Source organism: Intrasporangium sp. DVR, assembly GCF_040365325.1.
GTDB lineage: Bacteria > Actinomycetota > Actinomycetes > Actinomycetales > Dermatophilaceae > Intrasporangium.
Window position 1 is genome coordinate 1 of record NZ_BAABZW010000013.1, and the last position, 57671, is coordinate 57671.

Below are 57671 nucleotides of genomic sequence, written 5' to 3' on the forward strand. Positions count from 1 at the left end.
CCCGCTTCAGGGCCCCACCACGCTCAAAGTTGAAGAGCCGGTATGAGCGCCCACCGCACCCCTGACTTGAACGAAGTTGAACCTGTCGCAGGAATAGATGGCGAGCCCCCCAGAGATTAGGTCACGGAGGAAACCGGTATCCTCACCGCGACCAACTTCGCCGAACGGGTATCCGCGGGCGAGTTCACGGGTCGTGACCATAGTAGGACCCATCACAAAGTCGGTGAAGCAGTTTTCGCGGTGAGGAAACCGTAGGACTGTCAAGTCATGCAGGCCCAGATACATGTGGTGGGCCTGCTTGCCGACCACATCCGCACCGGAGTAGTCCAACGCGTTGAGCTGGTCGCGGAGGTAGTGCGGTCCGTAGAGGTCGTCATCGTCGATCTTTGCGACCAGGTCACCCGAGGCTGCTGCGACGAGCCGGTTCAGGCAGGCGCCGAGCGGGACGTCGGCCGGGGCCTCCAGCGTCACGAGGTTCTCGATGCCGAGAGCCCGCGCCTTGTCGCGCACCGTGGACGCCCCCTCGAAGCCGTGCGTCAGCACCGCGACCTCCAGCTCCACATCCTGCTGCGCTGCGAGGGTGGCCAACACGTGGTCGAGCTGGTGCGGGCGGTTCGTCGAGACCAGCGCGCTCACGGTCGGGCGCTTGACCCGGTGCGCCTCGAGCCCCGCGCCGCCGAGGACGTCGTCCACCCGCCGCGTGTAGGTGTGCTCGGCCCAGATCCGCCGCTGGGCGCTGTGCACCATCCGGTCACGCAGCTCCGGGCTGTTGTAGAGCGCGCGGAGGGTCCATTCGGCCTCCTGTGGCTCCGAAACCTGGATGACTTCGTCGCCGGGGAAGAACTTCCCGATCGCGGCGCTCGGCGTCGAGACCACCGGCGTCCCGCACGCGGTGATCTCGAAGATCCGGCGGGCGCACATGCTGGGTGAGTCGACCACTGAGTTCACGTTGAGGAAGACCTTGTAACCGCGGTATGCCGACAGCGTCTGCTCGTACGAGAGCGAGCCGACGACCCGGTCCGCGAGCGTGCCGGGGAACTGGTAACGGTCGTCGTGCCCGAGGAAACGGGAGAAGATCTCCAAGCCCAGCGGCATACGGGATGACACCCGCTCAGCCGCCCCGAGGAGAAGATCCATCTGCGCCCGGCGCTCCGGGTACTTGTGGGCGAAGTACATCCCCGCGAAGGCGATGTCACGCGCCTGGTGCCCGCGGGTCGGGCGCACCGGGTTGTGGATCGACGGTTGCGCGGCGAAGGGCAGCACGCCGACCCGGTCGTGCCCGAGATCACGGTGGTAGTCCCCAACGCGCTCCGAGTCCGTCGTCCACACGTGGTCGAAGAGGCGAGCCGTGTCGAGGAAGTCCTCGTAGTGGACCGGGTCCTCCTTGTTCCAGAAGACCGTCGGCACCCCCTCGGCCCGGCACCACTCGAGCAGCTCCACCAGGGCAGGGCGGGGAGCGGTCGGACCGGTGAGCGCGTACTGCCACGAGTCCTGGTTGCCGTGCCAGGCCGACTCGACGAAGAGCAGGTCGATGCGGCGCGGCGCGGCCACCTCGGTGCGCCACCCGGCGGCGGTCAGCTCGACCTGGTCCCACTCGTAGCGAAACGCCAGCCTGCTGAAGTCGTCGAGGATCACCCCGACCCGCAGCTCCGGGCGGCGCGGAGCCCGCTCGGGCAGCGGCCACGCGGGGAAGTCAGGCGCACCGAGGGCCTGCTGCCCGTCGAGATGGAGCGGCCGGCCGAAGATCGCGCGCCGGCGGGCCCACGTGCGCACCTGGGAGACTCCGCCCCTCCGCAGGTGCCAGGCAGCGGTGCGCGGGTCCGCAAGAACCTCTCGGACAGTCGACATGTGCACCCCTGACGCGGACAAGCGGGCGCACCCGCAGAGCGGGCCCCAATGTACCCAATCGGACCAGTCGGGCGCACAGCCGTGCCGACCCGCCCGGCGGCTGGGGCACAATGTCGCCATGCGAAGATCCCGGGCGACCGACGTGTCGCTGGGGCTCATCGCCCTTCTCGTCAACGTGGCCATCGTGGTCGCCGTGGTGTTCTTCGTCGGGGGGCGGTCCGAGGCCCCGCCCGAGAAGAGCGCCGCACCGAGCAGCGCCTCCACGTCAACCACCTCCGGCACCGCAGGGTCCGCCGCGCCGACAGACATCTCGCAGGTGCTCACCAGCGACAAGGACGTCGTCCTGGCCGTTCTCGGCGACGGCACCGGCGACGAGGACGGTGAATGGGTCTCCGTCCTCGCTGAGCTGCTCGGGCAGTCGCGAGAGGTCAGCCTGCGCAACCTCGACCCCACCGACCCGACGCGCTACGCCAAGGAGCGGACCTACGGGGAGTCCGGCCCCACGGCAGTCATGTGGAACGGCAGCCGGCTCGGCGCGAACGCGAGCTACGCCGCCGAGCGCCTCGACTTCCTCGTGCCCGAGGAGCCCGACGCGATCCTGCTGAACTACGGGCGGGACGACAAGGCCTCCGCCATCGCGGCGCGCCTCGACACGACCCTCGCCGCGATCAAGGCCAAGTGGCCCAAGACACCCGTCGCCGTCGTCCTCCAGGCGCAGAACACCGACGACCAGCTCGCTCCCGTCCGCGAAGCCACCGCAGAGTGGGCCGAGGTCAACAAGCTCACCGAGATCGATGTCGCCGGCGCCTTCCTCAGGGCGGGCGACCCCAACTCCTTCGTCTCCATCGTCGACCCGCCCAGCGTCAACTCCCTCGGCGGTCGACTCTGGGGAGAGACCGTCTTCACGGCGCTCGGCGGCAAGCTCGTCGAGGCTCCCTCCGGCACGGCGTCGTCCGAGCCCACGCTGGGCGTCGAGACCCCCGGCGTTGCCGTGCCCGGCGCCATCTCCCTCCCGCAGGGCGGCGCGCCCCCGAGCAGCCCGACCTCCTCCCCCACCGCCGTCTCCACGAATCCGCCGCCCCCCGACGCGACCGTGACCGACCCGCCCCAGGAGACGTCACCGGCGACCTTCACGGCGACGCGGATGACGCGAGACCCGGACCCCACCACGACGACCATCGCCGAAGCGGGGCTCAGCGCCGGCGCGCGCTGACCGGGCGCACTCCAGCGAGCGAGCGGCCGGCGCCCTCCGCCGGAGCGGTGGACGCTCTTGGAGCGGGAGCGAGCCCCGCGGCATACGGCCTCGTCCTGCTCGCTCACGTCCACGGGCACGCTCGTCTACTACGCTGCCAAGGACCCGGCCTCGACGAAGGAGACCCGATGTACCAGCCAAGGATGACCTCCCGACTGGGGGCGGAGGCGCTCGGCACGTTCTGGCTCGTCTTCGTCGCCTGCGGGACCGCGATCTTCAACTCCAAGGTGATCACCCAGGCGCTGTCCGACAGCACCCCCGTCCAGGTCGGAGTGGGGCGCCTCGGTGTCGCCCTCGCCTTCGGCCTCGTCGTCGCCACCATGATCTACGCCGTCGGCCACGTCTCCGGCGGGCACTTCAACCCCGCTGTCACGATCGGGCTCGCGGTGGCCAAGCGCTTCGACTGGCGCGACGTCCTGCCCTACGCCGCGGCGCAGGTCGTCGGCGGGCTGCTGGCCGGGGCCGCCCTGGCCGGCCTCGTCTCGAGCCGCGGCCTGCCGTCGGCCGGCAACCTCGCCGCCAACGGCTACGGGACGGCGTCGCCCGACGGGTTCTCCCTCGGGGCGGTGCTCGTCGTCGAGGCCCTGATGACCGCCTTCTTCGTCTACGTCATCCTCGGCGCGACCAAGGACGACGCCCCACGGGGGTTCGCGCCGCTGGCCATCGGCTTCGCCTTCACGCTGGCGTACTTCGTCGCGATCCCGGTGAGCAACGGGTCGATCAACCCGGCGCGGTCGACGGCCGTGGCGTTCTTCAACGGCGGCGCCGCACCCGGCCAGCTCTGGGCGTTCTGGGTCGCGCCCATCGTCGGTGCGCTCATCGCCGGGGCGACCTATGCGTGGATCACCGGCGACGACCGGCGCCACATGGACGTCGACGGCTCGACCTTCGACCCTGCCAACGCGGCGCGTGACGAGGCGGGGCGGCCGGTCCTCGACCGGTGATCCGGGTCGCTAGTGGCTTCATTTGGACCAAATAAAGCTATAGTCTTCATATGGCTGAACTTCAGCATGGCACTTCACGTGTTGCCCTCATCGGGGACATCGTCGAGTCGAGGCGGTCGGGAGACCGCCAGGCCCTGCACGACCACATCGGCACCGCGCTCGCAAGGGTGAACGCCGAGCAGCCGGTGCTGGACCCGGCCGTCATCACACTCGGCGACGAGTTCCAGGGGGTCTACGCCACCCTCGGCGACGCGCTGACCGCGGCGTTCCACGTGCGCGCGCAGCTGCGCCCGCACGACGTCCGCTTCGGCCTCGGGCGCGGGGCGATCCAGGTGCTCGACCGGGAGCGCGGGATCCACGACGGGCCCGCCTACTGGGAGGCGCGGGACGCGATCGAGGAGGCCGCCGCCCTGGCCGAGCGTGCGGCGCTGCGCACGAGCCGCACCGTCTTCCACTCCCCCGAGGACCCTCCCTCACACGTGTCCGCGGTCAACGCCGCGCTGCTCGCGCTCGACCACATCCTCGGGTCGTTGTCGCCGGTCTCGTGGACGATCTTGGCGGGCCGGCTCGAGGGCCAGACCCAACAGAGCATCGCCGAGCAGGAGGGCATCACGCCGTCCGCGGTGTCCCAGCGGGTGCGAAGCGACGGCATCGGAGTGGCGATGGAGACGATTCGGAAGCTCGGCGCGCTGCCCTGACCCACCGCCCCGTCAGACCCCGTCAGACCCCGTCAGCCCCCCGTCAGCCCCCCGTCAGCCCCGACCCAGCCCACCGAGGCGGGACCGAGCCTGCGGCTGGGAGCCAGCTCAGCGGCATACGACGCGTGGACATTCGGCACATCCCGGGCGGCACCGCGAACTCGGGCCAGCCAATCCTGTGAAACCCATCACACCCCACGCCCTCCGGTGGGATGCTCACACGTGGACCCGGGGGTCACTCATGGAGCACGCCACATCACGGCGCACGCGCCGTCTCGAGGGGGGTAAGGCGCTCATCGCGAGCGTTCTGCTCGTGGCTTGCGGCGCGCCTGCGCCCGTCGGCCCCGGGTCCGGCTCCCCCGCGACCGGCACCACCCCGACCGGCACCGCCGCGCCAGGCACCCCCCCGGCCACCACCGCAACCGCCGGAGCGACCCTCCTCGACGGCTACACGCTGCCCGTCCCGCCCGGCTGGAGCGGGCAGGACCGGGCAGTCATCGGCACGGCGTTCCAGCAGGACGCGCGCTGCGTCTCGGCCGAGACGGTCGACCGGCCCGTGCCCTCGGACGCGGGCTCCCCCGAGCTGAACCGCGCCGCCGTGCAACTCTGCGTCATCACCCGGGATGACGACCTCACTCTCGACCAATGGCTGGCCGGGCGCAGCCAACGCACCTCCACGCCAGAGCGATACGGCACCTGCGACGTCCGCGTGCTGCCCGGGACACCCCAGCGACAGCTCGCCTATGCACAGAGCCCCGGCCGCCGCGCCGAGATCGCCGTCACGGTCACGATGACCCCCGAGAAGGCGCAGCAACGCCTTCGCGAGGTCGCGGACCTGCTCACGAAAATGCGTTGTCCACCGCTGTGACCATCGTCAGCTGACGATCGTGAAAGGGGGATGCGATGCGACGAAACACGCTCGCACGCAAACTGATCGGATTCACCGCCGTACCCGCCCTGGTGGGCGGCCTGCTGGTCTCCGGACCGATGGGAGCCCAGGCTGCCGCCGACCGGACGGTTGCCCTCGCGACCAACCGCACGCCGGACCCCGTGGCCGAGATCCTCGGCCAGTTCCCACCCGGCGAGTCTCCCTCCGGCGCTGGTGAGAGGCTCCTGCTCGAGATGGCCGGACTCGTCCCCGCCCCGGCCAAGGCGAAGGACACCCCGAAGCGTCCACCCGCCGACACCGCGACCACCTTCGACGGGCCCAACGCGCCCGGCGACCCGATCTTCGGGGCCGACGTCATGGTGAACGACCCGGCCGACGACAACCTGACCACCGACGTCACGACGCAGAGCGAGACCGCCCTGGCCGTCGACGGCAACATCGTCTGCGCGGGCTACAACGACTTCACCGCCGGCGGCCTCTCCGGTCTCGCGTCGTCGGCGAACAGCGGCCAGACGTGGACCGACCTCGACGGCATCGGCGGCCGGGGCGACCCCGTCATCGTCGCCCACTCGACGACCGGTGACTTCTACTACGGCGAGATCGCGACCATCGGCGGCAACCCCGCCATCGGCATCGCGCGCTCCACCGACGGCTGCCAGACCTTCGCCGCCGCGGTCGACGCCTCTCCCGTCTCGTCCGGACTCGCCGGCACCACCCTGAACGACAAGCCCTGGGTTGCCGTCGACAACACCGGCGGCGCCAACGACGGCGACGTCTACGTGTGCTGGACGCGGTTCTTCCAGACCACCCCAGGTAACACCGCGACCGGGACGAGCGAGCTGCGGTTCAGCCGGTCCAACGACAACGGCGCCACCTTCATCGGCGAGCAGGTCCTCGTGCCACAGGGATCCGCCGCCTTCGGGTGCAGCATCCAGGTCGGCTCCGGCGGCGAGATCTACGTCGCCTACGCCAACCGGTCGGCCGGACAGATCGAGTTCCTCCGCTCGCTCGACGGTGGGCTCAGCTTCGGCGCCATCGTCGACATCGACGCCAACGCCCCGCAACCCGGCGACGTGACCGCTGCCAACAACTGCGGCACCAACAACACCCGCCCGATCCTCAACGGCAACATCCGGATGCTCCACGGTGCCTGGCTCGCGGTCGACACGACGGGCGGGCCGAACGACGGAAACATCTACGCCGCGTGGATGGAGAACCCCGCCAACGCGACCGACCGCTCCGACGTGCTCGTCGCCCGGTCGACCGACGGCGGGCTGACCTGGGGCAACGTGCAGCAGATGGGCGTCGCGGCCAACAACCTCGACGAGTTCAACCCCTATGTCGCCGTGTCGCCGACCGGTGTCGTCTCGGCAGCCTGGTACGACAAGCGCAACGACAACCCCGGCAACACGAACACCGACGTCTACACCGCCTACTCGACCGACGGCGGCGTGACCTACGGAGCCAACGCGCGCGTCAGCGACGTCACGGCCGGCATCCCACCGCTCTTCCCGCACTACAACCCGGGGACGGCCCAGTGCTACTTCGGCGAGTACCTCGCCGTCGCCAGCGACGCCGCGAGCTTCCACTACCTGTGGGGCGACGGGCGGCGCTCCGTGACGACGACCGGCTTCCCCGCCGGCCGGCTCGACCTCGACGTCTACTACGACCGGCTCGAGGCGCCGGCCCTCAGCGGTGGCGACCTCACCGTGACCAAGACGTCGCGGCCCGACCCTGCGATCGCCGGGTCCCAGCTCTACTACGACGTCGTGGTCAGCAACGCCGGTCCGGACACCGTCTACAACGCGGTGGTCACCGACGTCCTGCCGGCGGGCGTCACCTACGAGACGGCGACCGTGCCGTGCGCCGAGGGCCCGGTGGGGACGCTGACCTGCGTCGTCGGCGACGTGGCCGCCGGGGCCTCGAAGACCTTCACCATCAAGGTGAGAGTCGATCCGGGGCTGCTCGGGAGTGCCGATGCCGTCACGATCTACAACACCGTCTCGGTGTCCGGCGACAACGACACGGACACGCGGAACAATACCTTCACCCTCGGGACGATCGTCGAGGACCGTGCGGACCTCGCCGTGATCAAGGTGTGCAAGCCTGACGAGCCCGCCGCCGCGGGCGAGACCGGCTACTGCGACATCCACGTCGACAACCTCGGTCCGTCGGACGCCCGAGACGTCACCCTCACGGACGTGCTCACCTCGGCGACGCCGTTCAGCGTCACCGCGGTCACGGTCACGCCTGCGGCGAGCGGCAGCTGCGCACCCACCACCGCAGGCCCGACGAACGACGTGACGATCACCTGTGACCTCGGCACCGAGCCGGTGACCGGCCGCACCACGGTCCGCGTCTCCGTCGAGGCCGCCGACGTCGCCCAGATCAACGACGTCGCCACCGTCTCGGCCGCCACGCCGGACCCGGTGACGACGAACAACCAGGCCAGGGGACGCGTGAGCTTCCTCGGGTCGGCCGACCTGTCGATCGACAAGACGGCGGCGGCCACGGTCGTGGCCGGGACCCAGCTGACGTATGGGATCACCGTCCACAATGCCGGACCATCCACCGCGGTGGGCGTCGTCGTCACCGACACGCTGCCCACCGGACTGTCCTTCGTCTCGGCGCAGACCGCCGGGGGCTCGTGCACCAACGGCAACCCCGGTGACCGGGACCTGCGCTGCGGCCTCGGCAACCTGGCCGCGGGAGCGACGAGGACGATCACCGTGGTGGCCCTCGTCGCCCCGGACGTGCCCGACGGCACGATCCTGTTCAACCAGGCCGTGGTGGCGAGCGACACCAGCGACCCGGACAACTCGAACAACCGGATCAGCGTCAAGACCGTCGTCGAGGCCTCTGCCGACGTGAGCGTCACCAAGTCCGACTCACCCGACCCGGTCTTCGCGGGCAACGAGCTGACCTACACCATCCAGGTCACCAACCACGGGCCGTCGACAGCGGCCGACGTGACGATCACCGACGCGCTGCCGGCGGGGACGACGTTCGTCAGCGGGCAGGACCAGAACGGCAACACCGTCTGCTCCCTCGCCCAACCCGGGACCGTCGTCTGTGCCCTCGGGACGCTCCAGCCGCAGCAGGTCGTCACGGTCCTGCTCACGGTGCTGGTCGACGCCTCGGTGCCCGCGGGGACGGTGCTGTCCAACACGGTGGCGGTGACGTCGTCGACCGCCGACCCGGATCCGAGCAACAACTCGGCCACGACGCAGACGACCGTCGCCACCAGCGCCGAGCTCTGGCTGGACAAGACCGGCGTCAGCCGGTCCGGCAACCCGAGCCCGGTCATCGTCTACACCCTCACCGTCCACAACGACGAGGGCTGCGAGACCGACGCACAGTCGACCGTCACGCCGAACTGCGGGGACGGCGGCCCCTCTGACGCGAAGAACGTCACCGTCGTCGACACCCTGCCGCTCGACCCGAAGAAGGTCGTCGTGCAGTACGTCTCGCCGCAGTGCACCTACGCGACGTCCACGCACTCCGTGACGTGCACGGCGCCGAACGTGCCTGCCGGCAAGTCGGTCTCGTTCGTCATCGAGGTCCAGGCCCAGGGCAGCGTCCGGACGATCCTCAACACGGCCACCGTGTCGAGCTCCACGGCCGATCCGGTCCCGGCCAACAACACCAACGCCGTGACCATCGTCGTCAAGGGAGGGACGGGCAAGGGCAAGTAGCGACCGCCTGATCGCCCAGCGAGCGTGCCCGGGGCCATCAGCCCCGGGCACGTCGCTGCCGGGCACTGTCCGCGGTCTGCGGCAGGATTCCCGACATGACCTGGGTATCGCTCGCGCTCGTCGCGTTCGGCGTGGCCGATCTCGTCCGCGCGAGAAATGGCCGTATGCCGCTGGGCTCGGCCCCGCTCGCCGGTGTCCTCACGCTCGCCCTCCTCGCGGTCGTCACCGGAGTCCACGGCGCAGCGGACCTGGTGGCCCTCCTCGTGACCGCGGGTGGGCTCATGGGCTGGGTCGCGACGTCCCGCCGCACCCAGGCGGACGGCCGGCGCGCGTGGCTGCCGCTCGGGCTGTTCGCCGCGCTCGTGGTGGCGCTGCTGGGGTTCTCCGGGTTCGCCTCGGTCCCGGACGGGCCCCTGGCCGGCTGGCTCCGCTGGGCCGACCTGCCCTGGGCGACGGACGTCTCGGCCTCGCGAGTCCTGCTCCTCACCGGGCTCGCATCGTTCAACCTGGCCACCGGCAACGTCATCGTGCGCCTCGTGCTCCTCGCCATCGGGGCGCTGCGCTCGGACCAGGTCGTGGCCGCGCAGTCCGCCTCGGCCGACCCGCAGCCCGCCGACCGGCTCAAGGGCGGCCGCCTGCTCGGGCCGATGGAGCGCCTCGTCATCCTCGGGCTCGGCCTCGCCGGCGAGTACGGCGCGGCGAGCATCGTCATCGCGGCCAAGGGGCTGCTGCGCTTCCCGGAGATCCAGGCCGCCGCCCGGACCTCGCCCGCACCACCGAGCAGCCGGGTCGGGATCGACGACGTGACCGAGTACTTCCTGGTCGGCAGCTTCGTCAGCTGGCTGGTGGCGCTCGGCTCCCTCGCCCTCGCCCGCTGACCAGCCACACCTTCTCGTCGAGTGCGCAGCTCGTGCCGACGGCAGCGGTGGTCGCTACTCGGCGGCGAAGCTGGCGAGGATTCTGCTGACCTGGTCGCGGGCCTCGTCCGTCCAGGACCGCATGACCGACTCGAGGTTGGCGCCCTTGACCAGCGCGGCGGGCACGGTTGCGGCGAGGCGCTCGAGGACCGCCGTGCGCAGCTCGGTGTTGACATTGATCTTGCCGACTCCTGAGGCGATGCATCGACGCACGGTGTGGGCAGGCAGGCCCGAGGCGCCGTGCAGCACGAGGGGGACGGTCACGGCGGAGGCGATGGCGTCGAGCCGTTCGTGGTCGATGACCGGCTCCCCCAGATAGCTGCCGTGGACGTTGCCGATGGACACGGCGAGCAGGTCGACGCCGGTCCGTGCGACGAAGTCCCTGGCCTCGGCGGGATCGGTGAGGCCCGCCGAGCCGGCGGCGATCTGGGCTGCGACGTCCTCGTCGCCCTCGATCCGGCCGAGCTCCGCCTCGAGGACGACGTCGTGGCCCGCGAGCAGCTGGCGTGCCTCCTGGAGAAGTGCGATGTTGGCCTCGTAGCCCCCCTTCGAGCCGTCGACGAGCACGGCGTCGGCGCCCGCCTCGACGGTCTGGCGGATCAGGTCGAGGTCACTGGCGTGGTCGAGCTGGACGGAGACCGGCACCGGGGCGTGGTCGGCCACCGTCCGCAGGGCGCGCACCAGGGTCTGACCGTAGGGAGTGGCGGCGGTCGACGGGGAGACGAGCAGGACCACCCCGTCACCCCTGACGCCGGCGCCATCGACCACGGCCGCGGCGGTCGCCAAGTCGTAGCAGGTGAAGGCGCCGGCAGCCCGGCCCGATCGCTGGGCGGATCGGACGATGGTGTCGAGGCGAGTGCGCATGGGTCTCCTGAGGTAGGGCTGGTGGCGAGGGTCTCGACGGACGGCTTGCCAGGGGGGCCGTTCGTTGCTACCGTAGCAGTCCTCAGAGGTCTGATGAGTGGAGGCAATGGTGCCGCGGCAAAGCTTGGTCGACACGGTGACTGACCGTCTCCTCGACCGGATCATCTCCGGGGAGTTCCCCGAGGGCTCCACGCTGCCACCGGAGAGCCTGCTCGCCGAGCAGTCGGGCGCCTCTCGCCTCACCGTCCGCGAGGCCGTCCGCGTGCTGTCGTCACAGCACGTCCTGCGCGCCGTCCAGGGTCGCGGGACCTACGTCAACCCCGTCGCCCGCTGGACCTCGCTCGATGCCGTGGTCCGCCTGCAACGCGGCGACGCCTCCAACGTCATCGCGCAGCTCGTCGAGGTCCGCGCCATGATCGAGGTCGGGGCGGCAGAGCTCTTCGCCACTCGCCTCACCGAGGCGGAGCTGTCCGCGCTGCACCAGGACGTCGAGCAGATGCGGACGGCCCATGCCCGCACCGACGTCGACGCCTTCGTCCGGGCCGACCTCGCCTTCCACGACCGGATCCTCGACGGCTGCGGCAACCCCTTCGTGCCCGCGACGTTCCTGCCCATCTCGCGCGCGCTGCGAGATGCGCGCACCCGCACCTCCTCGGTGGCGCAGATCCGCGAGCACGCCATCGTCGAGCACAGCAGCATCATCGAGGCACTCGAGACGGGGTCGGCCGAGGCGGCCGGGTCGGCGATGCGCTCCCATCTCGTCCAGACGCGCGACGACGCCCGTCGTTACCTCAGCGCAGCCGGACCCGAGTCAGCCTGACCGGCCCACAGCCCAGCACGATTCACACTTCTCATCGCAGCCGAACAGACCTCTGAGGTCTGAGGAATGGAGCCCACCGTGTCCGACGTCGTCCTCAGCAGGCAGACCAGGGAGCACCTCCTGGCCGGACTCCCCGACCCTGTGCCCGTGTCCGCGGCCGACGTCCGCGCAGCCCGGGCGGCGACGAGGCCGCGCCGCCTCGTCGTGCTGGACGACGACCCGACCGGCACCCAGTCCGTCGGCAACCTGCCCGTCCTCACCAGCTGGAGCGAGGACGACCTGACGTGGGCACTCGAGACCGGCGCGCCTGCTGTCTACGTCATGACCAACACTCGAAGCCTCGACCCCGCTGACGCGGCCCAGCGCAACATCGAGGCCGCCGGCAACGCGCTGCTCGCAGCCGAGCGCGTCGGCGTCGAGGTCGACTTCGTGTCCCGCTCCGACTCCACGCTGCGGGGGCACTACCCGCTCGAGCCCGACGTGCTCACCCAGACCCTCGGGGCAGGGACCGCCGTCGACGCCGTGGTGATCGTGCCGGCCTTCGGTGACGCAGGGCGGATCACCGTCCGGTCCATCCACTACGCCGGATCCGACTCCGAGGGCTACGTGCCCGCGAGCGAGACCGAGTTCGCCAAGGACCCGACCTTCGGCTACGCGTCGTCCGACCTGCGCGAGTGGGTCGAGGAGAAGACCGACGGCCGCATTCCGGCCGGGGACGTCACGGCGATCACCCTCGATGTCCTGCGGTCCGGGCCGGACGCCATCGCCGCCGCGCTCCTCCCCCTGACCGGCGGCCAGCCCGTCGTCGTCGACATCGTGGAGGAGTCCGACCTGCGACTGCTGGCCCTCGGCCTGCTCCGGGCCGAGGCCGCGGGACGGCGCTTCGTCTACCGGGTGGGACCGCCGTTCGTCCGCGCGCTCATCGGCCAGGACGTGCTCGCCCCCCTCACCTCCGCCGACGTCGCTGCGATCCGTGCGGGCGGCAAGGGCGAGACCTCCCCGTACGGCCTCGTCGTCGTCGGCTCCCATGTCGCCCTGACCACGCGGCAGCTCGCCGAGCTCCAGACCCGGCAGTCGCCCACGGACGTCACGATCGACGTGCAGCAGGTCCTCGGCGCCGCACGGGACGCCCACCTCGATGCGGTCGTGGCGCAGGCGGTGCACGCCCTCTCCGAGGGCAACGTCGTCGTGCGGACCTCCCGGACCCTCGTCACCGGGGCCGACGCCGGCTCGTCCCTCAACATCGCCCGCCGGGTCTCGGACGCCGTCGTCGAGGTCGTCCACCGCGTGCTCTCGGCAGCCCCACCGCGGTTCGTCGTCGCCAAGGGCGGCATCACCTCATCCGACGTGGCCAGTCGCGGCCTGGAGATCTCCCGCGCGATGGTCCGCGGCCCGATGCTGCCCGGGATCGTCTCCCTGTGGGAGCCGATCGACGGCCCTGCCCGCGGCATCCCCTACATCGTCTTCGCCGGCAACGTCGGCAGCGACGCCAGCCTCGCCGACGTCGTGGACAAGCTCACCCACTGATCACCCCAACCCATCCGGCACCACCACCAACGTTCAAGGAGGAACACCCATGCCACCTCAACCCACCGTCGCAGTCCTCGGACTGGGCGCGATGGGACTGCCCATGGCGAGCCGTCTCGCCGAGCAGTTCACCGTCCGCGGCTACGACATCAACCCAGAGCGCACGGCGCTCGCCGCCGAGCAGTCAGTGGTGCCGGTGACCTCTGCCCGCGAGGCCGCGAACGGAGCCGACGCCATCCTGCTCGCCGTGCGCAACCGAGCCCAGCTCGACGAGGCGCTCTACGGGGACGACGGCGTCGGGGCCGTGCTCTCACCCGGTGCCGTCGTCATCCTCACCTCGACGGTCGGCATCGAGGCCGTCCGCGACGTCGCCGACCGGCTCGAGGCCGACGGCTTCCACCTCGTCGACGCCCCCATCTCCGGTGGACCGGCCCGCGCGGGAACCGGCGACCTGCTGATCGTCGTGGGCGCGACGGACGGCGCCTTCTCCGCGGCCCAGCCGATCCTCGAGCACCTCGCCTCGACGCTGGAGCGGATGGGTCCGCGCCCCGGTGACGGCCAGGCCATGAAGACGGTCAACCAGCTCCTCTGTGGCGTCCACATCGCAGCAGGTGCGGAGGCCCTCGCCCTGGCTGGGTCCCTCGGCCTCGACCAGGCACAGGTGCTGCGCACCCTGGGTGCCGGTGCGGCAGCCTCGTTCATGCTCGGTGACCGGGGTCCCCGGATGCTCCAGGCCCACGACGAGGACGGTGCCGAGGTGCGCAGCCGCCTCGACATCTTCGTCAAGGACATGGGCATCGTCAGCCGCGCCGCCCAGGGCGTCGGCCTCGCAACCCCGGTCGCAGCCGCGGCCGAGCAGCTCTACCTCATCGGCCAGGCCCACGGGCTGGCGGCCTCCGACGACTCGTCGGTCATCACCGTCCTCACCCCCAAGGAGCACTGACCATGGGAACCGCTGGTCTCTTCATCACTGCGCTCGTCGCAGTCGTCCTGTTGCTCGTGCTCGTCATCCGCTTCGAGCTGCCCGCCTTCGTCTCGCTCCTGCTCGTCTCCATGGGCACGGCGCTCGTCGCCGGCATCCCGATCGAGGACGTCGTCCCGACCATGGTGGCCGGGATGGGCAAGGTCCTCGGGTCCGTCGCGATCGTCGTCGGTCTCGGCTCGATGCTCGGCCGGCTCATCGAGGTCTCCGGAGGGGCGGACCACCTGGCCCGCAAGTTCACCCAGGTCCTCGGCCCGAAGCGTGTCATCGTCGCCCTCACCGCGGCCGCCTTCATCCTCGGCATCCCGGTCTTCTTCGACGTCGCTTTCATCATCCTGGCGCCGATCGTGTTCGCCTTCGCCAAGATCGCCAAGCTCAACCCGCTCAAGGTCGGCCTGCCCGTCGGCGCAGTGCTGCTCACCCTCCACGTCACCGTGCCGCCGCATCCCGGCCCGGTCGCCGCGGCGGCCCTCACCGGCGCTGACGTGGGTCTGCTCACCGTCCTCTCGCTTCTCATCGGCGCCATCGTCTCCGTCATCGGCTACTTCGCCGCCAAGCTGTTCGACGTCCGCAAGATCGTCCTCGGCGACTCCCCGGCGACCGAGGCGATCGAAGCGCACGACGCCGACGAGCCCCTGACCGCAGGTCCGCGGCCCGCGAACGATGGACCCATGGGAGGCACGCCCGCCGGCGGCGTCGCCACGGCAACGGCAACCCGCACCGTGACCACCACCCGCACGCCCGGCACGGGCACCATCATCGGCCTCATCCTGCTCCCGATCGTCCTCATGATGCTCGGGTCCACGCTGAGCACGGTCCTCGGCAAGGAGAGCTCCGTCACGCCGATCGCCTCCTTCATCGGCGCTCCGACGACCGCGCTGCTGGTCGGCGTGCTCGTCGCCTACCTCGTCATCGGGCACCGCACCGGATGGACGAAGACGAAGCGCAGCCTCGTCGCGGACTCCGCCCTGCCCATCGTCGCCGTCATCATCTTCGTCACCGGCGCCGGCGGCGTGTTCGCCAACGTCCTCGTCGAGTCCGGCATCGGTGACGCCCTGACGAACAGCCTGACGGCCGTGGGACTCCCCGTCATCGTCGCGGGCTTCCTCATCTCGCAGGCGCTGCGGGCCGCCCAGGGCTCGGCGACCGTCGCCATCCTCACGACGGGCGGTCTGCTCGCAGACGCCATCGCCGCAGGCGGCTACTCGCCGCTGCAGATCGCGCTGATCACCCTGGCGATCGGCTTCGGCGGCCTCGGGCTGTCGCACATCAACGACTCCGGCTTCTGGATCGTCACGAAGTACCTCGGCCTCTCCGTCGCCGACGGTCTCAGGACGTGGACCGTGCTCACCACGATCTGCGGCGTGAGCGGGTTCCTCCTGACCTGGGCGGCGTTCGCCCTCGTCTGACGAACGGCCACCCTGACGCGAGAAGGACCGCCCGCCCGGGCGGTCCTTCTCCGTGTCCGGGCCCGGCGCGAACTGCACACTCGACGAGGAGCGGGCCCAGCGGCATACGGCAAAAGGAGCCCCGCTCCGCCCGCACGGGGGGATGCTTGGGACGTGGACGCTGCCACCTCCCCCGTCGACGCCGCCCAGGCGATCTTCGACGCGCTGCGCGCGCACGACCTCACGATCTTCGACCGGGCGGACCACCCGGACGTCGTCGTCGACTTCGTCGCCGTCGGTGTGAGGCGGGGCATCGGCGAGGTGCGGGCCTTCTTCGAGGATCTGTTCGCTGCGTTCCCCGACTTCGCCATCCGCGTCGTGATCGCCGTCGGTGACGGGGACCACGCCGTCGTCCAGTGGCAGGCGACGGGCACGTTCACCGGGACGCCGTTCCAGGGCATCCACGCCACCGGACGCCGGATCGAGCTGCGCGGCTGCGACGTCATGCGGTTCGAGCAGGGCCTGCTCAAGCACAACACCCTCTACTACGACGGGCTCGGGTTCGCGCGGGCCGTGGGCATCCTGCCGAGGGAGGGGTCTGTGGCCGACCGGGCGATGACGGCCGCCATGAACGCCGAGACGGACGCCAGGGCCTGGCTTCGCCGGCGCAGGACGTCGCAGCCGCGGTGAACCGGCGAGACACCATCCTGCGGGACGCGACCGTGACCCACGTCACGAGGCCTGCCCGGGCGTGCGGGGCGCCGGTGCCCGGCTGGTAGTTTCGAATGCGTCCACAGCCACACTGATGTGAAGGGCCTCCCGTGAGCACAACCCCCGTCAAGGTCGCCGTCACCGGCGCTGCCGGCCAGATCGGCTACAGCCTCCTCTTCCGCATCGCGAGCGGCGCCCTCCTCGGGCCGGACACGCCGGTCGAGCTGCGCCTCCTGGAGATCACTCCCGCGCTCAAGGCCCTCGAGGGCGTGGTCATGGAGCTCGACGACTGCGCCTTCCCGACCCTCGCCGGTGTCGAGATCGGCGACGACCCCAACGCCATCTTCAACGGCGCCAACCTCGCCATGCTCGTCGGGGCCATGCCTCGCAAGGAAGGCATGGACCGCGCCGACCTGCTCGCCGCGAACGGCAAGATCTTCACGGGCCAGGGCAAGGCCCTCAACGACAACGCCGCTGACGACATCAAGGTCCTCGTCACCGGCAACCCGGCCAACACCAACGCCCTCATCGCGATGTCCAACGCCCCCGACATCCCGCGTGAGCGCTTCAACGCCCTGACGCGACTGGACCACAACCGCGCCAAGACCCAGCTCGCCAAGAAGCTCGGCGTCAGCGTCACCGAGATCACCAACCTCGCGATCTGGGGCAACCACGACGACTCGATGTACCCCGACCTCTACAACGCCAAGGTCGGCGGCAAGGTCGCGGCCGACCTCGTCGACCAGACCTGGATCACCGACGAGTACATCCCGACCGTCGCCAAGCGCGGCGGCGCGATCATCGCCGCCCGTGGCCTCTCGTCGGCGGCGTCCGCGGCCAACGCGACGATCGACCACATGCGCGACTGGGTGAAGGGCACGGACGACTGGGTGTCGATGTCGGTCCCGTCCGACGGCTCCTATGGCGTGACCGAGGGCATCGTCTCGTCGTTCCCGTGCGTCGTGAAGAACGGCACCTACGAGATCGTCCAGGGCATCGAGCTCAACGACTTCTCGCGCGAGCGGATCGCCGCGTCGGTGGCCCGCCTCGAGAGCGAGCGCGACCAGGTCAAGGAGCTCGGCCTCATCTGAGGCTCGCGCCAGCACCCTTCATCGAGTGTGCAGCTCGTGTCGACACGAGCTGCACACTCGACGCCGTTCGGGCCCGCGTGCGGCTCGACTCAGGCTCGACGCAGTGACCGCGGCGGGATGGTGACCCGCGACCGGACCGTCTCGTGGCCGGCTTCGAAGGTGCCGCTCCAGGTCCCTGCTGCACTGGTGATCGTCAGCGAGAGGTCATAGAAGACCCGGTCGTAGACGAAGCGGTAGCCCGTTGCGGAGCTGCAGCCGCTCACCGGCGAAGGCGTAGGGCATGCCGTCCTGGTCGACGAGGTCGAGCGCGATGCCGAGCTTGGTCTTGCGGTCGCCGTAGAAGCTGACACGGTAGCGCCGGCACCAACCTGACACCCGGCAAACGGGCAAAGGTCGGGGTGGAGCCCCTCACCCGTCGAGCGTCCGCTCCCGGCACTCGACCCGAACTGCACACACTCGACAGGGACTCAGCCGAGCGGCATCCGGCAGCGGGGCGCAGCCGGCAGCAAAGGCACCCTCGACGAGGGGGTCAGACGTCGAGCTTCACTGTCGCAGAGGCGACGAGGATCCCGATGGCCAGGCCGAGGAGGAGCAGCACATCGACCGCTCGGGAGCGCACATTGAGGCCGCCCGCCTTGCGGTCCGGCCGGGCGACCAGCCGGACGAGCGCGCCGAAGACGAGCCCTCCGGCCATGATCCGGCCGCCCCAGCGCACGTCACCGAAGGCCATCATCAGCACGCCGACGGCCCCGACGACGGCGACGACGTACCACCAGCCGAGAACGACGAAACCGCTACCTCGCCACTGCACTGGCTTGTGCCTCGGCCGCCTGCACGATGTTGGTCAACAGCAGGGCGCGGGTCATCGGGCCGACCCCGCCTGGGTTCGGGCTGACCCAGCCGGCCACCTCGGCCACGTCGGGGGCGACGTCGCCGGCGATCTTGCCGTCGACCCGGCTGACGCCGACGTCGAGCACGGCGGCGCCGGGCTTGACCATGTCGGCCGTGATGATGCCGGGCACGCCGGCGGCGGCGATGACGATGTCGGCCTGGCGCACCTCGGCGGCCAGGTCCTTGGTCCCGGTGTGGCAGAGCGTGACCGTGGCGTTCTCGGACTTGCGGGTGAGGATCAGCCCGAGCGGGCGACCCACCGTCAGCCCCCGGCCGACGACGACCACCTTGGCCCCCGCGATCGGCACGTCGAACCGGCGCAGCAGCTCGATGCAGCCCATCGGCGTGCAGGGCAGCGGGGCCCGGCGGCCGAGGACGAGCCAGCCGAGGTTGGTCGGGTGCAGTCCGTCGACGTCCTTCTCCGGGAGCACCCGGGAGAGCAGCGCCATCTCGTCGAGGCCGGTCGGCTGCTGGACGAGGAACCCGGTGCACGTCGGGTCGGCGTTGAGCTCGTCGATGACGGCCTCCACCTCGGCCTGGGTCGCGGTCGCGGGCAGGTCCCGACGGAGGCTGGTGATGCCGATCTCGGCGCAGTCGCGGTGCTTGGCGTTGACGTACCAGTGGCTGCCCGGGTCGTCGCCGACGAGGACGGTCCCGAGGCCCGGCACGATCCCGCGCTCGCGAAGGGCGGCGACACGCTCCTTCAGCTCGGTCTTGATGGATGTCAGGGTGGCCCTGCCGTCGAGGATCTGTGCCGTCACGATCGCCATCCTGCCACGCCCGTCAGCCGCCCGTTCACTGCTCCCTGGCACGCCGGGCGGCCCGCGCCTCCCGGCGGTCGGTGATGAGGATCGAGCCGACGAGGACGGAGCCCGCGACGGCCGCGACGATGAAGAAGACCATCGCGATGGCGGGGTAGCCGAGGATCCGGCTCGTCGTCGGCACCTGCATCATCAACGCCGCGCCGACGATGATCGCGGCGAGGACGATCCCCATGGTCAACCGGTTGGTCAGGTGCTGCAGGACGGACACGAGGCGCACCTCGTCGATCGTCTTGACCCGGAAGGCCAGCTCACCGTCGGAGAGTGCGTCCATGATCCGGTTGGCCCGTCTCGGCAGCTGGGCAGCGAAGTTCTTCGCCTCGATCGCCGACGAGATGGCTCCCGAGAGCGAGACGGACAGGCCACCGCGCAGCAGCTCCTCGATGTTGTCCCGGATGGCCTCGGACGGCACGAACGCGGGGTCGAGGTGCTGGGTCACCTGGTCGAGGTTGAGCAGCGTCTTGCCGATCATGGCCATCTCCGCCGGCGGCCGCAGCCCGTGCTGGCCCGATAGCCGGCTGAGCTCCACGAGCACGGAGCCGGAGTCCACCTCGCTGCCCATGGTGACGGCGGTTGACACCAGGTGGGAGACGTCGTCGCGGAACCGTGCGGCGTCGTAGCCCGCCAGCGGGTGCCCCATCTCGGCGAGGACGAGAGCCGCCTCCTCGCCGTCGCCCTCGCTGAGCGTGAGGAGCAGCTTGACGATCTGGTCCCGGACCCGGCGGGGCACCGTCGCCACCATGCCGAAGTCGATGAGGGCGAGCTGCCCGTCCTCGGTGAGCAGTACGTTGCCCGGATGGGGGTCGGCGTGGAGCGTCCCGTCGACGAGGATCATCCGCAGGTAGGCCGAGAAGAGCTCCTCGACCAGGGGTCGCGCGTCGACGTCGAGCAGACCGAACGGGCCCACCGTGGTGACCGGCCGGCCGGAGACGAAGTCCATCGTCAGGACTCGCGACGTCGAGAGCTCGGTCACCGGCTGGGGCACGACGAGGTGCGGGTACTCGGCGGTCAGCTCGCCGAACCGGATGAGGTGCTGCGCCTCCTGGCGGTAGTCGAGCTCGCCGGCGAGGGACCGACGGAAGTGCGACAGGATGTTGTCGATCCCGTAACGTCGACCGACCTCGGTGTGGCGGTCGAGCTTGCCCGCGATGGAGCCGAGGACCTCCATGTCGCCGCGGACCGTCTCACGGACGTCCGGGCGCTGGACCTTGACGACGACGTCGCGCCCGTTCCTCGTCGTGGCGCGGTGGACCTGGGCCAGCGAGGCGGCCGCCAGGGGCACGTCGTCGAACTCGCTGAACAGGCTGCGGATCGGCGCGCCCAGCTCCTTCTCGACGATCTCCCTGACGTGCTCGGCGGGAAACGGCTCGACGTCGTCCTGCAGCCTGGCCAGGGCGTCGGTGTACGCAGGCGGAAGCAGGTCGACTCGCGTCGAGAGCAGCTGGCCCAGCTTGATGAACGTCGGCCCCATCCGCTCCAGGTCCGCCGCGAGTCGCTCCGGCCCCGCCCCGTCCTCCTGCGCCCCGAGGTCGAGGGCCTCGCCCTCCTCGGTCAGGAACTCGTCGGGCTGGACACCGGACAGCAGGTCCCGGCGCCCGTGCCGGACGATGAGACGGACGAGGTCGGCATAGCGTTTCCGGTGACCGGCATCCATGGTGGGACCGTACTCCCCCGACCCCTCCAGCCCCCGACCACGCGCCGGGTCGCGCAGAGTTGCGCAGAGTTGCGCCGGGTCGCGCCGGGTCGGGCTGGTGACTCGGTCAGCGCAGCTGGCCCTGCGCCGCCTTGAACTCTCGCTGGGCGGCCAGCCGCATGGCGGTGAAGGTGTCCCCGGAGATCGGGGAGGCAGGATCGCCCGCCATCTCGCGGACCATCAGCAGGAGTCGCAGGATGTCGCCCAGGCGGTCCGGGCTGAGCTCGGCAGCGAGGATCGGCAGCTCCTCGTTCTCCTCGGCCTCGGCGTGGTCGCGCAGCGTGCGCTCGAGCTGGTCGAGCGTCACCAGGAACTCGTCGTCGGAGGTCGCCACCAGGGGACGTTCGAGGTCAGCCACCGGCTGCGCCTCATGCGCCCGGACGAGCCGCTCGATGATGTCGGCGATCTCGCGCTCCTCGTCGAGCCGTTCCCGCGTCGAGTCGACGACCCAGGAGTTGTGCATCGCGACCTCCTCGGCCGCCTCGTGCACCGCCACGTAGCGCAGCAGGGACCCGAGGGCAGGGTGCCGGTCGTCGGCACTGGCGTGGCGCACCATGGCCAGCAGGTGCCAGAGATGCTCGTGCTCGGCGTGGAGCGTGGCGCGGATCTCGTGCAGGGTGGCGACGCGGGCCTCCATGGGGGAATCACCTTCGGAATCACGGGTTGGTCGGGCGGTTCGGCTGTCGGCGTCCCTTACCCCCGACCCCGCTCGGAAAACGGGACGAGACCTGTGTCGGCCGCGCCGTGACGAGGCGGTCGAGTCACACCGATGGCACGGAGATGGCGCTCAGGCCGCGGCCAGGTCGCCCAGGGGGACGTCGGGATCGCCGAGCCGCGCGCGGTCGACGACGGTGCGCTCGCGGATGAGCTCCTGCACGGCGTCCATCGTGTCCCAGACGTTGACGTGCATGCCGGCGAGCACCCGCACGCCCTCGCCCTCGGGCACGACCCAGAACGCCATGAACTCGTTGCTCGCCGGGTCCCCGCGGAAGACGACCTCCGCATCGGTGCCGCGCGGGACGTAGCCGGCGTACTCGAGGCCGATGTCGTACTGGTCGGAGTAGAAGAACGGGATCGGCCCGTAGTGCACGTCCTTGCCGGCGATCGACTGGCCCGCGGCGTAGCCGCCGTCCTGGGCGTTGGCCCAGTGCTCGACGCGAACGTGCGTGCCGAGGGTCGGGTTGTACCAGTTGGCCACGTCGCCCGCGGCGAAGACCCCGTCGGCGGACGCGCGCAGCGCCTCGTCGACGACGATCCCGTTGTCGACCTCGAGCCCTGCCTGCTCGGCCAGCCGCGTGTTGGGTCGGATGCCGACCCCAATGACCACGGTGTCGGCTGGCAGCCGCTCGCCGCTGCTCGTCACCACGGCCGTCACCCTGCCGTCCTCGCCCTCGAGCCGCTCGACTCCCTCACCGAGGCGAAGCGTCACGCCGTGCGAGCGGTGCAGCTCCGCGAACCACGAGCCGACCTGCTCGCCGACGACGCCGAGCAGCGGCGCCGACTGCGGCTCGACGATGGTGACCTCCGCCCCGTGATGGCGCGCCGCGGCCGCGACCTCGAGGCCGATCCACCCGGCACCGATGATGACGACGTCGCTGCCCGGCACGAGGCGGGCCCGGATCTTCGCCGAGTCGGTCATCGACCGCAGGTAGAAGACGTCCGCGAGGTCGGCCCCCGGCACGTCGAGCTTGCGCAGGCCCGAGCCCGTCGCGAGCAGCAGGGACCCGTAGGTGAGCTCACTCCCGTCGGACAGGGTCACCGTGCGGGTGGCCGGGTCGAGTCGGTCGGCCGCGACGCCGAGCCGCAGCTCCACGTGGTTGTCGTCGTACCACTGCTGAGGGTGGGTGAAGGCGGAGTCCTCCGGGTCGTTGCCGAGCATGACCCCCTTGGACAGCGGGGGCCGCTCGTACGGCAACCGGTCCTCCTTGCCGACGAGGACGACCGGCACCTCCTGGTCGGTCTCCCGGATGGCTTCGATGGCTCGGGCGGCCGCGAGACCGCCCCCGACGATGACGATGGGATCGCTGGTGCTCATGTCGCCACTCTCCCCCAGCCCCGCTGCTGAGTCGAGGGGGTGCTGGGAGCGAGCCCAGCGGCATACGGCCTCGTCGTTGGCGTCAGGAGGTCCAGGCGCGCCAGAGCGCGGCGTACTCGCCGTCCTGCGCGACGAGCTCGTCGTGGCTGCCGAGCTCGGCGATCCGCCCGTCGATGACGACGGCGATCCGCTCCGCGTCGTGCGCCGTGTGCAGCCGGTGCGCGATGGCGACCACGGTGCGGCCGGTGAGCAGGGCGTTCATCGACCCCTCGAGGTGGCGCGCCGTGCGCGGGTCGATGAGCGAGGTCGCCTCGTCGAGGACGATGGTGTGCGGGTCGGCCAGGATGAGCCGGGCCAGCGCGATCTGCTGGGCGCGGCCGGGGGTCAGCTGGGTGTGGCCCGAGCCGAGCCGGGTGTCGAGCCCCTCCGGCAGCCGCTCGACCCACTCCCAGGCGTCGACCGCGGCCAGCGCCCCGATGACGTGCTCGTCCGAGGCGTCCTCCCGGGCCAGCACGACGTTGTCGCGGACCGACCCGATGAAGACGTGGTGCTCCTGCGTGACGAGGGCGACCTCCGTGCGCAGGACGTCGAGGGGCAGCCGGGTCAGCTCCACCCCGCCGACCTGGACACTGCCCGTCCTCGGCCCGTGGATTCCGGCGAGCAGCCGGCCGAGCGTCGACTTGCCCGAGCCGCTCGGGCCGACCACGGCGAGCCGCTCGCCGGTCCGCAGCTCGAGGTCGATCCCGTGCAGGACGTCGTGGTCCGCCCGATATGCGTAGCGCAGGTCCCGCCCGACGAGGTCAGGACCGGCCGGGAGCGCGTCGCCCGCCTCGCGGTCGGGCGGCACCGTGGCGATGCCGAGCAGCCTCGTCGTCGAGGCGACGCCCACCTGCACCCGGTCGACGGTGTGGACGAGCATGTCGAACGGCCCCCACAGCGCCTCGGTGTAGAGGATCGCCGTGGTGATCTGACCGAGCGTCGCCCACCCCTGGGAGTAGCCGATGGCCCCCACGAGCAGGACGAGCACGCGCGGCAGGCTGAAGGCCACGTCCATGACGACGAAGAGCAGGTTGCGCAACGTCATCGTGTAGCGCTCGGCCTGGCCGGACACCTCGATGTCGTCGTCGCCGCGGCGCAGCCGGTGCCGTCCCAGGCCGAGCGCCTCGACCGTGCGGACGCCCTCGACCGTCTCGGTGAGGGTCGTGTTGATCCGCGAGTAGGTGCCACCCTCGGTGAGGTAGCCGTTGGCGGCGCGGACCAGGTAACGACGGATCTGCACCAGGGCGAGGCCCATGAGGACCAGGGACGGGACCGACAGGACCACCGAGTTGCTCAGCATCGCGACGAGCGTCAGGACCACCGTCGTCCCGGCGGTGATCGACTGCGGCAGGGCCCACCGCACCGACTCGCTCATCGTGCCGACGTCGCGCGTCACCCGGGTGACGAGGTCGCCGCTGCTCGCCGACTCGACCCGAGAGAGCGGCAGGCGCAGGATCGCGCGGACGATCTCCTCCCGGGCGGCGGCCAGCAGTCCCTGCCCGAGCAGCGTCGAGCTGACCTGTGCCGCGAAGGTGATCAGGCCGTGGACCACGACGATCCCGGCCACCACGATTCCCATCGCGTTGGCGCCGGCCAGCGCGGCGTCCTGGCGGCCCGCCGCGACGTCGGCCACCGTCGAGTCGACGAGGTTGCCGAGCAGACGGGGCACGAGCAGCCCCGCACCGGCCGCGAGCACGTTGCCGAGGACGACCGCGACGACGAGCGGGCGGCGCTGGCCCACCAGTCGGCCCACGAACCGGAACACGCTCCGTCGATCAGCGATCGGCAGGCCCGTGGTCGAGCTCATCGTCTCGGCCACGAACTCCCGCGCCCGCCGCTCCCGGAGCAGGTGTCGGCGACGCAGCGCCGCGACCCGCTCCTGGACCGTGGCGCTGGCGGGCGGGCGCAGGTCGCTCGGGACGACGGGCGTGGGCGGGGGGCCGTCCCAGGTGCGGGCCGACTCGTCCGCGAGGTCGCCGGTCAGCGGGGAGACATCAGCGTCGATGGTCATCGGCGGGCTCCTCGCTGAAGTGGGTGATGAGGGGGTCGGTGCGCGGGTCGGTGCGCGGGTGGGTGATCACGTCGTGGTCAGGACGTCGCGACGGGCGCACCTCGCCACGGACGACGACGGAGCGGTATGCCGCTGAGCTCGCCAGGAGGTCGACGTGCCGCCCGCGCGTGGTGGCCTTCCCGTCCTCGAGGAGCACGACCTCGTCGGCGTGGTGGAGCAGCAGGGGCGAGGCCGTCATGACGACCGTGGTCCGACCTGTGCGGTGCGGCCCGAGGCGTTCGGCGATCCGGGCCTCCGTGTGGGCGTCGACAGCGCTCGTCGGCTCGACGAGGACGAGCACCTCCGGGTCGGCTGCGAGCGCCCGCATCAGGACGAGCCGCTGACGCTGCCCGCCCGAGAGCCCGCGGCCCCGCTCGTCGAGACGGCCCTGCCACCCGCCGGGCAGCGCGTCGAAGACGTCCTCGGCCGCTGCCGTGTGCAGGGCCAGCTCCGCCTCGGCCCGGGAGAGGCGGCCGAGCGGGTCGACCGCGTCCCGCAAGGTGCCGGCGAACACCTGCGGGGAGGTGTCGCTGACGAGGATGTGACGACGCACCTCGTCGAGCGGTGCCGCCGCCAGATCGACTCCTCCGACCGTGACTCCCCACGCCTGCCTCGCGCGCTCCTCGTCGCGGCGGGCCTGCTCCTCGCGCTGGAGGACCCGGCGGGAACGCTCGCGCTTCGCGGCTCGACCCTTGAGCTCCTCGGGGATCTCCTCACTGACCAGGGCGCCCTCGTCCGCAGGGAGGTACCGCCCGAGGCGGTCGGCCAGGGCGGCGGAGTCGTCAGGCGCCGCGGAGACGACCATGGTGAGGCGACCCGGCTCGAAGACCGCGCCTGAGGCCCCGTCGACGATCGGCGCCAGGGCAGGGAGCGACCGGGGCTGTGCCGGCTCCACCCACGGTGGGCGCTGGCCGAGGACGGCGATCGCCTTGCGCGCCGAGACGACCGAGCGGATCCACTTCTGGGCGAACTCGACGAACGTCCGCATCGGGTGGAGGAGGAAGAGTCCGTAGCCGAGGAAGCTGACGAACTGCCCGAGCGTGAGCCGATCCTGCGCGACCTCGCGGGTGCCGAGCCACATCAGGGCCACGACGAAGCCACCGGAGAGCAGGACGCCCACGGCCTCGACCGCCGCGAGCCACTTGCCCGCAAGGACACCCGAGTGCCGCACCCGCTGCGACTGCTCGGCGTAGTTGCCGCCGAACGTCTCCTCGCCGCCGATGCCGCGCAGGATCCGCAGACCGGCGACGATGTCCGTCGCCATCGAGGTCAGCTCGGAGTTGCGGGACCGCTCGATCCCCTGCCAGCGCTGCATGGGGCGCAACAGCGGGGTCCCGAGGATGACGAGCAGCGGCGCCGAGAGCAGGACGAGCAGCCCCATCCGGACCGACGTCGACAGGACGATCGCGCCGACCGCGAGGTAGGCGACGAGCTGCGAGATCGCCCTCGTCGACACCTCCATCAGGGCGCCGAACTGGTCGCCGTCGCTGCCCGACACCGACAGCACCTCACCCGTGGGGGTGCGCCGGGTGAGCACGTGGCCGAGCTGGAGCGACTTGCGGGTGACGAGCTTGGTCGTGCCGTAGAGCGCGATGAGCCACTCGCGGACGATGATCGTGTGGTAGACGCTGCCGCTCAGGGCGCCGACCACGGTCACGGCGGCCAGGATGAGGACCCACTGCAGGGTCGCCCCACCGTCGCCGGCGACGATGCCCGTGTCGATGGCCCGACCGACCATCCAGGGGCCGAGGGCCTGGGGCACCATCCAGACGACCGCGACGACGAGGCCCGCCCAGAAGAGCGCGCCCTGCTGACGGACCATCCACCAGAGGAAGGTCCGCGGGTTTCGGGTGTCCGGCTCGTCGCGGCTCGTGGCGCGGTCGGTGAAGGCCCGGATCTCGGGCGGGAAATCTCGCATGACCTGTCAACCCTAGGCTGCGGCGGAAGCCCGCCCCCACCGATTTATCCCCCATCGCCGCCGCCGCATCCCGGCCGAGCCGGCCCTCACGCCTGCGCTGCGTGGATGTTCCGGCGCGTGACCGGGCGGTCGATCCTCCACACTGAACCAGTGCGGGCTCAGCCGGCGAGGGCCGCGCGGCCGGGCCCGGCGGCTGGACAGCCCTCGCCGCAGGCCTCGAGCTGTCCGGCCCAACCCCGTGCCAGCAGGATCGCGCCAAGGTCGGCGGCGAGCTCGCAACCGGTGGGCACGAGGTCCGACCAGTGACAACGCACGGTGAGCTTTCCTGCCACCGCTGCCTTCCGGTCTCGGCGCCCATCCCGCTGCCGCGCCGTCCAGGCGGCGTGGCCGAGCTGCCCATCGATCTCGACGACCAGCCCCCACTCCTCGTACTCCACGTCCCGGCGCCCTCCACCCCCGGAGATCGGGACCTGGCGACGGCTCATGGGCAGGGCATGGGCGCGCTCGACGTCTCGCAGGTAGCGCAGCTCGGCCGGGCTCTCGGCGCCGTCGGCCACGTCGGCGAGCGCGTCGAGAAGCTCCCTCGCGTGCGACTGACCCCGGCGCTGCTGCAGTGCAGCCCGAAGCCCCTCCGGCGTCGCCAGCTCGAGCCCGATGGCCTTGGCGGCAAGGGCGACGGCCCGGTCGAAGGTGCCGCCCTGAGCGAGGTCGAAGACCGTGTGCTCGGCCCTGACGCGGTGCGGCCACTCCGTCGGGTGGATCCGATCCGTCAGCGTGCGGCTGCGCCGGATGACCACACCCTCGGGAGCCCGGACCCGACGCTCTGCCGGGATGACCACCTCGATCTCCTGCGGCTCGGGCTTCACCAGGCCCCACGCATGACCGGCACTCCGGCCGAACAGCGCGGCACCGGAGCCCGCACCGAGGAGTGCCGCGACGGCCCGCATCTCCCAGTCGTCGCGCCCGGGAGTCGTCAGGTAGACGCCGGGGACGACCCGAACCCACTGCCCACGGTGGAGCTTCCACTCGATGGCTTCGGCTGTGAACCCACCAGTCAGCGCCTGGGCCCGAGTGAGCAGCCCGGCCTGGCCGAGGATGCGTGCGCGCAGCAGGGGACCCATGGGCTCCAGCGTGGCCAAGAACGGTCCGGTCGCCGCCGCGTTGTGCACAGGGCGCGCCATGCACGCGTCCGAGCCATCCGTCCGTGGACAGTTGCCCGGGTCCCAACCCGGCCGATCGTCCGCGCAACTGTTCCCGAGGACTGAGCCCAGCGGCATACGGCATCGAGCGGGAGCCGTTCCGGGATGAGGAACAGGGCTGCCGGACCCGCCGGTAAGCGGCGACCCTCATATCGGCAGCACACGGAGGTGCTCGCCACGATGTACGCAAAGGAGCGCTGGTGCCGAACCTGACCATCCACCCGACGGGCGAGGTCGTCTACCTCGACCCGGGCGAGACGGTGCTCGGCGGCCTCTACAAGGCGGGCTACGCCTACACGATCGGGTGCCGCCGCGGCGGCTGCGCCATCTGCAAGGTGGACGTCCTCGACGGCGACTTCTCCTACGACCACCCCGTGGCCGACACCGTGATCTCCGACGAGGAGCGCACGGACGGCACCTGTCTGAGCTGCCGGGCCGTCCCGCACTCGGACCTCACCATCGAGATGCGCGACGGCTGCCTGCGTCTCGTCAACCCGTTCCTGCGCCAGATCAACGAAAAGGCCCGGCTCCGTGCCGACGCCCTGGCAGCCGGCACCACCACGAAGGAGTAGCAGTGGGAATCTTGAGGATGGGCTATGCGCACGTCCGGGTCACCGACCTGGCCGAGGCGAAGAACCACTACGCCAACACGCTGGGCCTCTACGAGACGCATGCCGAGGACGGCAAGGTCTACTACAAGGGCTGGGACGAGTGGGACCACCATTCGCTGGTTCTCGAGGAGGGCGGCGTCGGAGTCGTCAAGTACGGGTTCAAGGTCGAGAAGCCCGAGGACATCGACGAGATCGAGCAGAAGGGCAAGCAGTTCGGCCTGACGATCGAGCGCATGTCGAAGGGCGAGAACGCCGAGGTCAGTGACGGCATCCGCTTCACGACCCCCTCCGATCACGTCTTCGAGGTCTACCACGACCAGACCGTCATCGGCACCGAGGTCGGCACGCACAACCCGGAGGCCTTCCCGCGTCACCTCGTCGGCGTCGGCGTCCCCGGCCTCGACCACTCGCTCATCCTCGCCGAGGACGTGCGGACGATGGAGAACATGCTCACCCAGGTCTTCGGCTTCTACGCGACCGAGCGGGTGCAGACCGACCTCAACGACGACGACGCGCACTACATCGCGACATGGATGACGAGCAACAACCAGATCCACCAGATCGCCGTCCTCGAGGGCCCGCAGTCCAAGCTGCACCACGTGGCCTTCAAGCTGCAGGACTGGGCCGAGGTCGGCCACGCCGGTGACCTCTTCGCGATGGACGACGTGCCGATCGACATCGGCCCGACCCGTCACGGGATCACCCGCGGCCAGACGATCTACTTCTTCGACCCGGCGGGCAACCGCAACGAGGTCTTCGCGGGCGGCTACCTCGCCTACCCGGACCGCCCGACCGTGCGGTGGACGCCGGACCAGATCGCCAAGGGCATCTTCTACCACGCCCGCGAGATCAACGAGCGCTTCACCACGGTCAGCACCTGATCGTGCCCGTGCGACCCGGAGGAGAGCGATGACGACGACAGCAGCCCGCGCGACGTTTGTGCGGACGGTCCAGACGATGACGTATGCCGCTGGGCGCGCTGCCGTCGACGCCGCCCTCGAGCGGGCGGCTGAGATCGGCGTGGCCGTCAACGTCGCGGTGGCTGACCCGTCGGGGGCGCTGCTCGCGTTCGCCCGCATGGACGGGGCTCCGCTGCTCTCCTCCGGGATCGCGCAGGACAAGGCCTGGACCGTCTCGGCCTTCAACGGGGTCGCGACGCACGAGTTCTTCGGCCTCATCCAGGACGAGCCGGCGCTGCGCGAGGGCATCGTCCATCGGGACCGCCTCGTCGTCTTCGGCGGCGGGGTCCCGGTGCGGGTCGACGGCGTGCTCGTCGGTGCGGTCGGGGTGTCAGGGGGAACCGCCGACCAGGACCGCGAGATCGCCGAGGCCGGCGCGGCCGCGGTCGCCACCGACTAGAGGGTCGCAACACACCCGCTTGTCGACTGCTCACCCCTGCTGCAGCAGGTAGCACCACGCGCTTACCGGGTGTGTTGCGGAGAACCTTCCACGCACCCCCTCCACCAACCAAGGCACGAACCACGAGATAGGACCGGCAATGACGCCGTTCATGCTCCAGGTCGCCGAGCTCGTCGGGGCGCGTGACGCCGACGTCGAGCCCGTCGCCCCGATGCCCATGACCCGGATCAGCCAGCGCATCGCGACTGGCACCGGAGCGGATCGCCACGTCGCCATCCGCTCGCTCGCCGAGCAGCTCCTCTGCGAGGCCAACGCCGTGCTCTCCACCGCGGGGCCGGTTGCCGGGGGCGCAGGTGACGACCACCTCGCCCTCTTCGACGAGACGCTGCCCAGCGAGCTCGCCTTCAACGTCACCTACCGCGGCCGGGCCGTCAGGGTCTCGACCACCTTCGTCGACGGAACCGCCTACGGTCGCCTCGTCGGCGACGGCTTCGAGTCCGAGCTGCCCCAGGAGCTCGACGGTCCCGACGCCCTGCCCGACCTGCTCGTCCGGCTGCTCGTCGAGTCCGGCGTCAGCCACCACCCGGCTGCCTGAGCGAGCCGCCGGCTCGACGTCACCCATCTCACGGGACGCCCACCGCCGCGCTCCCCCATCCGAACGCGCCCGCACACGCCCGCACACGCCCGCACACGCCCCAAAGGAGGGCCGAGCATGCAGTACGAACTGCGCACCCAGGTCATCGAGCCGCAGCGCAAGACCTTCGACCACCTCGTCGCGAGGTTCGGCGACCGCCCAGCCTCGCGCTACGAGGAGGGGTCGTTCGACATCCAGGCGAGGGAGAACTTCCAGTACCGCCCGCTCTGGGACCCGACCCGCGAGATCTACGACGAGACGTTCAGCGTCCTGCGCCTGACCGACCCGTACTCCTTCACCGACCCTCGTCAGTACTACTACGCGCCGTACGTCACCTCGCGGGCCGCGATGTCCGACGCCTTCGGGGCGACGCTGACCTACATCGAGAGCCGAGGACTGCTCGAGCGGCTCCCGGAGGCGTGGCGTGACGTGCTCGCCCAGCTGGTCATCCCGCTCCGGCACTACGAGTCGGGCGCCCAGCTGATCTCGACGGCAGCAGCCCGCTTCGGGTTCGGCACGACGGTCACCCAGTGCGCCGCCTACGCGGCCTTCGACCGCATCGGCAACGCCCAGCTGATCAGCCGGCTCGGGATCAGCCTCGACGGCGGCACCGCCGGCCTGCTCGAGGACGCCAAGCAGTCCTGGGTCGAAGACGAGTCGCTGCAGGGTCTGCGCAAGCTCGTCGAGGAGACCATCGTCGAGCAGGACTGGGCGCTCGCGCTGATCGCCCTCGACGTCACCGACCAGCTGCTCTACCGGGTGCTCTTCTCGCACCTCGACGACGCGGCGATCACCGGTGGCGCCCCCGCCTACAGCCTCGCCGCCCAGCACCTGACGGACTGGTTCAAGGACCAGCGCCGCTGGCTCGACGCGCTCTACCGCGCGTGGACGACCGACCCCGAGCTCGGCGCGACCAACGCCGAGATCATCGCGAGCACCGTCGCCGGTGCGGTCGACCGGGCCGTCGCGGCCCTGCGTCCCCTGGCCGCCCGCGCGGACGCGCTCGTGGGCGCCGGCAGTGAGGCCGCCCTGCTGGCCGTCGCCGACGAGGTCCGCGCGGCCTACACGACCCCGAGCTCCACCCCGAGCCCAACCCCGACGCCCACCCCGACGCCCACCCCGACGCCCACCCCGACGGAGGCCTGACATGACCGAGACCACCAGCACCACCACGGCTGCAGGCACTCCGCCGGCCGCCGTCCGACCGGTCGGCGTCGACATCCAGGAGTCGGAGACGAACCGAGCCGTCGTCGAGGCCATCGAGGCCGACAACCCGGACTGCGCCGTCCAGCACATGCCCGGCCTCGTCCGCATCACCGCCCCCGGTCGCCTCGTGGTCAACCGGGTCACCGTCGAGGACCGCCTCGGGCGGGAGTGGGAGACCCACGAGTTCCAGATGGCGATCGTGTCCTACTTCGGCCACATCAAGGAATGGGATGACGACGAGATCGTCATCGCCTGGGACCACTGAGCGCTAGAGAAGGAGACGACCATGACCATCGCCCCCAAGGCGCCGCGCAAGCTGTCGATGAAGCAGCGCTACCAGGCGCTCACCCGTGACCTCGACTGGGAGCCGAGCTACGTCGAGAAGGACGAGATGTTCCCCTACGTCTCGTTCGAGGGCATCACCATCCACGACTGGAGCAAGTGGGAGGACCCCTTCCGCCTGACCGTCGACGCGTACGCGAAGTACCAGGCCGAGAAGGACAAGCGCCTCTACGCCGTCCTCGACGGTTTCGCCCAGGGCCAGGGCCACCTGTCCCTGACCGACGCGAACTACCTCAACGCGATGAAGATCTTCCTCCAGGGCATCGCACCGAACGAGTACAACGCGCACCGCAACTTCGCCTACCTCGCCCGGCACCTCGCCGGCCCCGGTCCGCGCTTCGCTGCGCTGTGCCAGTCGATCGACGAGATGCGGCACACGCAGACCGAGATCCACACGTTGAGCAACTACAACAAGTACTACAGCGGGTTCCACAACTTCTCGCAGCAGCACGACCGGGTCTGGTACCTCTCGGTGCCCAAGTCCTTCTTCGAGGACAGCCTCTCGGCCGGCCCGTTCGAGTTCCTCATCGCCATCGGGTTCTCCTTCGAGTACCTCCTGACGAACCTGCTCTTCGTTCCCTTCATGTCGGGCGCGTCCTTCAACGGCGACCTGCCGACGATGACCTTCGGGTTCTCGGCGCAGTCCGACGAGTCGCGGCACATGACGCTCGGCCTCGAGGCGATCAAGTTCCTCCTCGAGCAGGACGAGAAGAACGTCCCGATCGTCCAGGCGTGGATCGACAAGTGGTTCTGGCGGGGCTACCGGGTGACCGGCCTGGTCGCGCAGATGCTCGACTACATGCTGCCGCGCAAGGTGATGAGCTGGAAGGAGGCCTTCGAGCTCTACTTCGAGCAGCAGATGATGCAGGGACTGTTCCAGGACCTCGCCTTCTACGGCATCACGCCGCCTCGGCACGTCGAGGACGCCATCGCCGAGAAGGAGATCCTCTCCCACCAGGTCTACTGGATCCTCTACCAGTTCTCGCACGCCGCGTCCTTCACGACGAGCGTCCCGAACGACGAGCACATGGAGTGGCTGTCCACGAACTACCCGGACACGTTCGAGAAGTACTACCAGCCGCTCTGGGACAAGGAGAAGCGCAACATCGAGGCCGGTGGCCGGCACTTCGTCCGGGGCCTGCCCCAGCTGTGCCAGGTCTGCCAGATCCCGATGGGCTTCACGGAGCCCGGAGACCCGACGACGATCTGCCAGCGCGAGTCCGAGTACCAGGGTGAGAAGTTCCAGACGTGCTCCAACGGCTGCCAGTGGATCTTCGAGCGCGAGCCGGAGAAGTACGTGCAGGCCTGGCTCCCCGTCCACCAGATCTACCAGGGCAACTGCGGCGGCCCGACCCTCCCCGACGTGCTCGAGTGGTACGGCCTGAAGGACGGGGACAACGGTGAGTACCGCGGCTCCGTCGATGACCTCAACTGGCGGAAGTGGCACGCGGACGCCGACATCGCCCAACCCGACGCCACCGGCACGAAGGCCTGAGAGGAGACCGACATGGCTGTGAAGAGCATTGGGACGTATGAGTTCCCGTCCCGCTCGCGCCAGGAGCTCTACGGCGACGACCAGCTCGTCCACGTGTGGTTCAAGGACAACCCGTGGTTCTGCTCGGCGGCGTGCTTCCGCGCGCCGAAGGCGATGACGTGGGGTGACTTCTGGTCGCAGGTCGTCGTCCCCTTCGCCGAGGAGGACCCGGACTTCGACCCGGCCGCGCAGCGCGCGTGGTCCCTTCACGGCGAGCCGATCACCCCGCGTGACGAGGCGACCCTCGAGGAGCTCGGCGTCGTCCACAAGGACGTCCTCGCCGTGACCCTCGCCTAGCCGCCCACCCACGGTGCCGTATGCCGCTGAGCCGGCTCAGCGGCATACGGCACCTTCCGTTCTCGTTCCCTCCCAAGGAGACCCGCTGTGGAGACCTTCACGATCACCGTCGAGCCACTCGGTCGTGAGATCGAGTGCCGCGAGGACCAGACGATCCTCGACGCGTGCCTGCGCAACGGCGTGTGGCTGCCCCACTCCTGCACTCACGGGACGTGCGCGACGTGCAAGTGCGACGTCGTCGACGGTGACGTCGACCACGGCGACGCGAGCTCGTTCGCGCTGATGGACTTCGAGCGGGACGAGGGCAAGCTGCTCACGTGCTGTGCGAAGCCGCGCTCGGACGTCGTCATCGAGGCCGACATCGACGTCGACGAGGACGTCGAGGTGCACCCGGTCGAGGACTTCGTCGGCACGGTCGTCGCCCTCGAGGACATCGCCAGGGACACGCGCCGGCTCGTCATCGAGCTCGACCGGCCGATGGCCTTCAACGCCGGGCAGTACCTGAAGTTCGAGGTGCCCGGGAAGGACTGCGACCGCACCTACTCGATCGCGAACCCGCCGACCGAGCAGCTGCGCCTCGAGTTCCACATCCGGCGCACCCCGGGCGGACTCGCCTCGGACGGCTGGGTCTTCGGGTCCATGGCGGTCGGCGACGAGGTTCGGCTCTCCGGGCCCTACGGTCGGTTCGTCCTCAAGCTGGGTGACGAGCGCGACGCCGTGCTCGTGGCGGGTGGCACCGGGCTGGCGCCGATCAAGTCGATGATCCGCCACGCGCTCGAGAACGGCGCCTACGAAGGGCACTTGACGCTCTACCAGGGCGGCCGGTCGCGCGAGTGGCTCTATGACGTCGACGAGTTCCGCCGGCTGGAGGCGGAGCACCCCGACCAGTTCACCTACCGACCGTGCCTGTCCGAGGAGACGGCCGAGGAGGTCGGAGCCGAGTCGGGGGCCTTCGGGTTCGGGCTGGTGACGGAGGTCATCGCAGCGGACCACGCGTCGCTGGGCGGCTGCGCCGGGTATCTGTGCGGCCCGCCGCCGATGGTCGAGGCAGCCCTCAAGACGCTGATGTCCAAGCGGCTGTTCCCCAGGGACATCTACCGCGAGGACTTCTTCGACGAGTCGGACAAGGCGTTCGGCGGGCTGAAGAGCCCGCTCATCAAGCGCTGACGGTCACGGCGAGCGTGCACGTCGAGTCAGAGGTGGCTCTCCCGGAGCGACCGGCCGAGCGTGTGCGCCGCGGTGAGGACGGCGGGGCCGAGCCGGGCCGGGTCGATCGACGTCGTCCGGCCAGTGATGGACAAGGCGGCGGTCACCTTCGAGTCGCTGCCGAAGACCGGGGCCGCGACGCACGAGATGCCCACGTGGGACTCCTCACGGTCCTGGGCGAAGCCCTTGGTGCGCGTCTGGCGCAGGTCGCGATGCAGCGCGCCCGGCGTGGTGATCGTCCGGGCGGTCAGCCTCGGCAGGCCGGCGTCGATGCGCGCCTGGACGACGGCGGCCGGCGAGTAGGCGAGCAGCGCCTTGCCGACCCCGGTGGCGTGCGCGGGGAAGCGCCCGCCGGTGCGCGAGCCGACCGAGAGCAGGTTCGCCCCGACGATCTCGACATAGACGACGTCGACGCCCTCGAGGATGGCGAGGTGGATCCGCTGCCGGGTGGCCTCCCGTAGGTCCTCCATGATGGGGCGAGCCACCTCCGAGAGCGACCGATAGGTCGGAACGCGTTCGCCGATCTCGAAGAGGCGCAGGCCGAGGCGGTAGCTGCCGTCCTCGTTCCGCTCGAGCATCCGCTCGCGGCACATCTCCGACACCATGCGGAACACGGTCGACTTGGGCAGACCGCTGCGGCGGGACAGGACCCCGAGCGAGAGGCTCGCCTCCCCGCCCGCGAAGGCCTCGAGGATCGCGAGCGTCCGGCCGAGCACACCGGCCGGCGCCGGGCCGCCCTCACCCGGGGAGGTGAGGTCAGGCACATCCGGCTGTCCGTGCCGCTGAGTGGAACGCATGCATTGATTCAACCCCTACCGGTAGGCCACTGTCATGGGCATCCCGTCGATGAGAGGCCGGTCGATGACGATCGTTGATCAAGCATGGTGCGCCACGACGCCGCGCAAGCCGCTGGCCGTCCAGGACCAGAGCCTGGGGTCCGGGCTCAAGTCGGTCGGGTCGGCACTGGACGTGCTCGAGTGCTTCGCGGTCGACGGTGAGCTGGGTGTCTCGGACATCGCCCGCCGCCTCGGCGTCGCGAAGTCCACGGCGCACCGGCTGCTCCAGACGCTCGTCTCCCGCGGCTTCGTCGAGCAGGACGCGACGACCGGCGCGTACCGGCTGGGGATACACCTCTACGAGCTCGGCCAGCTGGCCCTGGCCCGCAACGAGCTGCGACACGCGGCGCTTCCGACCCTCCGTCAGGTCGCGCAGGCGACGAACCTCACGGTCAACTTCTCCGTTCCCGAGGGCGCCGACGTCGTCTTCATCGAGCGCATCGAGAACTTCGACGGGGTGCGCATCCTCGGCCACTTCGGCCGGCGCCTCCCGTCGCACTGCACCAGCTCGGGCAAGGTGCTCGCAGCGTTCAACCCCACGGTCTACCGAGCCCGGCTCAACGCCGGCTTCCCGCCGCGGGTGCGGGGCACCGTGCGCACCGCGGACGAGTGGGAGACGGTCGTCGAGCAGGTCCGCACGAAGCGCTATGCGGAGTCGCACGGGGAGTCCTTCGACGGGGCATCGTCCGTGGCGGTCCCCGTGATCAGTCACGGCACGGCCCTCGCCTCCCTCTCGGTCTTCGGGCCGACCGACCAGGTCAAGCCGGCCGTGGGCCAGCTCGTCCCGCTCCTCACCGCGGCGGCGAACCGGATCGCCAGGAGCATCGCGCACTGACCCGAGCGGCACACACGACGTGTCGGTCTGCGTCGAGTGCGCCGTTGGTGCCGTATGCCGCTGGGCTCGCTCCCGTGGGGCACGGGCTCGTTCCCGGGAGCGGAACGACGGACGACGGCAGGCCATGACGGGACCTACCGTGAACCACGAAGCAGCTGGGCGCGGTCCGCGCGCCCGCGACCTCACGAAGGAAGCCCCTGGTGGACAGCAACGCCCGGTCGACGGCAGCCAAGGAGCTGCTCGCCGCCTACAGCTCGCGCGAGCCGATCGAGCCCCTCACGTCGACGTACGACGACCTGACGCTCGAGGACGCCTACGCCATCCAGCTGCTCCAGATCGATGAGCTGACGGCGGGCGGACCGACCATCAAGGGCCACAAGGTGGGCCTCACCTCGGCGGCGATGCAGAAGATGCTCGGCGTGACGGAGCCGGACTACGGGCACCTGCTCGACGACTTCTTCCACCTCGAGCACACACCCATCCCGGTCGACCGCTTCATCCAGCCTCGGGTCGAGCCGGAGATCGCCTTCGTCCTCAAGAAGCCGCTGCGTGGCCCGGGCGTCACCGTCCACGAGGCCATCGCCGCGATCGACTTCGTCCTGCCTGCCCTCGAGCTCGTCGACTCCCGGATCAGGGACTGGAAGATCGGCCTCTTCGACACCATCGCCGACAACGCGTCCTCGGGGGCTGTCGTCCTCGGCTCGACCCCGACCGACGTCACAGCCGTCGACCTGCGCCTCGCGGGCGGCACGTTCCACCGCAACGGGCAGGTCGTCGGCACCGGCGCGGGGGGTGCCGTCCTCGGCTCTCCCCTGAACTCGCTCGTCTGGCTGGCCAACACCGTCGGCGCCCGCGGCATCACCCTCGAGGCCGGCCACGTCGTCCTGCCGGGGTCGATCTGCGCGATGGTCCCCGTCGCTGCGGGCGACACGTTCACCGCGACCTTCGCCGGGCTCGGCTCGGTGACCGCACGCTTCTCGTCCACCTCGTCACCGAAGGAGTAGCCAGATGGCGCTCGAGACCCCCAGGACCAAGGGCACCGCCGCCATCGTCGGTCCCGGCAACATCGGCACCGACCTCATGTTCAAGCTCATGCGTCGCAGCGACGTCATCGAGCCGCGGTACATGATCGGGGTCGACCCCGCCTCCGACGGCCTGCGCCGGGCCGCGTCGCTCGGTCTCGAGGCCTCCCACGAGGGCGTCGACTGGCTCCTCGCCCAGGACGAGCTGCCCGACATCGTCTTCGAGTGCACCTCGGCCAAGGCCCACGAGGCCAACGCGCCCCGCTACGCCGAGGCCGGCATCCTCGCCGTCGATCTCACCCCGGCAGCCGTCGGCCCCTACCTCTGCCCGCCGGTGAACCTCGAGTTCAACCTCGACGCGATGAACGTCAACATGATCACCTGCGGTGGACAGGCCACGACGCCGATCGTGGCCGCGATCTCCAAGGTCGTCCCGGTCCCGTACGCCGAGATCGTCGCCTCGATCTCCTCGAAGTCGGCCGGCCCCGGCACGCGCGCCAACATCGACGAGTTCACGGAAACGACGGCTGCCGCCCTCGAGGCCGTCGGCGGTGCGCAGCGCGGCAAGGCGATCATCATCCTCAACCCCGTGGAGCCCCCGCTGATGATGCGCAACACGGTCTTCTGCGCGATCCCCGAGGAGGCCGCCGAGGCCGGCGCCCTCCAGGACGCGATCCTCGAGTCGATCCACACCATGGTCGCGACGGTCCAGGACTACGTCCCCGGCTACCACCTGCGCGCCGACGTGCAGTTCGACCGGCCGCGCGAGACGTGGCAGAACCAGGCGCGTGTCTTCGTCCCGATCGAGGTCAAGGGCCGCGGCGACTACCTGCCGGACTATGCAGGCAACCTCGACATCATCACCGCGGCGGCCGCCCGGGTCGGCGACATCATGGTCTCCCACCGCCTGGGCGTCGCGTCGACGTGGAAGTCCTCGGCGGACCTCGGCGAGCTGCCCGACACCGCCACCAGCACCGAGAAGGCAGGAGTCTGAGCCATGGGCGACATGACCATCCGTCCCGAGGACGCCCCGGTCGTCACCGAACAGGTGACCGAGTCCGACGTCCTCGCCAACCTCCCCCAGGCCGGTGGCGAGCGCGACCTGCGCATCACCGACTCGACGCTGCGCGACGGCTCGCACGCGATGTCCCACCAGTTCACCGAGGAGCAGGTGCGCGGCGTCGTGCACGCCCTCGACAAGGCCGGCGTCCAGGTCATCGAGGTCTCCCACGGTGACGGCCTCGGCGGCTCGAGCTTCAACTACGGCTTCTCCAAGGTCGACGAGTTCGACCTCATCAAGGCGGCCGTCGACGAGGCGACCCAGGCCAAGATCGCGATCCTCATGCTCCCGGGCCTCGGGACGCTCCACCACCTGAAGAAGGCGCACGAGGTCGGCGCGTCCGTCGCCCGGATCGCGACGCACTGCACCGAGGCCGACGTCTCGATCCAGCACTTCGGCGCCGCCCGCGAGCTCGGCATGGAGACCGTCGGCTTCCTCATGCTGTCCCACAAGGCCTCCCCCGAGAAGCTCGCCGAGCAGGCCCGCATCATGGTCGACGCCGGCGCCCAGTGCGTCTACGTCGTCGACTCCGCCGGTGCCCTCATCCTCGAGACGGCCCAGGAGCGCATCCAGGCCGTGCTCAACGAGATCGGCCGCGGTCCGGACGCAGCCCAGGTCGGCTTCCACGGCCACCAGAACCTCTCGATGGGGATCGCCAACTCCGTGCTCGCCTACCAGGCGGGGGCCAAGCAGATCGACGGCGCCCTGTGCGCCCTCGGCGCGGGTGCCGGCAACAGCCCGACCGAGGTGCTCGCCGCGACGTACGAGCGGATGGGGATCCGCACCGGCATCGACCTCGGGGAGGTCCTGTCGGCCGCCGAGGACGTCGTGCGCCCCTTCATCCCGCGCCTGCCGTGGATGGACCGTGCCTCCATCACCCAGGGCTACGCGGGCGTCTACTCCTCCTTCCTGCTGCACGCCGAGCGGGCGGCCGAGCGCTACAGCGTCCCGGCCCACGCCATCCTCCAGCGTGTCGGCGAGGCCGGCTACGTCGGCGGCCAGGAGGACATGATCATCGACATCGCCCTCCAGCTCGCCGAGGAGCGCGAGCGTGAGGCCAACACCCTCGCGCTGGGCGACCTGGCCGGGATCGGGGTGCGCTGATGGCCGGGTCGACCCCAGGGACCATGCCCGAGGGCGGCTGGGACATCGAGTCCGTCGCCGCCGAGCTGCTCGCCTGCGAGGACGAGCGCCGGGAGCGCGAGCCCTTCACCGACGAGTGGCCCGAGCTCGACCTCGACACCGGCTACGCGATCCAGGACCTCAACCTGCAGAAGCGGCTCGACCGGGGCGAGACGCTCGTCGGCGTCAAGCTGGGCCTCACGAGCCGGGCGAAGCAGCAGCGCATGGGCGTGCACTTCCCCTTCGTCGCCTGGCTGACCGACGCGATGATCCTGCCCATCGGCGATCCGGTCCCCCAGTCGACCCTCATCCACCCCCGGGTCGAGCCGGAGATCGTCTTCGTCATGGGAGACCGCCTCGAGGGCCCCGGCGTCACCGCCGCACAGGCGATGGCCGCCGTCGAGTCCGTGTGGGGCGGGGCTGAGGTCATCGACTCGCGGTACCGCAACTTCCGCTTCAAGGCAGGGGACGTCTCGGCGGACAACGCCTCCTCGGGCGCCTTCGTCACCGGCCCGATCGGCCTCCCGCCGACCGACCTCGACCTCGCCCTCGAGGCCGTGCTCGTCGAGGTCAACGGCGAGATCGTCGACTCGGCGACCGGCGCTGCCGTCCAGGGGCATCCGGGCGAGGCCCTCGCGCTCGCCGCCAACGACCTCGCGCGCCGCGGGCACGCCATCGAGCCGGGCTGGCTGGTGCTCACCGGCGGCATGACCGACGCGGTCTTCGCACCCCCGGGGTCCTCCGTCGCCATGCACTTCACCAACCTCGGCTCCGTCTTCCTCAACGGAGGCGAGTGACCGTGCCGCTCGTCCAGATCACGCTCGTCGAGGGCCGCAGCCCCGAGCAGCTGCGCACCCTGATCTCCGCGGTGACCCGGGCCTGCGTCGAGAGCGTCGACGCTCCCCTCGAGAGCGTGCGCGTCGTCCTCCGAGAGGTGCCCGCGACTCACTTCGCCGCCGGGGACGTCACCATCGCCGAGCGCCAAGCCCAGCGGCATACGGCTCAATCTTCCTGAAACTCAACGTGACCCCAAAGGTGACCACCATGTCCGACTACCCCTTCTTCGGCCACATCATCGACGGCGTCGAGGTCGAGTCCCTCGACGGCAAGCGCTTCGACACGATCAACCCCTGGACCCGGGAGAAGTGGGCCGAGGTCGCCGAGGCCTCCGCCGCCGACGCCGAGCGTGCCATCGCCAGCGCCCGCAAGGCGTTCGACGAGGGCCCGTGGCCGCGGATGGGCCGCAACGAGCGCGCGAAGCTGATCCACCGGCTCGCCGACCTCATGGAGGAGCGCTCCGACGAGCTGGCGCGCCTCGACTCGACCGACATGGCCAAGCCGTTCGCCCAGGCCAAGCACGACGTCGCGCGCTCCGTGTGGAACTTCCGGTTCTTCGCCGACCACCAGCGGGACCACACGGGCGAGGTCATGCCGATGGACAGCGGCCATCACACCTACGTCGAGTACGGGCCGGCCGGCGTGGTCGCCGCTATCTCGCCGTGGAACTTCCCGCTGATGATGGCGACGTGGAAGATCGCCCCCGCCATCGCCTGGGGCAACACGTGCATCATCAAGCCCGCGGAGGACACCCCCGCATCGGTCGTCCTGCTCGGCCGCCTCGCCATCGAGGCCGGTTTCCCGCCCGGCGTGCTCAACGTCCTCAACGGCTACGGCGTGCCGGCTGGGTCCTCCCTGACGGGCGACCCGCGGGTCGATCGCGTCACCTTCACCGGTGAGTCCGGCACCGGCCGGATCATCATGTCCGCCGCCGCCCAGAACCTCACCCCGGTCAGCCTCGAGCTCGGCGGCAAGGGCGCCAACATCGTCTTCGAGGACGCCGACATCGACAACGCCGTCTACTGGGCCGTCGAGGCGATCTTCCGCAACGCCGGCCAGGTCTGCCTCGCCGGATCGCGGCTCTTCGTCCAGTCGAGCATCTACGAGGAGTTCCTCGCCCGCTTCAAGGACGCGGCCGAGAAGCTCGTCATCGGCGAGCCCTTCGACCCGAAGACCCAGTTCTCGTGCCTCGCCTCCGAGGAGCACTTCCGCAAGGTCAAGTCCTACGTCGACACGGTCGAGGACGAGGGCGGCAAGATCCTCACCGGCGGCCTCGCCGACGACGGCGCGTGGCTCGTGCGCCCGACGATCATCACCGACCTGCCGCTCACGGCGTCCCAGTACTGTCAGGAGATCTTCGGCCCGGTCGTCGTCGTCAACACGTTCGAGACCGAGGCGGAGGTCGTCCACCTGGCCAACGACACGGCGTACGGCCTCAACGCGATGCTCTTCACCGAGAACCTCTCGCGCGCCCACCGGGTCGCCTCGAACCTCAAGGCCGGCACGGTCTGGGTCAACTGCTTCTTCATCCGGGACCTGCGCACCCCGTTCGGCGGCGTGGGCGACTCGGGTGTCGGCCGCGAGGGCGGCAACTTCAGCCGGGAGTTCTTCACCGAGCCGAAGGCCGTCGTCATGCAGATCGACCGCGTCGGCGCGACGGGATGAGTGCCCAACAGCCCTCCCTCGGAGGCGGGTTCGTCGACGTCGGCGGCGTCAAGACCTGGGTCCACGACGTCGGGTCGGGGCCCGCGGTGCTCCTCCTGCACGGGTCCGGACCGGGCGTCAGCGCCGCCGCCAACTGGCGCCTGACCATCCCCGCGCTCGTCGCGGCCGGCCACCGGGTCATCGCGCCCGACCAGCTCGGCTTCGGCCAGACGGTCCCGCCCGAGGGGCACGAGTACTCCGTCGACTCCTGGCTGGCCCACGCCGTGGAGCTGCTCGACGCGCTCGGGGTGGAGCGAGCCAGCGTCGTCGGCAACTCCTTCGGCGGTGCGATGGCGCTGCGTCTGGCCAGCGGGCACCCCGACCGGGTCGACCGGCTCGTGCTCATGGGCTCCGTCGGCGTGCCCTTCCCGATCACCGAGGGCCTCGATGCCGTGTGGGGCTACCAGCCCTCCGTGGAGAGCATGCGCGCCCTGCTCGACCTCTTCGCCTACGACACGTCGCGGATGACCGACGACCTCGCCCGAGACAGGTACGAGGCGTCCATCGCCGATGGCGCCGACGAGCGGTTCGCCGCGATGTTCCCGGCGCCGAGACAGCGCTGGGTGGACTCCATGGTCCTGCCGGTGGAGGAGATCCGAGCCATCACCGCGCCGACGCTGCTCTTCCACGGCCGGGACGACCAGGTCATCCCCCTCACGACGTCGCTCAACCTGCTGCACCTCATCGGTCGCGCCCAGCTGCACGTCTTCGGCCAGTGCGGCCACTGGACGCAGATCGAGTACGCGAGCGACTTCAACCGGCTGCTCGCCGACTTCCTCGCCTGACGAGCAGGGTCGTCGTGGAACGGTGCCCACGTCCCACGTGGCCGAGCCCCACGACGCCGTATGCCGCTGGGCCGGCTCGCGCGGTGACGCCGGTTCACAGCACCGTGGGCTCTCGAGAAACCTGACGCCCCGGGGTGTAGAAGTGCGCAGTTCTCGTTGCCGACCATGCTTGCCGTAGCAGTGCGCCCTGCAGCCTGTGCCTCTGAGGCAAGCCCGCTCGGATCCCACGAGTGCGCACTTGTCGCGCCCGGGGCTTCGCTCGCCAACGGCCCCGGCGGCCCCGGCGGGCGGGGATCGGCACCGGGCCCAGCACCGGGCAGGGATCGGCACCGGGCCCAGCACCGGGCAGGGATCGGCACCGGGCCCAGCACGGGACACCGCACCGGCCAGGGATCGGCACCGGGCACAGCACGGGACACCGCACCGGGCATCGCACCGGGCATCGCACAGGACGCACGCAGAAGGGCCGGCACCGTGGGTGCCGGCCCTTCCCTACTTCGTGGCGCGCTGGTCCGTGGACCCGCGGCTCAGCTCAGCGAGTGCTCAGACGAGACGAACGCGCATCGCCTGCGGGCCCTTGGGGCCCTGCTCGACGTCGAACTCGACGGTCTGGTTCTCCTCGAGGCTGCGGTAGCCGTTGGTCTGGATCTCCGAGTAGTGGACGAAGACGTCCGGGCCCTCGGTCGGGGAGATGAAGCCGAAGCCCTTCTCCGCGTTGAACCACTTGACGGTTCCTTGTGCCATGTCGTGCTCCTTTGTTACAGGTGACGGACTCACGTGGTGTGACGGTCCGGGTCGGCAAGGACGCGACCAGATCCTGAGAAGGGAGCAGGTTGCGCTCGCAATGTCTTCTGCGAGCGTGCAACACACAAACAGCAAACGTTGACCACCGCCAACAGTAGCCCCTGCACGGCAGATCACCCAATCGCGCGGCTTGCCAGGGACGCACAGCGCGCCCCCCTCGACACCTGGGAGGGCGCGCTGCGCGGGCTCGGACGCCGGGTCAGTGCTGCATGCCCGGCATGATCGTGCCCTGCGGCATGACGTGGCTCGGGTCCCAGCCGAGGACGGTCGGGTCGAGCATGCCGAAGATCATGGCGACGTGCGCGATGACGAGGAAGGCACCGACGAAGATGACGTGCCACTTCCGGGCCTCGCGAGCGTCGCCGCCCACGATCCCCAGCTCGACGAGCGTGATGCCGACGAGGGGGACGGCTCCGGCGAGGTAGGACAGGACGGCGATGACGTCGGCGGTGCCGCGCCAGCCGCCGGACGTCGTCAGCGGGATGGCGGCGTACCGGAGCAGGTGGACGAGGATCCCGAGCATGAGCGGACCGGCGATGAGACCGGCGATGCGGCTCAGGCCGGCCACCCACGCCGGTGCGTCCTTGCGGAAGAGCAGGACCAGCTCGGTGATGGCCAGCGTCTCGGCGAGGATCACGGGAATCGCCATGAACAGCAGGAGGTTCCACGGCTGGTTGATGGCGAGCAGCCCCATGTAGTGGGTCATCGACATCCCGGACATGTCGCCACCGACCGTCCGGTCCGGAAGGAGCAGGCCCACGACGACGGCGACGACGGCAGCCACGGCCACCAGTGCGCTGAGCCCCGGCCTAGGGACGACGGGCGCGGGTGCGGGTGCGGGCTTGGCCGGTGGACGGCTCCGGGTGGTGGTGTTCGACGCGGACATGCGCTTCCCCTTGAAGATGGGTCGGATGACGGTGCAGACCGGCCTGCCGGCGGAAGCTCCGGGCTCAGGGCTCTGCAGCGCTCACGCTCCCGCGACGGGGTCAAGGTCCACTGGAGAAACGATGAAGATCCGATGATGGGGCCGGCGGTTGTGGAGGGCGGGGCCACTCGACGGGGAGGCTCAGCCGGCAGCCGCCGGCGGGCGCGCCGCCCGGGTTGCCAGGGCGGCGAGCGCCGCCAACGCGCCGGTGAAGCACTCCTGCGGCGGGTTGACGAGCCCGGCGCCGACCTGGCCGACGCCAGCTGCCCGGCCGGCCATGCCGGTGTTGATCTGTGGGAGGACGGCGGTCCGCGCCACGGCCGCCACGTCGATCCCCGTCGGCGTCCCGCGGAACTCGAGGATCGGCACCTGGTAGCTCGGGTGCTCCCCCACGGTGATCTCATACATGGTCTGGGTCGCCCGCAACGCGAACGGCACGTCGCCTCCGACGAACCGGACGATCGCGGGGGCCGCCGCCATGGCGAAGCCGCCGATGCCCGCGGTCTCGGTGATCGCCGAGTCCCCGATGTCGGGGTTCGCGTCGTCGGGCCCGTAGGAGCCGAGGAAGAGCCCTTGGGGCGTCTGGGCGGGCCCGGTGAACCACTCGTCGCCGGTGCCGGACACCCGGATCCCGAAGTCGGTCCCGTTGCGGGCCATGGTCGTCACGACCGATGACCCCGGAATCCCATGAGCCGCAAGGGTGGCCAGCTTGCAGGCGGGCATGCCGAGATTGAGGAAGAAGTGCTCGTTCGCTCCGGAGAACCGCACGGCCTCAGCGACAGCCGTCGAGGACGCGTCTGCCGTGATCATCGTCGGCAGCAGCTCGCGCAGGAGCATGAGCGACCCGGCGCGGTTGCGGTTGTGACCCTCGTCGCCCATCTGGAGCATCTGGGCGATGATCGCCTTGACGTCGATCGGGCCGGTGCCGTCCACCCGCGCCCGAACCGCCTGTTGCAGCAGGGGGCCCAGCACGGAGTTCATCCAGTGCAACCGGTCGATGACCTCGGGTCCGTAGGCGCCGTAGCGCAGCACCTTGCCCAGCCCCTCGTTGAGCGAGCACCAGGAGCTGTTGTCGTGGACGTCGTCGTGCAGCTCGTAGAGCCACATCGACGGGCTGATCACCCCGGCCATCGGGCCGACGGCATCGCGGTGGTGGCACGGCTCGAGGATGATGCCGTCACCCTTCTCCAGCCTGGCCTCGGCCTCGTCGGGGGTGTCGGCCAGACCTTCGAAGAGCATCGCGCCGATGAGCGCGCCCTTGAGCGGACCGCTCGCCCGGTCGAACGTGATGGGCGGCCCAGCGTGGAGGAACGTGCCCTTCTCGAGGCCGAGCGCCCCGTGCGCAGGGCGGACGTCGACGAGGTCGGCCCCGGCCGCAACCATCCGTTCGAAGGCCAACCGGTTGGCTTCGTGTCGCCGCGAGTCCGCGAGGACGACGGCGAGGTCGCGCCCCGTCCCCGCGAGCGGTGGCTGCCACGCGGTCTCACTGACCGGGACTGCCTGGGCCCGAACGGACTCCGCGAAGAGGGACACGCCAGCGGTCGCGACCGACAGGTCCGCCGTGAGCAGCCCGTGCAGCGCGTCAGCGGGCTCCGCGCCCTGGCGCGAGGCGCCGGTGCCGTATGCCGCTGGGCTCGCTCCGGACACCGGCTCGGCCGGTGCCCGGCCGAGGAGGCGAACGGCCTGCCGGGTCGCCGCTGCGTTGGAGAGGAAGACCGAGGCGCCGGCGTCGCGCAGCAGCGAGGCGCTGCGGCTCAGCCCCTGCGGGTCGTCCTCGGTGCCGGTGAGGGAGACGACGACGGGCAGGGTCCGCCCGTCTGCCTCCGCCGTGGCCCGTGCAGCCCGGACCGCGTCCGCGAGCCCGGGAGCCGGGTCGGGGTGCGCCGCGTGGCCGAGGACGAGGTCGAGCAGGAGCACGCCGCACGTCGGGTCGGTCGCCTCGGCGGCGATGCGCTCGAGCCGAAGGGATGGGTCGATCATCGGGTGGGCGCGCCCCTGGGTCATCGTGTCGTCGCCGAAGTCGATGACGAGGTGACCCGGGTCCGTCAGGTCCGGACCGAGCGCCAGGTCCGGCCGGAGCGGGGTGTTGGACCGGATGTCACCCAGGGCCTGCCCCGCGACGAGCATCGCCTCGTCCGCGAGGGTCCCGCCGCAGAAGAGCCCGCGCAGCGACGCACCCGTCGCCGGTGCCTGGTCGACCTCCCACCGGGGCCACTCGACGACACGGCCCTGCGAGGTGAGGACCGCTTCGACGGCGGCGGTGAGGTCGGGTCTCCCCGCCCCGAGCGTCGCCCAGTGGACCGGCTTGGCGAGCCCAGCGGCATACGACTCGATGTCGGAGAGCACCTCAGCGGCAGGGGGTTTGGACACGACGACGATGGTCTCGGTGGCCGGGTCGTCGGCGAGCGCAGCGAGCGCCTGCCTGGTGGAGCGGCCACCGACGACCGCGGACAGGTCGCGTCCGCCAACGCCGAGGACGTGGCTGACGCCCACGCCGGCGGCCTCGAGCAGGCACATGACCTGCTGGGCACCGGTGCCCGACGCGGCGACGACGCCGACAGAGCCGGTGCGGACGACGTTGGCGAAGCCGAGCGCGACCCCGCCGACCACCGCTGTGCCGCAGTCGGGGCCCATGACGAGGACCCCGGCGCGGGCCGCGAGGTCCTTGAGCCGCACCTCGTCCTCGACCGGCACGTTGTCGGAGAAGACCATGACGCTCACGCCTGCGTCGACGGCGTCGAGGGCCTCCGTCGTCGCGTGCTGACCCGGCACCGACACGAGCGCGAGGTTGGCCTCGGCGCGGCGGATGGTCGCGCCGAGGGTGCGCGGAGCCGGAGCCTCGCCGAAGCCGCCCGCCTGGGTCGCGACCGAGCGCAGGGCCGCGAGCGCCTCGTCGAGAGCGGCCCGTCCCGCGGCGATCCCCGCGTCATCGCCGCGGATCGCGACGACCAGGTCGTTGGGCCCGGCGGCAGGCACGTCGAAACCCATCCCCCGGAGCACGCCGAGGTTGAGCTCGGTCGCCATCGCCACCTGGGCCGCGTCGACACCGGGCGCAGCCGCGACGGTCTGCGACACCTGCATCAGGCTGACCGAGTCGTAGTAGGCACCGGTGCGGATCTCGACCTGGTCAGCCATGAACGGCCCCTTCCGGGATGGTGCGGGTGGGCAGGTGGGCGGCGAGGGCGCGACGAGCACCCGCGAGGCCGGACACGAGGTCGCGGCCCGACGAGTGACCGATGGCGAGGACGCGCTCGAGGGCACGGGCGACCCGCTGGCCGGAGGTGGGCGTGAGCCGGGACGGGGCGAGCAGGTCGACCAGGGCGACGACCTCGGGCGCGGCGTAGCCCTGCGCGGCGGCCCGCAGCAGGGCCGCCGAGATCGACGTCGTGGTGTGCGACACGGCCCGGACCTGGTCGTCGACGGCGCGGACGGCACCGAGCTCGCCCCCGGACCGCAGGGCGAGCAGGACGCCGGCAACGGCGTCGTCGCCGCTCGGGGTCAGGCCCCGCCCGGACCCGACGAGGGACCGGACGAGGGACCGGACGAGGTGGGCAACGGGCTGGTCCGCGAGGGCTGCTGCGGCCAGGTCGTGGGCGAGCCCCGTGAGCACGCCCCCGCCCCCGCCCCCGTCGAGTGGCCCCGTCGTCCCCAGCCCCCCCAACTCGAGTGGCCCGGTCGTCCCCAGCCCCCCCAACTCGAGTGGCCCCGGGCTCCACAGGCGGGGTGGGGACGACGGGGCCACTCGAGGGAGGTGCTGCACCCGGGCTGCGACGACATCAGCCCGGGGCAGCCGCACCCGGCCCCCACCCACCACGACGACGTCTCCGGCGCCGACCTGCCACTGCACCCGACCGGACCGCGCCGCGAGACGAAGGCCGATCGGCTGGAGCACGGCGTCCCTGGTCAGCACCGCGAGCACGGCGTCGTGTGCGCCCAGGTGGAGGTAGAGACATGTCGGGAAGACCCCGAGAACGCGCGCCTCACGAGGCGCAGTCTTCACGGCAGCGAGAACGAGCGGTGACACAGCCGCGGGCCACGAGGTGCGTGCGGCAGCGGTCAGCACCGGGCGCCCCTCCTCCCGTTCCGGTCTCGTGAATGACCGACGCTACCGAGGGAGGCTAGGGTGCGCTCATGGTGAATGTTGCCAACGATCCGGCCTCCATCGATGGTGAGTTGACAGCGGATTCGGCCACTGTCCTCGCCTCGGTCCGGGACCAGCTCGAGCGCCAGACAGCCGCGCTGCGCCGCCTCGAGGACGCCGACCGCGCCCTCGTGCAGATCGTCCTCGCCGGGGGCACCCTCGACGAGCTGTGCGAGCGGGTCGTCACCTTCCTCGACCCGACGGACGCGGCCGCCATGGTGACGACGACCGACGGACGGGTCATCGCCCGCGCGGGGTCCGATCAGGAGCTCGCCCGCGCGGCGACGCTGCCCTGCTTCGACCGCTCCGGGAGGTTTCTCGTCGAGGCGGAGCCGATGGGACCCCGGCAGCCCGGGACGGACGCAGACCGCGCGGCCGTGCGGATCATCGCCGGCCAGCTCGACCACGGGGTCATCGTCGCCTTCTCGAGCCGGCGCGACCTCACCGAGGACGACGTGCGCCTCCTCGAGCGAGCCGCCACCGTGGCGGCGCTCGCCATCACCAAGGACCAGGCCGTCGCCGCGGTCGAGAGCAAGTACCGCGCCGAGTTCCTCCGCGATGCCCTGTCCGGCCGGGCGGGGACGCCGCTCGACGCGATCGCCCACGCGTCCTCCCTCGGCTGGGACATCGACCGGCCGCTCGTCGTCGTCGTGGCGGAGACCGACGAGGACGACGACCAGACCGAACGCGACCGGGACGAGATCCGCTTCCTCCAGCAGCGGTTCGCCCGTGCCTGGACCCATGCGGTCGGTGTCCGCGACCCGAGCACGCCGGTCGTCGGCTTCAGCCGGGAGGTGGTGGCGCTCGTCGCGGTGCCGGAGGAGGCGGACACGGAGCGGGTCATGCGCGGCGTCGGAGACCTGGTCCGGGTCGTCCGCGGCGACGGCGGGGGAGGTCGGCGCAGCTTCTCGACCGGTGTCTCACGGACGGTCACCTCCCCGGCCCAGCTTCCCCAGGCCTACGACGAGGCCCTGTCGGCCGTCACCGTCGGTCGGCAGATGCAGGGTGACGGCGCCGTCGCCCACGTGGACGGCCTCGGCATCTACCGCCTCCTCGCGCTCATCCCCGACGGGGCCGACCTGCGCCGCTTCGTCCACGAGTCCCTGCGCGAGCTGGCCACCGACGACCAGCCGGAGTACGCCGACCTGCGCCGGACCCTCAGCATCCTCATCGACACCAACATGAACGTCGCGGAGACGGCCCGACTGCTCTTCTTCCACTACAACACGTTGCGCTACCGGATCGGCAAGCTGGAGAAGATGCTCGGCCCCTTCACCTCGGACCCCGAGCTGCGCCTCACCCTCGCCCTGGCCCTCAAGGTCCACCAGATGCGCGGCCTCTGAGCGCTGGGGCCGGACGTGCGTCGGGGAGCGAGCTCAGCGGCATACGGCACCCCGTCCTGCGGCTCCCGGACGGTACGGCACCTTTGACAGGTAACGGGACCAACTCGTTATCAGCAAATGCCGAACCCCCTGCCCTTCAACGGGAGTAGTTTTCGCCCATCCCGCCGTTGGGAGTGAGCCGGGTCACACGAGGGTGACCGGCCGCAATTCGCGCAAGGAGTCTTCGATGGCTTTGGGCTGGAAACTGCACGGGGACGGCAAGACGATGGGCCCCGACGACGTCGTCGCCCCGGACGAACGGCTTTCGTGGGGCAAGACGGTCGGGCTGGGCGCCCAGCACGTCGTCGCGATGTTCGGTGCGACCTTCGTCTTCCCGCTCATCATGGGCCTCAACCCGCAGCTCGCGATCATGATGAGCGGTCTCGCGACGATCCTCTTCCTGCTCATCGTCAACGGGAAGGTGCCCAGCTACCTCGGCACGTCGGCCAGCTTCGTCGGTGGCGTCGCGGCCATCCGCGCGCAGGGAGGCGACTCGGCGGACGTCACTGGCGCCATCCTCGTCGCCGGCGTCGTCCTGGCACTCGTCGGTCTGCTCATCCACTTCATGGGCTCAGGTGTGCTCCACCGGGTCCTGCCGCCAGTCGTCACCGGTGCGGTCGTCATGCTCATCGGCTTCAACCTGGCCCCCGTGGTCGCCGGTATCTACTGGCCCCAGGACCAGTGGATCGCGGTGCTCGTCATGACGTTCACCATCGTGTGCGCGGTGGCGTTCCGGGGGTTCATCTCACGGATCGCCGTCTTCCTCGCGCTCATCTTCGGCACCGTCCTGTCCTGGCTCTTCGACAAGGGATTCGGTCAGATCACCTCGTTCGACGCCGGGGCGGGCAAGGTCACGACGCACTTCCGCACCAACTTCGACAGGGTCTCGAGCGAGCCCTGGTTCGGTCTGCCGTCCCAGACGATGGTCGCCCAGGACGGTAAGGAGGTCGTCGGCTGGCACACGCCGTCGTTCTCGGTCGCGTTCGTCCTGCTCGTGCTCCCCGCCGTCATCGCCCTCATCGCCGAGAACACCGGGCACGTCAAGGCCGTCGCCGAGATGACCGGGCATGACCTCGACCCGGTCATGGGCCGCGCGATCGCTGCGGACGGCGTCGGCACCGCGCTCGCCTCCGCCGTCGGCGGTTCGCCCACGACCACCTACGCGGAGAACATCGGCGTCATGGCCGCGACCCGCGTGTACTCGACGGCCGCCTACTACGTCGCCGCCATCGTGGCGATCGTCTTCGGCCTCTCGCCGAAGTTCGGCGCGCTCGTGGCCTCCGTGCCCGGCGGGGTCCTCGGCGGCATCACCGTGGTCCTGTACGGCATGATCGGCCTGCTCGGCGCCAAGATCTGGAAGGAGAACGGCGTCGACTTCGGCAACCCGATCAACCTCGTCCCGATCGCGGCCGGCATCATCATGGGCGTCGGCAACGTCACGTTGACCTTCACCGACACCTTCTCGTTGACGGGCATCGCGCTCGGCACGATCGTCGCCATCGCCGGTTGGCACCTGGCCAAGGCCATCGCGCCCTCGCAGCTGCGGGCCCGCGCCGAGGCGGCCGGAGGGACGATGATCTCGCTCGGTGAGGAAGAGGGGGCCTACGGCGACGCCGACGGGATCGACGACCTCTACCAGCGCGACGACCGACGCGGGCCGCGCCGCTGAGCACCCGCTAGACACTGTGGTCAGGGCCCTCGAGCAGTCGAGGGCCCTGTGCACAGCGGGGCCACTCGAGCGCGGGGACGGGCCGGGGGCCTGTGCACACTGGGGCCACTCGAGCGCGCGGACGGGCCGGGGCCTGTGCACACCGGGGCCACTCGAGTGTGCTGGCACGTTGTGCCAAACGCCCACGGCCAGCGACGTACACAACCCTCTGGTGCCACACGGGCCCGGAAGGCAGGATCAGTTCGGTGAAGCCCGCCCCATTCGTGCACCACGCACCCCGCTCGGTCGAGGAGGCCATCCGCGTCCTCGCCGAGGTCGGTCACGACGGCAAGGTCCTCGCGGGTGGCCAGAGCCTCATCCCGATCCTCAACATGCGGCTCGCCTCACCGGGCCACCTCGTCGACATCAACCGCGTCGAGGGGCTCGCGGACGTCACCGTGGCGAACGGCTGGGTGCGGGTCGGCGCGTTGGTGCGCCACCGCGAGCTCGAGCGGTCCGAGCCGGCTCAGCTGGCCCAGCCGGTGCTGCGCCAGGCCCTCCTGCGCGTCGCCCACCCGGCGATCCGCACCCGCGGCACCACGGTGGGTTCCATCGCGCATGCCGACCCGTGCGGCGAGATGCCCGCGATCCTCGCGCTCACCGAGGGGGTCGTGGAGGCAACCGGTCCAGCGGGCCCGCGGGACATCGCGTGGCCGGACTTCTTCCAGGGCACCCTGGAGACCTCGCTGGCCCCGGACGAGCTGGTGGTCGCCGTCCGCTTCGGCTGCTTCGTCGACGGCACCGGCACCGCGTTTCTCGAGTCGGCGCGCAGGTCCGGCGACTACGCCCTGGCCGGCGTCGGCGTCGCCGTGACGCTCCAGGACGGGACCGTCTCCGGGGCGCGCGCCTCGTTCGTCTCCCTCACCGACGTGCCCTCCGTGCTCGACCTGGAGCCGGTCGTCGGCGGGGTCGAGCCGGGGTCGAGCGCCTGGGACGCCGCGCTCGAGGCCGCGGTCGAGGCGGTCCGCGACCACGTCGAGCCGGAGTCCGACATCCACGCCACGTCCGAGTACCGCCGGATGCTGGCGGGCGAGCTGACGAAGCGGGCACTGGCGCAGGCGGCGCGAAGTGCACACTCGACGGGGACCCGTGCTCCGGAGGACTCGTCGAGTGTGCAGGACGTGCCGGGCCGGGCGGCGCGAAGCGCGCACTCGACGGGAACGAGGGCGGCGCGAGATGCCCACTCGACGGGGGGCGGGCGCGACGACGTCCCGGTCACCCTCGTCGTCAACGGGACCCGGCGCACCGCGACGGTGCCCGCACGGCGGCTGCTCTCCGACTTCCTGCGCCACGACCTCCAGCTGACCGGCACCCACGTCGGCTGCGAGCACGGCGTCTGCGGCGCCTGCACGGTCCTCGTCGACGGGGAGCCGGCCCGCTCGTGCCTGATGTTCGCCGTCACCGCACAGGACCACGCCATCACCACGGTCGAGGGACTCGCCTCCGAGGAGGCGATGAGCCCCGTCCAGCAGGCCTTCACCGAGTGCCACGGCCTCCAGTGCGGCTTCTGCACGCCGGGCTTCCTCACCACGGTCACCGCCTACCTCGACGAGAACCCCTCCCCCACCGCTGCGGACGCGCGCGAGGCCATCTCGGGCAACCTCTGCAGGTGCACCGGCTACCAGAACATCGTCAAGAGCGTCCTGCGCGCCGCCGAGCTGCGGGAGGAGCAGTCCGAGCCGTATGCCGCTGAGCCGGCTCCGCGGCATACGGCCAGTTCCGTTGTGGCTGAGGGAGAGTCAGCGTGACGACCCAGATGTTCGGGGCGCCGGTCAGGCGGCGCGAGGACCCGCGGCTCGTCACCGGCGGGGGGCGCTACCTCGACGACCTGGGTCACGACGCGCTCGAGGTCGCCTTCGTGCGGAGCCCGCACGCGCACGCGCGGATCCTCGAGATCGACGTGGCCGACGCGATCGACGTCGAGGGGGTCGCGGGCATCTATGTCCACGAGGACCTCACCGGTCCCATGGCCGAGCCGCTCCCCCTCCTCATCCCACACCCGACCCTGACTCACGGTCGGACGGCCCACGCCCTGGCCAAGGACGAGGTCAACCACGTCGGCGAGGCCATCGTCATGGTCGTCGCGACCGACCGCTACGTCGCCGAGGACGCCTGCCAGCGCATCCGCATCAGCTATGAGCAGCTCCCCGTCGTCGTCGGCGTCGAGGCCGCGCGAGACGGAGCACACCTCGTCCACGACGACGTCCCCGGCAACGTCGCCGCGCACATGACCCAGGCCGTCGGGGACGTCGAGGCCGCCCTCGCCTCAGCGCCGCACACGCTGACGCTCGACCTGGACATCGAGCGCAGCGCCTCGATGCCGCTGGAGGGCAAGGGCGTCTACGCACGCTGGGACGACGAGCGCGACGAGCTGCGGATGTACTCCTCCACCCAGACCTCCACCGGCGTGCGGGCCGCCGTCGCAGCGCGGCTCGGCCTGCCCCTCGCCAAGGTCGAGTGCATCGCGCCGGACGTCGGCGGCGGCTTCGGCGTCAAGATCGTGCACCCCTGGCCCGAGGAGGTCCTCGTGGCGTGGGCGGCACGGCGCCTGGGGCGGCCGGTCAAGTGGGCCGAGGACCGTCGCGAGCACTTCATCTCCTCCGCGCACGAACGCGGCCAGCTCCAGCACGTCACCGTCGGCTTCGACGACGACGGCCGACTGCTCGGCCTCGACGTGACGTTCTGGCACGACAACGGCGCCTACACGCCGTACGGCATCATCGTGCCGATCATCACCTCGACCCAGCTGCTCGGTCCCTACAAGCCGGGCACCTACCGCGTCGAGTTCTGGTCGCTCTACACCAACACGGTGATCGTCACGCCGTACCGCGGGGCCGGCCGGCCGCAGGGCGTCTTCGCGATGGAGCGCGTCATGGACGCCATCGCCGACCAGCTCGGCCTCGACCGGGCCGAGGTCCGGTCGCGCAACTTCATCCAGCCGTCGGAGATGCCGTACGACCACGGGCTGCTCTTCCAGGACGGTCGGCCGCTCAGGTACGACTCCGGCGACTTCCCGGCCAGCCTCGACAAGCTGAAGAAGCTCGTCGGCTGGGACGACTTCAGCGAGTACCGGACGCAGGCCGAGGCGGAGGGCCGCAAGGTCGGCCTCGGGATCGGCTGCTACGTCGAGGGAACCGGGGTCGGTCCCTACGAGGGCGGCCACATCCAGATCGAGACCTCCGGGCGCGTCAACGTGTCGACCGGCCTCACCTCCCAGGGGCAGGGCCACGAGACCGCCTTCGCGCAGATCGTCGCCCAGGAGCTCGGGGTCCGGATCGACGACGTCCACGTGACGACCGGAGACACCCGCCGGATGCCCTATGCCGTCGGCACCTTCGCGTCCCGGGCCGCCGTGATGTCCGGCAACGCCATCGCGCTCGCCGCTCGCAACGTCCGCGCCAAGGCACTGCGGATCGCGGCCGAAGCCCTCGAGGTGTCCGTCGACGACCTCGAGATCCTCGACGGGACGGTCTCGGTCAAGGGCGCGCCGCACACGTCGATGACGCTCGGCACCGTCTCCGTCTTGTCGAACCCGCTCCGTTACGCCTTCGACGAGGCGGCCAAGGCCGCAACGCAGTTCGCCGGCACCTTCGACCCGGACAAGCCGCCGGTCGCCGACGACGAGGAGCCGGGGCTGGAGGGCAAGGACTTCTACTCGCCCACCCAGGCGACCTTCGCCAACGGCATGCACGCCGCGATCGTCGAGACCGACCCCGTCACGGCCGAGATCAGCATCCTGCGCTACTGCGTCATCCACGACTGCGGCCCGATGATCAACCCGATGATCGTCGAGGGGCAGGTCCACGGCGGCGTCGCGCAGGGAGTCGGGGGTGCGCTCTACGAGCGGATGGACTACGACTCGTCCGGGCAACTGCTCAACGCCTCCTTCATGGACTTCCTCATGCCCTACGCCTCCGAGGTGCCGACGATCGAGACCGACCACCTCGAGACACCCTCACCGCTGAACCCGTTGGGGATCAAGGGCGCCGGGGAGGCCGGATGCATCCCGGTCACGGCCGTCATCGCGTCGGCGATCGAGGACGCCGAGGGCTTCCCGATCACCCGGATGCCGATCTCGCCCAACGACCTGTTCGAGCTGCGGCGCCGCCACGCCGCCGGGGAGCTGCCCTCGCTCCGGCGGGCACGAGCTGCGCACTCGACAGAGGGCTCACCCCCAGACCCGACGTCCGACCCTTCGACGCAGGAGCCGACCGCATGAAGATCTCCGGCACCGCCTCCCTCTCCGCGGACCCGCTCCAGGTCTGGGACGCCATCCACGACCCGGCGGTCCTCGCCCGGGCCCTGCCCGGCTGCGAGCGCCTCGTCGAGGTCGCCCCCGACCACTACGCCATGACGGTCACCGCAGGGGTCGCCGCGATCAAGGGGACCTACGACGGCGAGGTCCGCCTGGTCAACCCCCAGCACCCGGAGTCCTTCACCATGAAGGCCTCCGGGTCGGGGGCGCCGGGCACCGTGGCCGCCGACGTCGACGTGCGCGTGGCAGCGAGCGACGACGGGGGCACATGGGTCACCTACGACGCCGACGCGACGGTCGGCGGGCCGATCGGCGGCGTCGGCCAGCGGATGCTGTCCGGGGTGACGAAGAAGATGGCGGGCCAGTTCTTCGCCGCCCTCGACGCCGAGATCGCCGGCGTCCCGCCCGAGCTCCGCGCCCAGTTCCCCGCGCCGACCGCGCTCGGACCGGGTGCCGACGCGGGGGCGGGTGCCGTGGAGCCGACCCCGACGGGAGCCGGCGCCCCGAGCGGGACCGGGCCCAGCGGCATACGGCCTGCTGGTGCGGTCTATTCCGGGAAGGCGGCGACGAGCGCGGAGTCCACCCGGATCAAGGACTTCGTCATGGGCACGTTCGCCGGCGCCGGGATCGCCTTCCTCGGCGTCATCATCGGCTGGGCCATCGGAAGGGGATGACATGCGCGCCTTCACCGCAGCGGCGATCCAGGTCGCACCGCTCGCCGGCCCCCTGACCCGGGAGACGATCAGGGGCAACCTCGACCGATGCGTCGACTTCACCCGCCGGTGCGTCGACGC

At 70.9% G+C, this 57671-nt stretch carries 52 protein-coding genes (1 of these 52 running past the window's edge); 35 read left to right on the forward strand and 17 right to left on the reverse strand.

Annotation, left to right across the window (positions count from 1 at the left end):
• Positions 1–6: 6 nt before the first annotated feature.
• Entirely contained in the window at positions 7–1848 is a 1842-nt protein-coding gene (locus ABWV20_RS09680) for a glycosyltransferase family protein (RefSeq protein WP_353354880.1), read from the reverse strand.
• A gap of 118 nt (positions 1849–1966) precedes the next feature.
• Here ABWV20_RS09680 and ABWV20_RS09685 point away from each other — a divergent pair, with 118 nt between their 5' ends.
• The 6 genes from ABWV20_RS09685 to ABWV20_RS09710 all read left to right on the forward strand — a co-directional run bounded on the left by ABWV20_RS09685 (position 1967) and on the right by ABWV20_RS09710 (position 10204).
• Complete coding sequence (locus ABWV20_RS09685; protein ID WP_353354882.1) at positions 1967–3061, forward strand: SGNH/GDSL hydrolase family protein; 1095 nt, start codon at positions 1967–1969, stop codon at positions 3059–3061.
• 167 nt (positions 3062–3228) lie between these two features.
• Positions 3229–4044, forward strand: coding sequence for an aquaporin Z (gene aqpZ, locus ABWV20_RS09690; protein ID WP_353354883.1), 816 nt, complete (start codon positions 3229–3231; stop codon positions 4042–4044).
• Positions 4045–4094: 50 nt separating this feature from the next.
• Positions 4095–4742 carry a SatD family protein gene (locus ABWV20_RS09695; RefSeq protein ID WP_353354884.1) on the forward strand — a complete coding sequence of 216 codons (648 nt, stop codon included), beginning with the start codon at positions 4095–4097 and terminating at the stop codon, positions 4740–4742.
• A 313-nt stretch (positions 4743–5055) separates the two neighbouring features.
• Complete coding sequence (locus ABWV20_RS09700) at positions 5056–5610, forward strand: hypothetical protein (RefSeq protein ID WP_353354886.1); 555 nt, start codon at positions 5056–5058, stop codon at positions 5608–5610.
• 35 nt (positions 5611–5645) lie between these two features.
• Positions 5646–9326 carry a hypothetical protein gene (locus ABWV20_RS09705; protein WP_353354888.1) on the forward strand — a complete coding sequence of 1227 codons (3681 nt, stop codon included), beginning with the start codon at positions 5646–5648 and terminating at the stop codon, positions 9324–9326.
• A 95-nt stretch (positions 9327–9421) separates the two neighbouring features.
• Complete coding sequence (locus ABWV20_RS09710; RefSeq protein ID WP_353354890.1) at positions 9422–10204, forward strand: hypothetical protein; 783 nt, start codon at positions 9422–9424, stop codon at positions 10202–10204.
• Positions 10205–10258: 54 nt separating this feature from the next.
• Here ABWV20_RS09710 and ABWV20_RS09715 read toward each other — a convergent pair whose 3' ends face one another.
• Positions 10259–11107: a class II fructose-bisphosphate aldolase gene (locus ABWV20_RS09715; protein ID WP_353354892.1), complete on the reverse strand. Its 849-nt coding sequence runs from the start codon at positions 11105–11107 to the stop codon at positions 10259–10261.
• A gap of 136 nt (positions 11108–11243) precedes the next feature.
• On the opposite strand from ABWV20_RS09715, the gene ABWV20_RS09720 reads away from it, so the two are divergent.
• The 6 genes from ABWV20_RS09720 (at position 11244) to ABWV20_RS09745 (ending at position 17626) form a co-directional block, all read left to right on the forward strand.
• Positions 11244–11927, forward strand: a complete 684-nt coding sequence (locus ABWV20_RS09720; RefSeq protein WP_353354893.1) for a FadR/GntR family transcriptional regulator — start codon at positions 11244–11246, stop codon at positions 11925–11927.
• Between the two features lie 78 nt (positions 11928–12005).
• A complete protein-coding gene (locus ABWV20_RS09725) occupies positions 12006–13454 on the forward strand; it encodes a four-carbon acid sugar kinase family protein (RefSeq protein WP_353354895.1) in 1449 nt (482 codons plus the stop codon).
• Between the two features lie 49 nt (positions 13455–13503).
• Positions 13504–14397, forward strand: coding sequence for an NAD(P)-dependent oxidoreductase (locus ABWV20_RS09730; protein WP_353354896.1), 894 nt, complete (start codon positions 13504–13506; stop codon positions 14395–14397).
• 2 nt (positions 14398–14399) lie between these two features.
• Positions 14400–15845 (forward strand): GntP family transporter, encoded by a 1446-nt coding sequence (locus ABWV20_RS09735; RefSeq protein ID WP_353354897.1) that lies wholly within the window; start codon positions 14400–14402, stop codon positions 15843–15845.
• Positions 15846–15998: 153 nt separating this feature from the next.
• Complete coding sequence (locus ABWV20_RS09740) at positions 15999–16514, forward strand: ester cyclase (RefSeq protein WP_353354898.1); 516 nt, start codon at positions 15999–16001, stop codon at positions 16512–16514.
• 131 nt (positions 16515–16645) lie between these two features.
• Positions 16646–17626 carry a malate dehydrogenase gene (locus tag ABWV20_RS09745; protein WP_353354900.1) on the forward strand — a complete coding sequence of 327 codons (981 nt, stop codon included), beginning with the start codon at positions 16646–16648 and terminating at the stop codon, positions 17624–17626.
• 89 nt (positions 17627–17715) lie between these two features.
• On the opposite strand, the gene ABWV20_RS09750 is transcribed toward ABWV20_RS09745, so the two are convergent.
• The 10 genes from ABWV20_RS09750 to ABWV20_RS09795 all read right to left on the reverse strand — a co-directional run bounded on the left by ABWV20_RS09750 (position 17716) and on the right by ABWV20_RS09795 (position 28194).
• Positions 17716–17889: a hypothetical protein gene (locus ABWV20_RS09750; protein ID WP_353354902.1), complete on the reverse strand. Its 174-nt coding sequence runs from the start codon at positions 17887–17889 to the stop codon at positions 17716–17718.
• Positions 17831–18001 carry a hypothetical protein gene (locus ABWV20_RS09755; protein WP_353354904.1) on the reverse strand — a complete coding sequence of 57 codons (171 nt, stop codon included), beginning with the start codon at positions 17999–18001 and terminating at the stop codon, positions 17831–17833. The genes ABWV20_RS09750 and ABWV20_RS09755 overlap by 59 nt, the downstream gene beginning before the upstream one ends.
• 154 nt (positions 18002–18155) lie before the next feature.
• On the reverse strand, positions 18156–18437 hold the full coding sequence (locus ABWV20_RS09760; RefSeq protein ID WP_353354905.1) for a DUF3017 domain-containing protein: 282 nt from the start codon (positions 18435–18437) through the stop codon (positions 18156–18158).
• Positions 18421–19278, reverse strand: coding sequence for a bifunctional methylenetetrahydrofolate dehydrogenase/methenyltetrahydrofolate cyclohydrolase (locus tag ABWV20_RS09765; RefSeq protein WP_353354906.1), 858 nt, complete (start codon positions 19276–19278; stop codon positions 18421–18423). Before ABWV20_RS09765 ends, ABWV20_RS09760 begins: the two co-directional genes overlap by 17 nt.
• 34 nt (positions 19279–19312) lie before the next feature.
• Complete coding sequence (locus tag ABWV20_RS09770) at positions 19313–20992, reverse strand: ABC1 kinase family protein (protein ID WP_353354907.1); 1680 nt, start codon at positions 20990–20992, stop codon at positions 19313–19315.
• A 106-nt stretch (positions 20993–21098) separates the two neighbouring features.
• Positions 21099–21668, reverse strand: a complete 570-nt coding sequence (locus ABWV20_RS09775; RefSeq protein WP_353354909.1) for a hemerythrin domain-containing protein — start codon at positions 21666–21668, stop codon at positions 21099–21101.
• Between the two features lie 150 nt (positions 21669–21818).
• Positions 21819–23066 (reverse strand): NAD(P)/FAD-dependent oxidoreductase, encoded by a 1248-nt coding sequence (locus ABWV20_RS09780; RefSeq protein ID WP_353354911.1) that lies wholly within the window; start codon positions 23064–23066, stop codon positions 21819–21821.
• A gap of 82 nt (positions 23067–23148) precedes the next feature.
• Positions 23149–25116, reverse strand: coding sequence for an ABC transporter ATP-binding protein (locus tag ABWV20_RS09785; RefSeq protein ID WP_353354913.1), 1968 nt, complete (start codon positions 25114–25116; stop codon positions 23149–23151).
• Positions 25100–27073, reverse strand: coding sequence for an ABC transporter transmembrane domain-containing protein (locus ABWV20_RS09790; RefSeq protein WP_353354915.1), 1974 nt, complete (start codon positions 27071–27073; stop codon positions 25100–25102). Before ABWV20_RS09790 ends, ABWV20_RS09785 begins: the two co-directional genes overlap by 17 nt.
• A gap of 158 nt (positions 27074–27231) precedes the next feature.
• On the reverse strand, positions 27232–28194 hold the full coding sequence (locus ABWV20_RS09795; RefSeq protein ID WP_353354917.1) for a hypothetical protein: 963 nt from the start codon (positions 28192–28194) through the stop codon (positions 27232–27234).
• Between the two features lie 278 nt (positions 28195–28472).
• On the opposite strand from ABWV20_RS09795, the gene ABWV20_RS09800 reads away from it, so the two are divergent.
• The 9 genes from ABWV20_RS09800 to ABWV20_RS09840 all read left to right on the forward strand — a co-directional run bounded on the left by ABWV20_RS09800 (position 28473) and on the right by ABWV20_RS09840 (position 35422).
• Positions 28473–28844 (forward strand): 2Fe-2S iron-sulfur cluster-binding protein, encoded by a 372-nt coding sequence (locus ABWV20_RS09800; protein WP_353354919.1) that lies wholly within the window; start codon positions 28473–28475, stop codon positions 28842–28844.
• A gap of 2 nt (positions 28845–28846) precedes the next feature.
• Complete coding sequence (locus ABWV20_RS09805; RefSeq protein ID WP_353354920.1) at positions 28847–29764, forward strand: catechol 2,3-dioxygenase; 918 nt, start codon at positions 28847–28849, stop codon at positions 29762–29764.
• A 28-nt stretch (positions 29765–29792) separates the two neighbouring features.
• Positions 29793–30242, forward strand: a complete 450-nt coding sequence (locus ABWV20_RS09810; RefSeq protein WP_353354921.1) for a GlcG/HbpS family heme-binding protein — start codon at positions 29793–29795, stop codon at positions 30240–30242.
• 139 nt (positions 30243–30381) lie between these two features.
• Entirely contained in the window at positions 30382–30837 is a 456-nt protein-coding gene (locus ABWV20_RS09815; RefSeq protein ID WP_353354922.1) for a hypothetical protein, read from the forward strand.
• 117 nt (positions 30838–30954) lie between these two features.
• Positions 30955–32022, forward strand: coding sequence for a ferritin family protein (locus tag ABWV20_RS09820; RefSeq protein ID WP_353354924.1), 1068 nt, complete (start codon positions 30955–30957; stop codon positions 32020–32022).
• A gap of 1 nt (position 32023) precedes the next feature.
• A complete protein-coding gene (locus ABWV20_RS09825) occupies positions 32024–32347 on the forward strand; it encodes an MmoB/DmpM family protein (protein ID WP_353354926.1) in 324 nt (107 codons plus the stop codon).
• A 21-nt stretch (positions 32348–32368) separates the two neighbouring features.
• The gene (locus ABWV20_RS09830; protein WP_353354927.1) at positions 32369–33919 is read left to right on the forward strand and encodes a YHS domain-containing protein; all 1551 of its coding nucleotides are present in this window, start codon (positions 32369–32371) and stop codon (positions 33917–33919) included.
• 12 nt (positions 33920–33931) lie between these two features.
• Positions 33932–34255 (forward strand): phenol hydroxylase subunit P4, encoded by a 324-nt coding sequence (locus ABWV20_RS09835; protein ID WP_353354928.1) that lies wholly within the window; start codon positions 33932–33934, stop codon positions 34253–34255.
• Between the two features lie 87 nt (positions 34256–34342).
• Entirely contained in the window at positions 34343–35422 is a 1080-nt protein-coding gene (locus tag ABWV20_RS09840; RefSeq protein ID WP_353354930.1) for an NADH:ubiquinone reductase (Na(+)-transporting) subunit F, read from the forward strand.
• A 26-nt stretch (positions 35423–35448) separates the two neighbouring features.
• Here ABWV20_RS09840 and ABWV20_RS09845 read toward each other — a convergent pair whose 3' ends face one another.
• Positions 35449–36258: an IclR family transcriptional regulator gene (locus ABWV20_RS09845; protein WP_353354932.1), complete on the reverse strand. Its 810-nt coding sequence runs from the start codon at positions 36256–36258 to the stop codon at positions 35449–35451.
• A 64-nt stretch (positions 36259–36322) separates the two neighbouring features.
• Between ABWV20_RS09845 and ABWV20_RS09850 the strand changes: the two genes are divergently transcribed.
• The 8 genes from ABWV20_RS09850 (at position 36323) to ABWV20_RS09885 (ending at position 43662) form a co-directional block, all read left to right on the forward strand.
• Entirely contained in the window at positions 36323–37132 is an 810-nt protein-coding gene (locus tag ABWV20_RS09850; RefSeq protein WP_353354933.1) for an IclR family transcriptional regulator, read from the forward strand.
• A 200-nt stretch (positions 37133–37332) separates the two neighbouring features.
• Positions 37333–38136, forward strand: coding sequence for a 2-keto-4-pentenoate hydratase (locus ABWV20_RS09855; protein WP_353354935.1), 804 nt, complete (start codon positions 37333–37335; stop codon positions 38134–38136).
• Between the two features lie 4 nt (positions 38137–38140).
• On the forward strand, positions 38141–39148 hold the full coding sequence (locus ABWV20_RS09860; RefSeq protein ID WP_353354936.1) for an acetaldehyde dehydrogenase (acetylating): 1008 nt from the start codon (positions 38141–38143) through the stop codon (positions 39146–39148).
• A gap of 3 nt (positions 39149–39151) precedes the next feature.
• Positions 39152–40318, forward strand: a complete 1167-nt coding sequence (dmpG, locus tag ABWV20_RS09865; protein WP_353354937.1) for a 4-hydroxy-2-oxovalerate aldolase — start codon at positions 39152–39154, stop codon at positions 40316–40318.
• Positions 40318–41133 carry a 2-keto-4-pentenoate hydratase gene (locus tag ABWV20_RS09870; protein WP_353354938.1) on the forward strand — a complete coding sequence of 272 codons (816 nt, stop codon included), beginning with the start codon at positions 40318–40320 and terminating at the stop codon, positions 41131–41133. The genes dmpG and ABWV20_RS09870 overlap by 1 nt, the downstream gene beginning before the upstream one ends.
• Positions 41130–41351, forward strand: coding sequence for a tautomerase family protein (locus tag ABWV20_RS09875; RefSeq protein ID WP_353354940.1), 222 nt, complete (start codon positions 41130–41132; stop codon positions 41349–41351). Before ABWV20_RS09870 ends, ABWV20_RS09875 begins: the two co-directional genes overlap by 4 nt.
• Before the next feature lie 29 nt (positions 41352–41380).
• Entirely contained in the window at positions 41381–42838 is a 1458-nt protein-coding gene (locus ABWV20_RS09880; RefSeq protein WP_353354941.1) for an aldehyde dehydrogenase, read from the forward strand.
• Positions 42835–43662 (forward strand): alpha/beta fold hydrolase, encoded by an 828-nt coding sequence (locus ABWV20_RS09885; protein ID WP_353354942.1) that lies wholly within the window; start codon positions 42835–42837, stop codon positions 43660–43662. The genes ABWV20_RS09880 and ABWV20_RS09885 overlap by 4 nt, the downstream gene beginning before the upstream one ends.
• Positions 43663–44205: 543 nt before the next feature.
• On the opposite strand, the gene ABWV20_RS09890 is transcribed toward ABWV20_RS09885, so the two are convergent.
• The 4 genes from ABWV20_RS09890 to ABWV20_RS09905 all read right to left on the reverse strand — a co-directional run bounded on the left by ABWV20_RS09890 (position 44206) and on the right by ABWV20_RS09905 (position 49391).
• A complete protein-coding gene (locus ABWV20_RS09890; protein ID WP_353354944.1) occupies positions 44206–44406 on the reverse strand; it encodes a cold-shock protein in 201 nt (66 codons plus the stop codon).
• Positions 44407–44665: 259 nt separating this feature from the next.
• Complete coding sequence (locus tag ABWV20_RS09895) at positions 44666–45352, reverse strand: DUF6803 family protein (RefSeq protein ID WP_353354946.1); 687 nt, start codon at positions 45350–45352, stop codon at positions 44666–44668.
• 180 nt (positions 45353–45532) lie between these two features.
• Complete coding sequence (locus ABWV20_RS09900) at positions 45533–48526, reverse strand: bifunctional FdrA/YlbE family protein (RefSeq protein ID WP_353354947.1); 2994 nt, start codon at positions 48524–48526, stop codon at positions 45533–45535.
• Positions 48519–49391, reverse strand: a complete 873-nt coding sequence (locus ABWV20_RS09905) for an oxamate carbamoyltransferase subunit AllH family protein (protein WP_353354948.1) — start codon at positions 49389–49391, stop codon at positions 48519–48521. Before ABWV20_RS09905 ends, ABWV20_RS09900 begins: the two co-directional genes overlap by 8 nt.
• Before the next feature lie 131 nt (positions 49392–49522).
• Between ABWV20_RS09905 and ABWV20_RS09910 the strand changes: the two genes are divergently transcribed.
• The 6 genes from ABWV20_RS09910 to ABWV20_RS09935 form a co-directional block, all read left to right on the forward strand.
• Complete coding sequence (locus ABWV20_RS09910; RefSeq protein WP_353354950.1) at positions 49523–50875, forward strand: helix-turn-helix domain-containing protein; 1353 nt, start codon at positions 49523–49525, stop codon at positions 50873–50875.
• 226 nt (positions 50876–51101) lie between these two features.
• Positions 51102–52583 carry a uracil-xanthine permease family protein gene (locus tag ABWV20_RS09915; protein ID WP_353354951.1) on the forward strand — a complete coding sequence of 494 codons (1482 nt, stop codon included), beginning with the start codon at positions 51102–51104 and terminating at the stop codon, positions 52581–52583.
• 245 nt (positions 52584–52828) lie between these two features.
• Positions 52829–54370 (forward strand): FAD binding domain-containing protein, encoded by a 1542-nt coding sequence (locus ABWV20_RS09920; RefSeq protein ID WP_353354952.1) that lies wholly within the window; start codon positions 52829–52831, stop codon positions 54368–54370.
• Positions 54367–56841: an aerobic carbon-monoxide dehydrogenase large subunit gene (cutA, locus tag ABWV20_RS09925; RefSeq protein WP_353354954.1), complete on the forward strand. Its 2475-nt coding sequence runs from the start codon at positions 54367–54369 to the stop codon at positions 56839–56841. Before ABWV20_RS09920 ends, cutA begins: the two co-directional genes overlap by 4 nt.
• On the forward strand, positions 56838–57551 hold the full coding sequence (locus ABWV20_RS09930) for an SRPBCC family protein (protein WP_353354956.1): 714 nt from the start codon (positions 56838–56840) through the stop codon (positions 57549–57551). The genes cutA and ABWV20_RS09930 overlap by 4 nt, the downstream gene beginning before the upstream one ends.
• A gap of 1 nt (position 57552) precedes the next feature.
• Positions 57553–57671: the 5' portion of a carbon-nitrogen hydrolase family protein gene (locus ABWV20_RS09935; RefSeq protein ID WP_353354958.1), read on the forward strand. It continues 805 nt past the right edge of the window; the window shows 119 of its 924 coding nt (coding positions 1–119); the start codon lies at positions 57553–57555; its stop codon lies off the right edge, out of view.

Excerpts from the sequence above, each read along its gene's own strand:
- ABWV20_RS09680 (WP_353354880.1), bottom strand. The coding sequence starts at position 1,848 with ATGTCGACTGTCCGAGAGGTTCTTGCGGACCCGCGCACCGCTGCCTGG.
- ABWV20_RS09685 (WP_353354882.1), top strand. The coding sequence starts at position 1,967 with ATGCGAAGATCCCGGGCGACCGACGTGTCGCTGGGGCTCATCGCCCTT.
- aqpZ (WP_353354883.1), top strand. The coding sequence starts at position 3,229 with ATGTACCAGCCAAGGATGACCTCCCGACTGGGGGCGGAGGCGCTCGGC.
- ABWV20_RS09695 (WP_353354884.1), top strand. The coding sequence starts at position 4,095 with ATGGCTGAACTTCAGCATGGCACTTCACGTGTTGCCCTCATCGGGGAC.
- ABWV20_RS09705 (WP_353354888.1), top strand. The coding sequence starts at position 5,646 with ATGCGACGAAACACGCTCGCACGCAAACTGATCGGATTCACCGCCGTA.
- ABWV20_RS09710 (WP_353354890.1), top strand. The coding sequence starts at position 9,422 with ATGACCTGGGTATCGCTCGCGCTCGTCGCGTTCGGCGTGGCCGATCTC.
- ABWV20_RS09715 (WP_353354892.1), bottom strand. The coding sequence starts at position 11,107 with ATGCGCACTCGCCTCGACACCATCGTCCGATCCGCCCAGCGATCGGGC.
- ABWV20_RS09730 (WP_353354896.1), top strand. The coding sequence starts at position 13,504 with ATGCCACCTCAACCCACCGTCGCAGTCCTCGGACTGGGCGCGATGGGA.
- ABWV20_RS09735 (WP_353354897.1), top strand. The coding sequence starts at position 14,400 with ATGGGAACCGCTGGTCTCTTCATCACTGCGCTCGTCGCAGTCGTCCTG.
- ABWV20_RS09770 (WP_353354907.1), bottom strand. The coding sequence starts at position 20,992 with ATGGATGCCGGTCACCGGAAACGCTATGCCGACCTCGTCCGTCTCATC.
- ABWV20_RS09775 (WP_353354909.1), bottom strand. The coding sequence starts at position 21,668 with ATGGAGGCCCGCGTCGCCACCCTGCACGAGATCCGCGCCACGCTCCAC.
- ABWV20_RS09780 (WP_353354911.1), bottom strand. The coding sequence starts at position 23,066 with ATGAGCACCAGCGATCCCATCGTCATCGTCGGGGGCGGTCTCGCGGCC.
- ABWV20_RS09785 (WP_353354913.1), bottom strand. The coding sequence starts at position 25,116 with ATGACCATCGACGCTGATGTCTCCCCGCTGACCGGCGACCTCGCGGAC.
- ABWV20_RS09790 (WP_353354915.1), bottom strand. The coding sequence starts at position 27,073 with ATGCGAGATTTCCCGCCCGAGATCCGGGCCTTCACCGACCGCGCCACG.
- ABWV20_RS09795 (WP_353354917.1), bottom strand. The coding sequence starts at position 28,194 with ATGGGTCCCCTGCTGCGCGCACGCATCCTCGGCCAGGCCGGGCTGCTC.
- ABWV20_RS09810 (WP_353354921.1), top strand. The coding sequence starts at position 29,793 with ATGACGACGACAGCAGCCCGCGCGACGTTTGTGCGGACGGTCCAGACG.
- ABWV20_RS09815 (WP_353354922.1), top strand. The coding sequence starts at position 30,382 with ATGACGCCGTTCATGCTCCAGGTCGCCGAGCTCGTCGGGGCGCGTGAC.
- ABWV20_RS09820 (WP_353354924.1), top strand. The coding sequence starts at position 30,955 with ATGCAGTACGAACTGCGCACCCAGGTCATCGAGCCGCAGCGCAAGACC.
- ABWV20_RS09825 (WP_353354926.1), top strand. The coding sequence starts at position 32,024 with ATGACCGAGACCACCAGCACCACCACGGCTGCAGGCACTCCGCCGGCC.
- ABWV20_RS09830 (WP_353354927.1), top strand. The coding sequence starts at position 32,369 with ATGACCATCGCCCCCAAGGCGCCGCGCAAGCTGTCGATGAAGCAGCGC.
- ABWV20_RS09835 (WP_353354928.1), top strand. The coding sequence starts at position 33,932 with ATGGCTGTGAAGAGCATTGGGACGTATGAGTTCCCGTCCCGCTCGCGC.
- ABWV20_RS09845 (WP_353354932.1), bottom strand. The coding sequence starts at position 36,258 with ATGCGTTCCACTCAGCGGCACGGACAGCCGGATGTGCCTGACCTCACC.
- ABWV20_RS09850 (WP_353354933.1), top strand. The coding sequence starts at position 36,323 with ATGACGATCGTTGATCAAGCATGGTGCGCCACGACGCCGCGCAAGCCG.
- ABWV20_RS09860 (WP_353354936.1), top strand. The coding sequence starts at position 38,141 with ATGGCGCTCGAGACCCCCAGGACCAAGGGCACCGCCGCCATCGTCGGT.
- dmpG (WP_353354937.1), top strand. The coding sequence starts at position 39,152 with ATGGGCGACATGACCATCCGTCCCGAGGACGCCCCGGTCGTCACCGAA.
- ABWV20_RS09870 (WP_353354938.1), top strand. The coding sequence starts at position 40,318 with ATGGCCGGGTCGACCCCAGGGACCATGCCCGAGGGCGGCTGGGACATC.
- ABWV20_RS09880 (WP_353354941.1), top strand. The coding sequence starts at position 41,381 with ATGTCCGACTACCCCTTCTTCGGCCACATCATCGACGGCGTCGAGGTC.
- ABWV20_RS09885 (WP_353354942.1), top strand. The coding sequence starts at position 42,835 with ATGAGTGCCCAACAGCCCTCCCTCGGAGGCGGGTTCGTCGACGTCGGC.
- ABWV20_RS09890 (WP_353354944.1), bottom strand. The coding sequence starts at position 44,406 with ATGGCACAAGGAACCGTCAAGTGGTTCAACGCGGAGAAGGGCTTCGGC.
- ABWV20_RS09895 (WP_353354946.1), bottom strand. The coding sequence starts at position 45,352 with ATGTCCGCGTCGAACACCACCACCCGGAGCCGTCCACCGGCCAAGCCC.
- ABWV20_RS09900 (WP_353354947.1), bottom strand. The coding sequence starts at position 48,526 with ATGGCTGACCAGGTCGAGATCCGCACCGGTGCCTACTACGACTCGGTC.
- ABWV20_RS09910 (WP_353354950.1), top strand. The coding sequence starts at position 49,523 with ATGGTGAATGTTGCCAACGATCCGGCCTCCATCGATGGTGAGTTGACA.
- ABWV20_RS09915 (WP_353354951.1), top strand. The coding sequence starts at position 51,102 with ATGGCTTTGGGCTGGAAACTGCACGGGGACGGCAAGACGATGGGCCCC.
- ABWV20_RS09930 (WP_353354956.1), top strand. The coding sequence starts at position 56,838 with ATGAAGATCTCCGGCACCGCCTCCCTCTCCGCGGACCCGCTCCAGGTC.